This window comes from Micromonospora sp. NPDC047465 (genome assembly GCF_040643125.1).
Classification (GTDB): Bacteria; Actinomycetota; Actinomycetes; order Mycobacteriales; family Micromonosporaceae; genus Micromonospora.
The window spans coordinates 170889-227728 of record NZ_JBEYTP010000005.1 but is presented as its reverse complement, the minus strand read 5'-3'; the positions used below and the strand labels follow the sequence as shown (position 1 = coordinate 227728).

At 74.3% G+C, this 56840-nt stretch carries 51 protein-coding genes (2 of these 51 cut by a window edge); 29 read left to right on the top strand and 22 right to left on the bottom strand.

Annotated elements, in window-relative coordinates:
• On the bottom strand, positions 1 to 945 hold the 5' portion of the coding sequence (locus ABZ793_RS08125; protein WP_357453697.1) for an ABC transporter permease subunit. Its footprint begins 69 nt before the window's first position; the window shows 945 of its 1014 coding nt (coding positions 1–945); it begins with the start codon at positions 943 to 945; its stop codon lies beyond the left edge, outside the window.
• Entirely contained in the window at positions 942 to 1952 is a 1011-nt protein-coding gene (locus ABZ793_RS08120; RefSeq protein ID WP_357453694.1) for an ATP-binding cassette domain-containing protein, read from the bottom strand. Before ABZ793_RS08120 ends, ABZ793_RS08125 begins: the two co-directional genes overlap by 4 nt.
• 131 nt (positions 1953 to 2083) lie before the next feature.
• On the opposite strand from ABZ793_RS08120, the gene ABZ793_RS08115 reads away from it, so the two are divergent.
• Together ABZ793_RS08115 and ABZ793_RS08110 are read left to right on the top strand one after the other, a co-directional pair.
• Entirely contained in the window at positions 2084 to 2926 is an 843-nt protein-coding gene (locus ABZ793_RS08115; protein WP_350704664.1) for an ABC transporter ATP-binding protein, read from the top strand.
• 20 nt (positions 2927 to 2946) lie between these two features.
• Positions 2947 to 3843 carry a ribokinase gene (locus ABZ793_RS08110; protein ID WP_357453690.1) on the top strand — a complete coding sequence of 299 codons (897 nt, stop codon included), beginning with the start codon at positions 2947 to 2949 and terminating at the stop codon, positions 3841 to 3843.
• Positions 3844 to 3911: 68 nt separating this feature from the next.
• Here the strand turns inward: ABZ793_RS08110 and ABZ793_RS08105 are convergent, their stop codons facing one another.
• Positions 3912 to 4787 (bottom strand): NAD(P)-binding domain-containing protein, encoded by an 876-nt coding sequence (locus ABZ793_RS08105; RefSeq protein ID WP_357453687.1) that lies wholly within the window; start codon positions 4785 to 4787, stop codon positions 3912 to 3914.
• A gap of 120 nt (positions 4788 to 4907) precedes the next feature.
• On the opposite strand from ABZ793_RS08105, the gene ABZ793_RS08100 reads away from it, so the two are divergent.
• On the top strand, positions 4908 to 5258 hold the full coding sequence (locus ABZ793_RS08100; RefSeq protein ID WP_357453684.1) for a helix-turn-helix domain-containing protein: 351 nt from the start codon (positions 4908 to 4910) through the stop codon (positions 5256 to 5258).
• A gap of 46 nt (positions 5259 to 5304) precedes the next feature.
• Here the strand turns inward: ABZ793_RS08100 and ABZ793_RS08095 are convergent, their stop codons facing one another.
• Complete coding sequence (locus tag ABZ793_RS08095; RefSeq protein ID WP_357453681.1) at positions 5305 to 6054, bottom strand: hypothetical protein; 750 nt, start codon at positions 6052 to 6054, stop codon at positions 5305 to 5307.
• Between the two features lie 93 nt (positions 6055 to 6147).
• Complete coding sequence (locus ABZ793_RS08090) at positions 6148 to 6627, bottom strand: DUF6232 family protein (RefSeq protein WP_357453678.1); 480 nt, start codon at positions 6625 to 6627, stop codon at positions 6148 to 6150.
• Positions 6628 to 6717: 90 nt separating this feature from the next.
• Here ABZ793_RS08090 and ABZ793_RS08085 point away from each other — a divergent pair, with 90 nt between their 5' ends.
• Positions 6718 to 7155, top strand: coding sequence for a nuclear transport factor 2 family protein (locus ABZ793_RS08085; RefSeq protein ID WP_357453675.1), 438 nt, complete (start codon positions 6718 to 6720; stop codon positions 7153 to 7155).
• Here ABZ793_RS08085 and ABZ793_RS08080 read toward each other — a convergent pair.
• The 3 genes from ABZ793_RS08080 to ABZ793_RS08070 are packed head-to-tail and all read right to left on the bottom strand — an operon-like array spanning position 7152 to position 9857.
• The gene (locus ABZ793_RS08080; RefSeq protein ID WP_357453672.1) at positions 7152 to 7628 is read right to left on the bottom strand and encodes a DUF6232 family protein; all 477 of its coding nucleotides are present in this window, start codon (positions 7626 to 7628) and stop codon (positions 7152 to 7154) included. The genes ABZ793_RS08085 and ABZ793_RS08080 overlap by 4 nt on opposite strands.
• Before the next feature lie 47 nt (positions 7629 to 7675).
• Complete coding sequence (locus ABZ793_RS08075) at positions 7676 to 9289, bottom strand: IS200/IS605 family accessory protein TnpB-related protein (protein ID WP_357453670.1); 1614 nt, start codon at positions 9287 to 9289, stop codon at positions 7676 to 7678.
• Positions 9282 to 9857 (bottom strand): IS607 family transposase, encoded by a 576-nt coding sequence (locus tag ABZ793_RS08070; RefSeq protein WP_357453667.1) that lies wholly within the window; start codon positions 9855 to 9857, stop codon positions 9282 to 9284. The genes ABZ793_RS08075 and ABZ793_RS08070 overlap by 8 nt, the downstream gene beginning before the upstream one ends.
• A 128-nt stretch (positions 9858 to 9985) precedes the next feature.
• Here ABZ793_RS08070 and ABZ793_RS08065 point away from each other — a divergent pair, with 128 nt between their 5' ends.
• The 4 genes from ABZ793_RS08065 to ABZ793_RS08050 all read left to right on the top strand — a co-directional run bounded on the left by ABZ793_RS08065 (position 9986) and on the right by ABZ793_RS08050 (position 14495).
• A complete protein-coding gene (locus tag ABZ793_RS08065) occupies positions 9986 to 10759 on the top strand; it encodes an enoyl-CoA hydratase-related protein (RefSeq protein WP_357453664.1) in 774 nt (257 codons plus the stop codon).
• Between the two features lie 162 nt (positions 10760 to 10921).
• A complete protein-coding gene (locus ABZ793_RS08060) occupies positions 10922 to 12544 on the top strand; it encodes an acetolactate synthase (RefSeq protein ID WP_357453661.1) in 1623 nt (540 codons plus the stop codon).
• A 170-nt stretch (positions 12545 to 12714) separates the two neighbouring features.
• Complete coding sequence (locus ABZ793_RS08055) at positions 12715 to 13689, top strand: ATP-binding cassette domain-containing protein (protein WP_357453658.1); 975 nt, start codon at positions 12715 to 12717, stop codon at positions 13687 to 13689.
• The gene (locus ABZ793_RS08050; protein ID WP_357453655.1) at positions 13686 to 14495 is read left to right on the top strand and encodes an ABC transporter permease; all 810 of its coding nucleotides are present in this window, start codon (positions 13686 to 13688) and stop codon (positions 14493 to 14495) included. The genes ABZ793_RS08055 and ABZ793_RS08050 overlap by 4 nt, the downstream gene beginning before the upstream one ends.
• Positions 14496 to 14513: 18 nt before the next feature.
• Here the strand turns inward: ABZ793_RS08050 and ABZ793_RS08045 are convergent, their stop codons facing one another.
• From ABZ793_RS08045 to ABZ793_RS08035, 3 genes are read right to left on the bottom strand one after another with little or no spacing between them, the layout of a single operon-like run.
• On the bottom strand, positions 14514 to 14933 hold the full coding sequence (locus ABZ793_RS08045) for a PLD nuclease N-terminal domain-containing protein (protein WP_357453652.1): 420 nt from the start codon (positions 14931 to 14933) through the stop codon (positions 14514 to 14516).
• 27 nt (positions 14934 to 14960) lie between these two features.
• A complete protein-coding gene (locus tag ABZ793_RS08040; RefSeq protein WP_357453649.1) occupies positions 14961 to 15308 on the bottom strand; it encodes a DUF202 domain-containing protein in 348 nt (115 codons plus the stop codon).
• Entirely contained in the window at positions 15305 to 15697 is a 393-nt protein-coding gene (locus ABZ793_RS08035; protein ID WP_350705113.1) for a DUF202 domain-containing protein, read from the bottom strand. Before ABZ793_RS08035 ends, ABZ793_RS08040 begins: the two co-directional genes overlap by 4 nt.
• A 40-nt stretch (positions 15698 to 15737) precedes the next feature.
• Here ABZ793_RS08035 and ABZ793_RS08030 point away from each other — a divergent pair, with 40 nt between their 5' ends.
• The 9 genes from ABZ793_RS08030 to ABZ793_RS07990 all read left to right on the top strand — a co-directional run bounded on the left by ABZ793_RS08030 (position 15738) and on the right by ABZ793_RS07990 (position 24526).
• The gene (locus ABZ793_RS08030; protein ID WP_357453645.1) at positions 15738 to 16535 is read left to right on the top strand and encodes a GNAT family N-acetyltransferase; all 798 of its coding nucleotides are present in this window, start codon (positions 15738 to 15740) and stop codon (positions 16533 to 16535) included.
• 2 nt (positions 16536 to 16537) lie between these two features.
• The gene (locus ABZ793_RS08025) at positions 16538 to 16945 is read left to right on the top strand and encodes a hypothetical protein (protein WP_357453642.1); all 408 of its coding nucleotides are present in this window, start codon (positions 16538 to 16540) and stop codon (positions 16943 to 16945) included.
• 391 nt (positions 16946 to 17336) lie between these two features.
• The gene (locus ABZ793_RS08020) at positions 17337 to 18116 is read left to right on the top strand and encodes an electron transfer flavoprotein subunit beta/FixA family protein (protein WP_350704691.1); all 780 of its coding nucleotides are present in this window, start codon (positions 17337 to 17339) and stop codon (positions 18114 to 18116) included.
• An 11-nt stretch (positions 18117 to 18127) separates the two neighbouring features.
• Entirely contained in the window at positions 18128 to 19087 is a 960-nt protein-coding gene (locus ABZ793_RS08015) for an electron transfer flavoprotein subunit alpha/FixB family protein (protein ID WP_357453638.1), read from the top strand.
• Positions 19088 to 19550: 463 nt separating this feature from the next.
• On the top strand, positions 19551 to 20726 hold the full coding sequence (locus ABZ793_RS08010) for a cysteine desulfurase family protein (RefSeq protein WP_350704695.1): 1176 nt from the start codon (positions 19551 to 19553) through the stop codon (positions 20724 to 20726).
• 192 nt (positions 20727 to 20918) lie between these two features.
• Entirely contained in the window at positions 20919 to 21992 is a 1074-nt protein-coding gene (gene mnmA / locus ABZ793_RS08005) for a tRNA 2-thiouridine(34) synthase MnmA (protein ID WP_357453633.1), read from the top strand.
• A gap of 37 nt (positions 21993 to 22029) precedes the next feature.
• The gene (locus ABZ793_RS08000) at positions 22030 to 23034 is read left to right on the top strand and encodes a methionine synthase (RefSeq protein WP_357453630.1); all 1005 of its coding nucleotides are present in this window, start codon (positions 22030 to 22032) and stop codon (positions 23032 to 23034) included.
• Positions 23035 to 23070: 36 nt separating this feature from the next.
• Positions 23071 to 23430, top strand: coding sequence for a VOC family protein (locus ABZ793_RS07995; RefSeq protein ID WP_357453627.1), 360 nt, complete (start codon positions 23071 to 23073; stop codon positions 23428 to 23430).
• 94 nt (positions 23431 to 23524) lie between these two features.
• A complete protein-coding gene (locus ABZ793_RS07990) occupies positions 23525 to 24526 on the top strand; it encodes an ADP-ribosylglycohydrolase family protein (protein ID WP_357453624.1) in 1002 nt (333 codons plus the stop codon).
• Positions 24527 to 24634: 108 nt separating this feature from the next.
• Here ABZ793_RS07990 and ABZ793_RS07985 read toward each other — a convergent pair whose 3' ends face one another.
• A complete protein-coding gene (locus ABZ793_RS07985) occupies positions 24635 to 25168 on the bottom strand; it encodes a type II toxin-antitoxin system PemK/MazF family toxin (RefSeq protein WP_357453621.1) in 534 nt (177 codons plus the stop codon).
• Between the two features lie 188 nt (positions 25169 to 25356).
• On the opposite strand from ABZ793_RS07985, the gene ligA reads away from it, so the two are divergent.
• The 6 genes from ligA (at position 25357) to ABZ793_RS07955 (ending at position 36596) form a co-directional block, all read left to right on the top strand.
• Positions 25357 to 27492, top strand: coding sequence for an NAD-dependent DNA ligase LigA (gene ligA / locus ABZ793_RS07980; RefSeq protein WP_357453618.1), 2136 nt, complete (start codon positions 25357 to 25359; stop codon positions 27490 to 27492).
• Positions 27493 to 27756: 264 nt separating this feature from the next.
• The gene (locus ABZ793_RS07975; RefSeq protein WP_357453615.1) at positions 27757 to 30504 is read left to right on the top strand and encodes a bifunctional diguanylate cyclase/phosphodiesterase; all 2748 of its coding nucleotides are present in this window, start codon (positions 27757 to 27759) and stop codon (positions 30502 to 30504) included.
• Between the two features lie 210 nt (positions 30505 to 30714).
• Positions 30715 to 31020 carry an Asp-tRNA(Asn)/Glu-tRNA(Gln) amidotransferase subunit GatC gene (gene gatC, locus ABZ793_RS07970; protein ID WP_350685712.1) on the top strand — a complete coding sequence of 102 codons (306 nt, stop codon included), beginning with the start codon at positions 30715 to 30717 and terminating at the stop codon, positions 31018 to 31020.
• 67 nt (positions 31021 to 31087) lie between these two features.
• Positions 31088 to 32563 carry an Asp-tRNA(Asn)/Glu-tRNA(Gln) amidotransferase subunit GatA gene (gatA, locus tag ABZ793_RS07965; protein ID WP_357453611.1) on the top strand — a complete coding sequence of 492 codons (1476 nt, stop codon included), beginning with the start codon at positions 31088 to 31090 and terminating at the stop codon, positions 32561 to 32563.
• Positions 32564 to 32576: 13 nt separating this feature from the next.
• Positions 32577 to 34070: an Asp-tRNA(Asn)/Glu-tRNA(Gln) amidotransferase subunit GatB gene (gene gatB, locus ABZ793_RS07960; protein ID WP_357453608.1), complete on the top strand. Its 1494-nt coding sequence runs from the start codon at positions 32577 to 32579 to the stop codon at positions 34068 to 34070.
• A 168-nt stretch (positions 34071 to 34238) separates the two neighbouring features.
• Positions 34239 to 36596 carry a pyruvate dehydrogenase gene (locus ABZ793_RS07955; protein WP_357453605.1) on the top strand — a complete coding sequence of 786 codons (2358 nt, stop codon included), beginning with the start codon at positions 34239 to 34241 and terminating at the stop codon, positions 36594 to 36596.
• A 52-nt stretch (positions 36597 to 36648) separates the two neighbouring features.
• On the opposite strand, the gene ABZ793_RS07950 is transcribed toward ABZ793_RS07955, so the two are convergent.
• Complete coding sequence (locus tag ABZ793_RS07950; RefSeq protein WP_357453602.1) at positions 36649 to 38208, bottom strand: metallophosphoesterase; 1560 nt, start codon at positions 38206 to 38208, stop codon at positions 36649 to 36651.
• A 58-nt stretch (positions 38209 to 38266) separates the two neighbouring features.
• The gene (locus ABZ793_RS07945; protein WP_357453599.1) at positions 38267 to 39442 is read right to left on the bottom strand and encodes a PQQ-dependent sugar dehydrogenase; all 1176 of its coding nucleotides are present in this window, start codon (positions 39440 to 39442) and stop codon (positions 38267 to 38269) included.
• 112 nt (positions 39443 to 39554) lie between these two features.
• Between ABZ793_RS07945 and ABZ793_RS07940 the strand changes: the two genes are divergently transcribed.
• Positions 39555 to 40481 carry a 2-hydroxyacid dehydrogenase gene (locus tag ABZ793_RS07940; protein ID WP_357453596.1) on the top strand — a complete coding sequence of 309 codons (927 nt, stop codon included), beginning with the start codon at positions 39555 to 39557 and terminating at the stop codon, positions 40479 to 40481.
• Positions 40482 to 40500: 19 nt separating this feature from the next.
• Here the strand turns inward: ABZ793_RS07940 and ABZ793_RS07935 are convergent, their stop codons facing one another.
• On the bottom strand, positions 40501 to 40878 hold the full coding sequence (locus ABZ793_RS07935) for a PH domain-containing protein (protein WP_357453593.1): 378 nt from the start codon (positions 40876 to 40878) through the stop codon (positions 40501 to 40503).
• 214 nt (positions 40879 to 41092) lie between these two features.
• On the opposite strand from ABZ793_RS07935, the gene ABZ793_RS07930 reads away from it, so the two are divergent.
• Positions 41093 to 43459, top strand: coding sequence for a bifunctional diguanylate cyclase/phosphodiesterase (locus ABZ793_RS07930; RefSeq protein ID WP_357453590.1), 2367 nt, complete (start codon positions 41093 to 41095; stop codon positions 43457 to 43459).
• Between the two features lie 45 nt (positions 43460 to 43504).
• Here ABZ793_RS07930 and ABZ793_RS07925 read toward each other — a convergent pair whose 3' ends face one another.
• Genes ABZ793_RS07925 through ABZ793_RS07900 form a run of 6 tightly spaced genes read right to left on the bottom strand, consistent with a single transcriptional unit; the run spans position 43505 to position 48487 of the window.
• Positions 43505 to 44248: a copper homeostasis protein CutC gene (locus ABZ793_RS07925; RefSeq protein WP_357453587.1), complete on the bottom strand. Its 744-nt coding sequence runs from the start codon at positions 44246 to 44248 to the stop codon at positions 43505 to 43507.
• Complete coding sequence (locus tag ABZ793_RS07920; protein ID WP_357453584.1) at positions 44248 to 45261, bottom strand: asparaginase; 1014 nt, start codon at positions 45259 to 45261, stop codon at positions 44248 to 44250. Before ABZ793_RS07920 ends, ABZ793_RS07925 begins: the two co-directional genes overlap by 1 nt.
• Entirely contained in the window at positions 45258 to 46130 is an 873-nt protein-coding gene (locus ABZ793_RS07915) for an amino acid ABC transporter permease (protein WP_357453581.1), read from the bottom strand. Before ABZ793_RS07915 ends, ABZ793_RS07920 begins: the two co-directional genes overlap by 4 nt.
• The gene (locus tag ABZ793_RS07910) at positions 46127 to 46771 is read right to left on the bottom strand and encodes an amino acid ABC transporter permease (RefSeq protein ID WP_357453578.1); all 645 of its coding nucleotides are present in this window, start codon (positions 46769 to 46771) and stop codon (positions 46127 to 46129) included. The genes ABZ793_RS07915 and ABZ793_RS07910 overlap by 4 nt, the downstream gene beginning before the upstream one ends.
• Positions 46772 to 46787: 16 nt before the next feature.
• Positions 46788 to 47741: a glutamate ABC transporter substrate-binding protein gene (locus ABZ793_RS07905; protein ID WP_357453574.1), complete on the bottom strand. Its 954-nt coding sequence runs from the start codon at positions 47739 to 47741 to the stop codon at positions 46788 to 46790.
• A 17-nt stretch (positions 47742 to 47758) separates the two neighbouring features.
• Positions 47759 to 48487 (bottom strand): amino acid ABC transporter ATP-binding protein, encoded by a 729-nt coding sequence (locus tag ABZ793_RS07900; RefSeq protein ID WP_357453571.1) that lies wholly within the window; start codon positions 48485 to 48487, stop codon positions 47759 to 47761.
• 193 nt (positions 48488 to 48680) lie between these two features.
• On the opposite strand from ABZ793_RS07900, the gene ABZ793_RS07895 reads away from it, so the two are divergent.
• Positions 48681 to 49874 carry an ROK family transcriptional regulator gene (locus tag ABZ793_RS07895; protein ID WP_357453567.1) on the top strand — a complete coding sequence of 398 codons (1194 nt, stop codon included), beginning with the start codon at positions 48681 to 48683 and terminating at the stop codon, positions 49872 to 49874.
• Between the two features lie 138 nt (positions 49875 to 50012).
• On the opposite strand, the gene ilvD is transcribed toward ABZ793_RS07895, so the two are convergent.
• Positions 50013 to 51860: a dihydroxy-acid dehydratase gene (ilvD, locus tag ABZ793_RS07890; RefSeq protein ID WP_357453564.1), complete on the bottom strand. Its 1848-nt coding sequence runs from the start codon at positions 51858 to 51860 to the stop codon at positions 50013 to 50015.
• A 111-nt stretch (positions 51861 to 51971) separates the two neighbouring features.
• Here ilvD and ABZ793_RS07885 point away from each other — a divergent pair, with 111 nt between their 5' ends.
• From ABZ793_RS07885 to ilvN, 3 genes are all read left to right on the top strand, one after another.
• Entirely contained in the window at positions 51972 to 54434 is a 2463-nt protein-coding gene (locus ABZ793_RS07885) for a bifunctional diguanylate cyclase/phosphodiesterase (protein ID WP_357453561.1), read from the top strand.
• Between the two features lie 188 nt (positions 54435 to 54622).
• Positions 54623 to 56509 carry an acetolactate synthase large subunit gene (locus ABZ793_RS07880; protein WP_350704741.1) on the top strand — a complete coding sequence of 629 codons (1887 nt, stop codon included), beginning with the start codon at positions 54623 to 54625 and terminating at the stop codon, positions 56507 to 56509.
• A gap of 73 nt (positions 56510 to 56582) precedes the next feature.
• Positions 56583 to 56840: the 5' end (the start) of an acetolactate synthase small subunit gene (gene ilvN / locus ABZ793_RS07875; protein WP_089001623.1), read on the top strand. Its footprint extends 258 nt past the window's final position; the window shows 258 of its 516 coding nt (coding positions 1–258); it begins with the start codon at positions 56583 to 56585; the stop codon falls past the right edge of the window.

Here is a 56840-nt window from a genome sequence, read left to right as displayed (position 1 = left end):
CAGGATGAGCGACGGCTGCCAGGTCAGCGACCAGTAGCCGCTGCAGGACATGGTCAGCCCGTCCGGGCAGGCCCGCAGGTCCCAGAACTCGACCTTGCCGTTCAGCCAGGCGGCCACGTAGCTGGAGAGCACGTACCGGTCCACCCGGACGACGTCCAGGATCTCCATCACCAGCCGGGCCCCCAGCTCCCACACCACGAGGTAGCCGGCGATCGCGCCGAGCGCCGCGGACGTGTGCCGGCCCAGGGTGGCGATGGCGAACCCCATCGCGGTGACCAGCAGCACCAGCAGCATGCCGCGCCCCCACGTCGCGCCCAGCGACCGCCAGAACTCCCCGTCGAGCCGCCCGGGCCGGCCGGCGAGCTGGGCGATCAGCCAGAACGCCCCGAGGTACGCCACCGAGGCGACCAGCGACAGCAGCGCCGTCGCGCCGAGCAGCGTCCCCAGCTTGGCACCGAGCACCGTCAGCCGCCGGGGCCGCCAGAGCAGCAGGTTGACCACCCCGCCGGAGTTCAGGTCGGCGCCGATGTAGGAGGCGCCGACCAGGAAGCCGAAGAGCACCAGGAAGGCGACGAGGAAGTAGAGCAGCGGCCGGGCCTCCTCGGCGAAGGTGAACACCCCCGTCAGGAAGTCGGCGGCCACCGGGGCCCGCTCCATCTGGGCCGGGTCGACCTCGCTGCAGTCGTCCGGGACGTACTCCTGCACCTCGTCAACCCGGATGACGCCGCGCTGCCGGTCCAGGCAGAGCTGGTGGGTGCGCTCCAGCTCGCTGCGTGCCGCGGCGGCCTGCTGCTCGGCGTCGAGGATCTCCTGGGCGGTGGGCCGGTGGGATCCGGCGAGGGTGGTCGCCGCGGTGACGCCGAACGCGAGCACCAGCAGGACGACCATGAGCTGCACGAAGCGCCGGGCACCCAGGCGCTCCAGCTCGGCACGGACCAGGTTCACGCGTCCACTCCGCTCGCGTCGAGGTCGATCACCGGTTCCCGGGGCCCATGGTCGGGCAGCACCGAGTCGTCCACCTGACGGGGAACCGTCGGGTGCGCCGCCGTGCCGGTCAGTTCGAGGAAGACGCTCTCCAGGTCGGGCCGCAGCGGGGTCAGCTCGCGTACCCACAGGCCCGCCTCGCCCAGCGTGCGACTGACCGTGGTGGCGTCGTCCACGTCGCCCACCACCAGGTGGTCGTCGTGCCCGGTCACCGCCAGCCCCGCCGCCGCCAGCAACTCGGCGGCCCGCTCCGGGTCGTCCACCCGCACCAGCAGCTCGTGCCGGTCGAACCCGGCCAGCACTTCGTCGACCCGCCCGGCGGCCACCCGCCGGCCCCGCGAGATGATCGTCACGTGGTCGCAGATCAGCTGGATCTCGGCCAGGATGTGGCTGGAGACCAGCACGGTCACGCCGGCCTCGGCCAGCGAGCGCATCAGGTCCCGCATCTCCCGGATGCCGGCCGGGTCCAGCCCGTTCGCCGGCTCGTCGAGGATCAGCAGCTCCGGGTCCTTGAGCAGGGCAGAGGCCACCGCCAGGCGCTGCTTCATGCCCAGCGAGTAGCCCTTGACCCGCTCGTCGCCCCGGTCCCGCAGGCCCACCTGCTCCAGCACCTCGTCGACCCGGGCGACCGGCACGCCGCCGGCCCGGGCGAGCAGACGCAGGGTGCGGTGCCCGGTGAAGTTGCCGAAGAACTGCGGGCTCTCCACGATCGCCCCGACCCGCCCGGCCACCTGGGGCAGCTGCTCCGGCGAGGTCCGCCCCAGCACCGTCATCCGGCCGGCGTCGGCGCGTACCAGCCCGAGCAGGGCGCGCAGCGTGGTGGTCTTGCCCGACCCGTTGGGGCCGAGGAAGCCGTGGATCTGGCCGGACTCCACCAGCAGGTCGAAACCGTCGACCGCCACCCGGCGCCCCTGCCGCAGGCTGCGGAAGGTCTTGTGCAGACCCTCGATCTCGATGACCGCGCTCACCGGCGCGGCTCCGTGTTCCGACCGGGCATGGACCGTCCTTCGAGTGTGGTGACCAACGACACGGCGCCTCACCCTACGACCGGGGCGCCGCCCGTGGGGGGCGCCGCGGCGCTGCGTGGTTGGATGGTCGGGTGACTGGTGACCTGATCCCCGGCGCCGGCGGCGCCGCAGCCGCGCCCGCGCCCGTGGACGCGGATCTGGTGGTCAGCCTCGACGGCGTCGGCGTACGCCGGTCCGGCACGGCGCTGCTGCACGACCTGGACTGGCGGGTCGAGCTGGACGAGCGATGGGTGGTGCTCGGCCCGAACGGCGCCGGGAAGACGACACTGCTCAACCTCGCCGCCGGACGGCTGCACCCGACCACCGGCACCGCCCACGTGCTCGGCGAGCGCATCGGCCGCACCGACGTCAACGAGCTGCGCACCCGCATCGGGCTCTCCACCGCCGCGCTCGCCGAGCGGGTGCCCGCCGACGAGCGGGTCAGCGACGTGGTCGTGACGGCCGCCTGGTCGGTGCTGGGGCGCTGGCGGGAGAGCTACGACAGCGGCGACGAGGCCCGCGCCCGCGCGCTGCTGAGCCAGCTCGGCATCGGCGGCCTCGCCGACCGCGCCTACGGCACGCTGTCCGAGGGGGAGCGCAAGCGGGTGCAGATCGCCCGCGCGCTGATGACGGACCCGGAGCTGCTGCTGCTCGACGAGCCCGCCGCCGGGCTCGACCTGGGCGGGCGGGAGGACCTGGTGGCCCGGCTGGCCGAGCTGGCGTACGACCCGGACGCCCCGGCGCTGGTGCTGGTGACCCACCACGTGGAGGAGATCCCGCCCGGCTTCACCCACGCGCTCCTGCTGCGCGACGGCCAGGTGGTGGCCCAGGGGCTGCTCGGTGACACCCTCACCGGGGACAACCTCTCCAAGACCTTCGGGCTGCCGCTGGTGGTCGAGCGCTCCGGCGACCGGTACACCGCCCGCGCCGCCTGAGGCGCCAGAAGGAGGTCGGCGTGCGGCAGACCAGGGTCGTCGTGGTGGGCAGCGCCAACATGGACCTGGTGGGCACCGCCCCCGCCCTGCCCCGGCCGGGGGAGACCCTGCTCGGCACCGGCTTCGTCATGGTGCCCGGCGGCAAGGGCGCCAACCAGGCCATCGCCGCGGCCCGCGCCGGCGCCTCCTGCGCCTTCCTCGGGGCGATCGGCTCCGACGCGTTCGGCGTCACCCTGCGGGCCCGGATCGCCGCCGCCGGCGTTGACACCGACCAGCTCCGCACGACGTACGGCATGTCGGGGGTGGCGCTGGTGATGGTCAACGCCGAGGGCGAGAACGCGATCCTCGTCACCCCCGGCGCGAACGCCTCGATGACCCACCTCACCGAGCCCGAGCTGGCGGCCGTACGCTCCGCGGACGTGCTGCTCGCCCAGCTGGAGATCCCGGTCGGCACGGTGACCCGGGCGGCGGTCGCTGCCCGGGCGGCCGGCAGCCGGGTGGTGCTCAACGCCGCGCCGGCGGTGCCGGTGCCCCCGGAGCTGTTCGCGGCGACGGATCTGCTGGTGGTCAACGAGACCGAGGCGCAGGCGCTGACCGGGCGCGGTCGGGACGACCCGTCGGCCCTGCTCGATCTGGTGCCCCGGGCGGTGCTCACGCTCGGCGCGCAGGGCGCCTGGTACGGCGACCGGGACGGTACGGCGGTGCACGTGCCGGCGGTCAAGGTCGACGTGGTGGACTCCACGGCGACCGGGGACGCCTTCACCGCCGCCCTCGCGGTCGCCTGGGGCGAGGGCCGGGATCTCGTCGACGCGGTGCGTTGGGCGGCGGCGGCCGGGGCGGCCTGCGCCCGCCGGCTCGGCGCCTCCTCGGCCCTGCCCAGCCGGGCCGAGATCGAGGAGCTCTACACCCCGGCCTGATCCGGCCCCGGAACGTCGGCCGCCCCTTCGCTGCTGCTTCTCGCTGAATCAGCAGCGGGCCGTTTCCGCTAGGCCGGGTGCTTGATGCTCTCGATGATGCGGGCGAAGCCCTCCTTCCCGTGGCCCGCCTCGATCTGGCGGTGCAGGAGCCGCTGGACCGTGGCGACGACCTCCGTGCTGATGCCCTGCTCGGCGCTGGCCGCCAGGATGTCGCCGAGGTCGGAGAACTCCAGGCTCTGCTGTCCGTCGACGGTGTAGTCCCCGCCGTCGATGACCGCGCCGAACTCGTGGAAGGCGCCGGTCATGGCGGTCAGCCAGGGCGCGGCCATGGTGGCGAACTTCGCCGCCGTCACGCCGGCCGGCGCGACCATGGCGGCGCCGTGCATGAACCCGGCGAACATGACGTACATGCCCGCGAGCAGGGCGAGGTCGTAGAGGGACGCCAGCCCGGGGTCCTCGCCGAACCAGGTGCTGTCGCCCCACACGTCGAGCAGCGGCTGGTACTGGCGGAAGGCGTCGGCCGACCCGCTGTAGAGGATCGACGATCCGGGCTGCCCGATCATGGAAGGTACGGCCATGATCCCGCCGTCGAGGTACGCGATCCCCGCGTCGGCGGCCCAGGCGGCCAGCTCGCGGGACTGGTCCGGTGACGTCGTGGTCACGTTGACCAGGGTCCGGCCGGCCAGGTCGCCGGCGAGCGGGTCGAGCACCTCGTGGACGGACGCGTGGTCCAGCAGGCAGACGATCACCAGTCGGCTGGCCCGGACGGCGTCGCCCGCCGTGGTGGCGGCCCGCGCGCCCTGCGCGACGAGGTCGTCCGCCCTGCCCGGCGAGCGGTTCCACACCGTCGTCTCGTGCCCGGCCTTCAGCAGCGCGGCGGCCAGCGCGCTGCCCATCGCGCCCAGCCCGAGAACGCTCACCTGGATGCCGTCGTTCGTTGTCATGTTCGGGGCTCCCCCTCGCGAGTCGTGGTACGAGGAGATCCTCACCGCAGCCGGTAGAGTGCGCCAGTACCGACTAATTTGTCAGGTACTTACCTCTTGGTAAGTGCAGCGGGAGGCGGCATGGCAACGAAGGCGCGACGCGGTCCCTACATCTGCGGCATCGATGCCGCGATGGACGTCGTCAGCGGCAAGTGGAAGTCGCTGATTCTCTGGGAGTTGCACCACCACGGGACCCGCCGGTTCGCCGAGCTCCGGCGCGGCCTGCCGGGCGTCAGCGAGAAGATGCTGATCCAGCATCTGCGTGAGATGGAGGAGGACGGGCTCGTGCACCGTGAGGTGTACCGCGAGGTGCCGCCGAAGGTCGAGTATTCCCTGACCGAGCACGGGATCTCCCTCAACGCCGCCCTGGCGCCGCTGGGCGAGTGGGGCACCGACCGCATCCGGCGGATCGGCGCCGACCGGGTCCCGTGAACGGGGCCGTGCCCGCCCCGCGCTAGACCGGGCCGCTCACCGCCGCTCACGCCTCCGCGTCGTCGCTGAGCTTCTCGCCGCGGCGGCGGAGCATGCCCAGCCCCGGGATGCCGGCGACGGCGAGCTTCAGGTCGCGGGTGACGTCGAGCAGGTCGTGCAGGTCCGGGCCGACCCGGTCCAGGGTGGCCAGGATCGGCAGGATGTCCGCCGTCAGGTGCTGCTTGAGCTTGGGCAGCTCGTCGACGAGCCGGATCGCGGCGGTCACCTCCTCGTGGGTGAGCTGCTCGACGAAGCGGTTCGCCATGGGCGCCGCCCGGCGCAACGCCGGCTCGTACGCCGTCAGCAGCTCGGCGGCGGTGGCCGCCGCCTCCGCCGCGGTGCCCACGGCGCCGGCCGCCCGACCGGCCACCGACTCGGCCTGCCCGACCACCACGGACGCGGCGGCGGCCACCTCGGTCGCCGTCCCGATGGCGGCGGTCGCGGCGGCGCTGATCGCGGGCACCTCCCGCACCGCGGCGTCGGCGTCGGCGAGCACCTGGTCGGTCCGGTCGAGGGTCTGCTCGACCCGCTCCACCATGCCGTCGATCCGGCCCACCGTGGCGTCGACCCGGTCCACCATGCCGTCGATCCGTTCCACCACCCCGTTGATCCGGGTCAGCAGCGCCTCCACGGAGTCCAGCACGGCGAACGCGCGGGCCGGCACGGCGGCGAACGAGGCCGCCGAGCCGAGAGCCTGGTCGAGGGCGGAGCGGGTCAGACCGACGACCGCGGCGGGCCGGGGGAGGGGAATCACCATGGCACCAAGTGTGCGTCGCCCGCGCCCGAACCGCCGGGCGGCACAAGGCGGCCCCGGGGCAGCGCCCAGGGCAAGGCCCCGGCAGCGCCCCGGTCAGGCCTCCGTGTGCTGCTCGACCGCGCGCTGGACCGCCCGGTAGATCTGCCCGAACCGCAGCGCGTCCGGCGTGCGCAGCAGCAGCACCTCGCGGCCGTGGTGCTGCACCCAGAGTTCGTGCACCTTGCTGCCCCGCTCGTAGGAGCGGTCGAGCCAGCCGAGCGGGATCTCCAGGAACGGGGTCAGGGCCAGCGCGCCGACCACGCACGCGGCGAGGATGACCAGGGCCAGCTGCCACTCGCCCCGGTCCTGCGCCGACCAGGCCAGCGCGAGCACGCAGACCACCGCGACCAGCGGGGGCAGCGAGAGGAGCAGGACCAGGATGCCCCGGCCCAGCACCCGGCCGCGTACCGCCAGCGTCTTCGGCCCCTGCGCGTGCCAGACGTACGTCACGTCGGCGATCGCGACGGCGTGGCCTCCGGCCCGGATCGACTCCGACGTCACCTGCACCGCGTCGTCCCGGTAATAGAGGGTCATCACTAAGCCTAACCGCTGCGCCGCGTCTACGACCGGCCGAGGTGGACGGCGGTCGATGCCGCGCGACTCCATTGGCTAGCGTCGGAGCGTATGAGCGGGCACGGGCACATGACCGAAGAGGAACGCCGGAACGAGGAGAACCGCAACGTCGAGGCGGTCCGCCGCTACCTGCGGGCGTTCGTCACCAAGGACCTGTCCGAGGTGCGCGCGGTGGTCGCCGAGGACGTGCAGATCTACGGTTCCGGCCAGCAGGTGCGGGGGCGGCACTTCGTCGAACAGGCCGTCGCGTCGCCCGGGCTGACCGTGCTCGACCAGCGGACCCACGCGCTCTTCGCCGCCGGCGACCGCGTCGTGGTCTCGCTGGCGCAGACCTACCGGCGCGACGCCACCGGCGCGACCGCGGTGCAGAGCGCCTGCAAGATGTACCGGCTGGCGGAGGGACGGATCGTGCAGTTCTGGGGCGAGCAGGACCTCTACGGGCTGCTGCGCGACCTCGGCATGCTGCCGGACGAGCCGATCGAGTTCTAGTGACGGCGGGGCGTCACCGGCTGGCCGGCCTCCACCGCCCGCTGCACCGCCCGGTAGATCTGCCCGAAGCGCAGGGCGTCGCCGGTGCACAGCAGCCGCACCGGCTGGCCGCGCCAGCGCGCCCAGATCTCCAGTTGCCGGCTGCCCCGCGCGTACGAGCGGTCCAGGTGCTCGAAGAGGAAGTCGGCGACCGGCCCGACCGCGAGCCCGACGAGCACCGAGGCCCCGACGATGGCGACGGTGACGGTGAGGGAGCGGTCCAGCGTGAGCGCCAGCGCGATGCCGAGCGCGGCGGCCACCAGGGGGCCGGCCAGCGCCGCGCCGATCGCGCCCCGGCCGGCGAGCACCCGCCAGGACCGGCTGCCACGCCGGTGCCAGACCATGCTGATGTCGGCCAGCCGGAACGTGCGGCCGTCCACGCGGACGGCGGCGGACGTGATCTGGACCGACCTGTCGTCGTAGTAAGTGATCATGGCTGCACTCCCGGTGGGCGGGCCTGACACCACACTACTTACCGTTCCTAGAGACTGAGCATGGGTTGCGCAGGCTCAGTCGCGTGCCCCGGACGGTGTTGGGCGCGCTGGTCTCCCGCGTTCGCTGCGCGTCCGGCGCCTTCGGATCGTGTCCGTGGTCCGGGAATGTGGGGGCGGGTTCCCTCACGTCCTCGGGTGCCTGGTCCGGTCTGGGCGGTCCGATGCCCGCGATGATCGCTCTGGTCGTTGCGGGGCGGTGCCGTCCGTCGTCGGATCGGGTGTCCGAGGGCGCGTCGTCCGATCGCGACGCTGGCGGCGTCGTGACAGGTGGTCTTGCGGTTGGTGCTGGTCAGGGGGCGCTGCCAATGCTGGGCGCCCCATTTGGAGGTGTAGGCGGGATCGACAGCGACGACAGTGATGCCCAACTCGGCTGCCATGCTGACGAGCCGGGACCGCAGCTTGGCTACGGGCATGCCGGAGATGAGCTTGCGGAACCGTTTGCGGCGGCCGTGTTTCTCCCGCGTTTTCTGCGCTGTGAAGTCGAGGTCTTCGATCGCGATGTTCAGCGCGTGCCGCTTGGCCCAGTGTAGAAGCCGGATCAGGGCGTGCCGCACCTGTGCGTCACGATGGTCGATGTTACCTGACAGGTCGTAGGTGAAGCGGCGTGGCTCACCCACGGGATTGCCGTGCTCGTCCAGGCGCCAGGCGGCGAGGTGGTCGGCGTTGGTGTCCACACCGATGATCCCGTTCACCCTGGCGGCGGTCAGTGGCATGGTCCGGGCCGTAGGGATCGTCCACGAGGCGGTCAGGTACCAGCGGCGCCGGTCCACGTCTTCGTGGATGCGGTACGCCACCGCCCGGTTGGCGGTGATGCGGTCGCGCCAGGTATCGCCACGGTGCGGGAATGACACCGTCGCGGCGAGCACGTACCGGCCGTGCTTCGCGTTGGCCAGGTGTGCCAGTGGGGCGGGGAGTTTGACGGAGACCTCACCGCCGGGGGTGACGCGGATCGTCTCGTTGCCGTACCGCTTCCCTGACTCGCCGTCGGCCTGGAGGAACCGCCGTTCGGCCTCCCACCGCTGCCGCCAGTCGGCTTCGGTGAGCTGTGCGGCGTCGAGGTGGTGACGGTTGCGTAGCAGCCGCTTCCCGCCCCGGACGACACGGACCCGGCCCGTGGCGCGGTCGCCCCGCTCACGCTCAAGTCGGTCCAGGAGCACATGCAGGCGCCGGCTCTTGGTGAACCACTCCTGCGCGCCGCGGTAACCGCCCGGAGCCCGTTTGCTGCCCTTCTCGCCGAGCGGCAGCGACAGTCGGTGCGCGATCGTCTTGATACCGGCTTCGAGACCTTGGATGTGGGCGAGCTGGGCGCGGCGCGACAGCGCCCACTGGTCGTGCGTGGCCTTCGTGATCGACCCGGCCCAGCGGGAGGACGACGCAGCCGTCAGGGCGCGTTTCCGCTCTGCCCAGGCGTTCGTGTCGTGGTCGAGGCCGGACCCGCAACGGGCCTTGAGATCCTTCCCGGCAAGCGTGCCGAGATGGTCACCGACCAGCCGCAGAACCTTCTCATCCTTGCCGGTGAGGCCCTTGAGCCGGTCGCGAATCGCGACACCAGACGGGCCGAGCACGACGAACGGCGCATCGATCGGCCGCAGGTCAGCCATGCTGCGCGGCCTCCAACGCCTTACGCGCCCGGTCACGGGCCGAGCGGCGGCCGTACAGGCGAGCGCAGAACGAGGTCAACACCTCCACCATGTCCCGCACCAGATCGTCGGCAACCTCACCGTCATCCAGGACGACCAGCCGGCGACCATGCGCGGACAAAGTAGCCTCAACCAGCTCCACATTCATCCGCCCAAGGCGGTCCTTGTGCTCCACCACCACCGTGGTCACGTCCGGATCGGCGAGGAGCCGACGGGCCTTACTGCGGCTGCCGTCCATCCCGGAGCCGATCTCCGCCTCCACACGCACGATGCGGTGACCGGCCTTCACGGCCCACGTCGACAACCGGGCGACCTGGCGCTCCAGGTCAGACCTCTGATCATGGGAGGACACACGGGCATACAAGCCCAACCCACCGACAGCTTCCGCAGTGGAGTTGGCCTCGATGTTCACCAGAATCGTGCGCGGCCCGACACGCTGAGCGGGCACGGGAAGCGTCCCGTTACGAAACCAGCGATACGCCGTGTGGGGATTAATCCCCTGCGCTCGCGCCCACTCAGTCAGATTCACGCGAAGACCATAACATCACTGATACAACCTCATACACGCTCATGCACACTCACCCGAAGACAGTTCCGACCCCAACGACCCTCGCCGTAAGGTTGGCTCGCGACATCGACGAGGAAGTGAGGGCCAGCGTGGGCGAGTTCGTGCGGCTGGAGACCAAGGACGGCATCGGCACCATCCGGCTGGAGCGGCCGCCGATGAACGCGCTGAACACCCAGGTGCAGGAGGAGTTGCGCGCCGCGGCAGCGGCGGCCACCGCGGACCCGGGTGTCCGCGCCGTCATCGTGTACGGCGGCGAGAAGGTCTTCGCCGCCGGCGCGGACATCAAGGAGATGGCTGACATGTCCTACGTGGACATGGCGGAGCGGGCGGCCGACCTGTCCAGCGCGCTCGGCGCGATCGCCCGGATCCCGAAGCCGGTCGTCGCCGCGATCACCGGTTACGCCCTGGGCGGCGGCTGCGAGCTGGCGCTGGCGTGCGACTGGCGGGTCGTCGCCGAGGACGCGAAGCTCGGCCAGCCGGAGATCAAGCTCGGCATCATTCCCGGCGCGGGCGGCACCCAGCGGCTGGCCCGCCTGGTCGGCCCGGCCCGCGCCAAGGACCTGATCATGTCCGGCCGGATGGTGGACGCCCAGGAGGCGCTGCGGATCGGGCTGGCCGACCGGGTGGCCCCGGCCGCCGAGGTCTACGACACCGCGGTCGAGCTGGTGCGCCCGTACCTCACCGGCCCGGTGCAGGCCCTGCGCGCCGCGAAGCTCGCGGTGGACGGCGGCCTCGACATGGACCTCAACTCCGGCCTGGCGTGGGAGAGCCAGCTCTTCGCGGCGCTCTTCGCCACCGACGACCGGCGCGAGGGCATGGCGGCGTTCGTGGCCAAGCGCAAGCCGGACTTCATCGGCCGCTGACCGGCCTGGGCCGGCGGCGCGCCCGCCGGCCCAGTGGCTCGCCGACCGTGGGGCGTCCACCACCGACGTGGACGCCTCACGCGCCGAGCCGAGGACGGTTCACATTCCGCCTACCGGTGAGTAGCGTGTGACTCCGGTCATGCGGACGAAGGGACAGCGGCGATGACGGAGCGGATCGAAGGTCACGGCGGGGAGCTCGCGCTCGCGGCGCTGCGCGCGTACGGGGTGCGGGAGATGTTCACCCTCTCCGGCGGGCACGTCTTCCCGCTCTACGACGCCGCGCACAAGACCGGCTTCCCCCTCTACGACGTCCGGCACGAGCAGTCCGCCGTATTCGCCGCCGAGGCGGTGGCGAAGCTCCAGCGCCGCCCCGGCCTCGCCGTGCTCACCGCCGGCCCCGGCGTCACCAACGGCATCTCCGGGCTGACCAGCGCCTACTTCAACGCCTCGCCGGTGCTGGTGCTCGGTGGTCGGGCCCCGCAGTTCCGCTGGGGCTCGGGCAGCCTCCAGGAGATGGACCACCTGCCGCTGGTCGCCCCGGTCACCAAGCACGCCGAGACGGTGTTCAGCCCCGACGACATCCCGCGCGCGGTGACCGCGGCGCTGACCACCGCGCTCACCCCGCACCGGGGCCCGGTCTTCCTCGACTTCCCCCTGGAGGCGGTCTTCTCGGTCGCCGACGCCGAACTCCCCGCCCTGCCGGGCATCGCGCCCGTCGAGCCCGACCCGGACGAGGTGGCGAAGGCGGCCACCCTGATCGCCGCCGCGAGCCGCCCGGTGATCATCGCCGGCTCCGACGTCTACGCCGGGGACGCGGTCGACGCCCTGCGGGCCGCCGCCGAGGCGCTCCAGGTGCCGGTCTTCACCAACGGGATGGGCCGGGGCGCGCTGCCGCCCGAGCACCCGCTCGCCTTCGCCAAGGCCCGCCGGGTGGCGCTCAAGGGCGCCGACGTCGTCGTGGTGATCGGTACCCCGCTGGACTTCCGGCTCAGCTTCGGCGACTTCGGCGACGCGAAGGTGGTGCACGTCGTCGACTCGCCCAGCCAGCGGGCCGGGCACGTCCAGCCGGCCGCCGCCCCCGCCGGCGACCTCCGGCTGGTCCTCACCGCCTTCGCCGACCACCCCGGCGACCGGGCCGACCACGCCGACTGGATCGCCGAGCTGCGCACCGCCGAGGACGCCGCGAAGGCCCGCGACGCCGCGGAGATGGCCGCCGAGACCGACCCGATCCGGCCCGCCCGGGTCTACGGCGAGCTGCGCCGGGTCCTGGCCCGCGACGCCATCACGATCGGCGACGGCGGCGACTTCGTCTCGTACGCCGGCCGCTACCTGGAGCCCGCCCAGCCCGGCACCTGGCTCGACCCGGGCCCGTACGGCTGCCTCGGCACCGGCATGGGCTACGCGATGGGGGCCCGGGTCAGCCACCCGGATCGGCAGATCTGCGTGCTGATGGGCGACGGCGCGGCCGGCTTCTCGCTGATGGACGTGGAGTCCCTCGCCCGGCAGAAGCTGCCCGTGGTGATCGTGGTCGGCAACAACGGCATCTGGGGCCTGGAGAAGCACCCCATGCGCGCCATGTACGGCTACGACGTCGCCGCCGACCTCCAGCCGGAGCTGCGCTACGACCAGGTGGTGAGCGCTCTCGGCGGCGCGGGCGAGACGGTGGCGAAGGCCGCCGACCTCGGGCCGGCCCTGCAGCGCGCCTTCGACGCCGGCGTGCCGTACCTGGTGAACGTGCTCACCGACCCGGCCGACGCCTACCCCCGCTCGTCGAACCTGGCCTGAACCACCGCCCGCCGCCGTCGCCGCGCCCCGGCGACGGCGGCGGCCGCGTTTCACCACCAGCAAAATCGGCGGTACGTCAGCGCCTGTCGCCGTAACGTCAGCCTGGGATCGGCGGAATGTCAGGGATGCCGGTCATGGCGGTTCGACCAGCGAGAACGACAGGAGTTGCGATGGATCACGCGATCCGCGCGGAGGGGCTGGTGCGCCGGTTCGGCGACACCACCGCCCTCGCCGGTGTTGACCTGGCCGTCCCCACCGGCACGGTCTTCGGCCTGCTCGGGCCGAACGGGGCCGGCAAGACCACCACGGTCCGGGTGCTCGCCACCCTGCTGCGCGCCGACGAGGGGCGCGCCACGGTCGGCGGCTTCGACGTGGTGCGCGACGCCCACCGGGTGCGCCAGTTGATCGGCCTGACCGGCCAGTACGCCTCGGTCGACGAGACGCTCACCGGGGCGGAGAACCTGCTGCTCATCGGGCGGCTGCTCGGCTCCTCCCGGGCCGACGCCAGGGCCCGCGCCCGGCAGTTGCTCGCCGACTTCCACCTCAGCGACGCCGCCGACCGGCCGGCCAAGACCTACTCGGGGGGCATGCGCCGCCGGCTCGACCTCGCCGCCAGCCTGGTCGGCCGGCCGCAGGTGCTCTTCCTCGACGAGCCGACCACCGGCCTCGACCCGCGCAGCCGCAACGAGCTGTGGGACATCGTGCGTGGCCTGGTCTCCGACGGGGTGACGGTGCTGCTCACCACGCAGTACCTGGAGGAGGCCGACCAGCTCGCCGGGGAGATCGCCGTCGTCGACCACGGCCGGGTGATCGCGCAGGGCACGCCCGAGGAACTGAAGGCCAGGACCGGCGGCCAGGTGCTCGCCGTCCGGCCCGCGGACGCGGCCGACCTGCCGACCGTGGTGGCCATCGCCGGCGAGGCGGTCCACGCCACCCCGGAGGTGGCCCAGAGCACCGTCACCGTGCCGGTGAACGACCCGGCCGTGCTGCCCGCCGTGGTGGGCCGCCTCGACGCCGCCGGCATCGCGGTCGCCGAGCTGGCCCTGCGCGGCTCCAGCCTGGACGAGGTGTTCCTCCAGCTGACCGGGCACCGCGCCGACGCCGACGCCCCTTCCGGGGCCGACCTGGAGAGGACCCCGGCATGACCGCCGCCACCCTGACCGCACCGGTCGCGCCGGCCCGCCGGCTCGGCCCCGCCGCCGGGCTGCGCCACACCTTCACCCTGGCCTGGCGCAGCCTGGTGCAGATCAAGCACAACCCGATGGAGCTGCTCGACCTGAGCATCCAGCCGGTGATGTTCGTGCTGCTGTTCACGTACGTGTTCGGCGGGGCGATCTCCGGCTCGCCCGGGGACTACCTGACCTTCGCGCTGCCGGGCATCATCGTGCAGAATGCCTTCTTCGCCACCATGACCACCGGGTTCGGGCTGAACAACGACCTCACCAAGGGCGTGTTCGACCGGCTCCGTTCGCTGCCCATCGCCCGCTGGGCGCCGCTGGCCGGGCGGATCCTCGCCGACACGGTCAAGCAGGCGTGGTCGGTGTCGCTGCTCGTCGGCGTCGGCGTGATCCTCGGCTTCCGCCTGGGCAACGGCCTGCCCGGCCTGCTCGGGGCGTTCGCCCTGCTGCTCGCGTTCTCGCTGGCCGCGTCGTGGATCTCGGTGCTGGTCGGCGTGCTGGTCAACGAGCCGGAGAAGGTGCAGATCTTCGGCTTCATGGTGATCTTCCCGCTGACCTTCACCAGCAACGCGTTCGTGCCGACCGAGACCATGCCCGGCTGGCTCCAGTCCTGGGTCGAGGTCAACCCGGTCACCATCCTGGCTGACGCGCTGCGCGGCCTGCTGGTCGGCGGGCCGGTGGCCGTGCCGGTGGTGCAGTCGCTGCTCTGGGCGGCCGTCCTCGCGGCGATCTTCGCCCCGCTCGCCGTGCGCGGGCTCCGGCGCCGGGTGTGACCCGCAACCGGCCGCCGGCTACACCTCGGGGCGGTCCTCTTCGCGCGGCGGCTCGCCCTCGCGTCGGCGCAGGTCGTCCTCGCGTCGGCGCAGGTCCTCCTCCCAGCGGGTGAACAGCTCCTGGTCCTCCCGCCGGGAGCGCTCGCCGAGCGAGCGGAGGAACTCGGGGTCGTCGTCCGGGGCGACCGGGCGGGGCCGCTCGCGGGCCGGCAGGATCCGGCCCGTCGACGGCGCGCCGCCGGGCCGGCCCGGGGTGCGCTCGCGCCCGGCGGCGAACCAGGCGAGGGAGCCGAGCAGCGGGAAGAACAGGATGATCAGCACCCAGGCGATCCGGGGGAGGGCCTTGATCTCGCCCTCCTCCGCGGAGAGGCAGCTGATCAGCGCGCAGACCGCGAGGACGATCTGCACCACGAAGAGGAGGACGTACAGCCGGGCCATGCGTCAATGATGGCGCACCCGGTCCCGTCAACCCAGCCCGCGCGCCGCCAGGAGCGCGCCGAGCAGCGCGTAGCCGGCGGTGGCCAGGGCGACCAGGGGCAGCGCCCGCCCGTAGCGGGAGGCCGGGCCGACGGCGTTCGCCCGCCGCCAGCAGACCGCCAGCGCCGCGGCCCAGCCGAGCACGGCCAGCCCGGCGACGAGCGCGCCGAGCGTCCCGCCGGCGGGCGGGCCGGTGAGCGCCAGCCGCACGGTCAGCACCATGATCACCGTGAGCGCCAGCGCCGTGCGCCGCCAGGCCAGCCGGGTCCGCTCGGGTTGCAGCCCGGGGTCGCGCGCCGGCCGGCCCGGCGGCGTCCGCTGCGCGCCGGCGCTCACCGTTCGCCGACCGCCCGGGCCAGCACCGCCGCCACCAGCAGCAGCGCGCCGAGGCCGACGGCGAGGGCGAGCACCGCCGGGAAGCGGGAGGCCGGCAGTTCCTCGCCGAGCCGGATCGCCCGCTCCGTACGCGCCCAGTGGTCGACCGCCCGGACCGCCACGGTTCCGCCGAGCAGCAGCAGCGCGACGGCGATCACCTCACGCAGGTGTGCCAGCGGCAGCGGCGGCAGGAACTGGGCGGCGGCGAGCCCACCCGCGACCAGCGCCAGCCCCGTCCGCAGCCAGGCCAGGAAGGTCCGCTCGTTGGCCAGCGAGAACCGGTAGTCGGGGGTGCTGCCGACCGAGCGCAGTTCGCGCGGGTCGAACCATCGCCTGATCGCCTGCCACACGTGCCGATTATCCGCTTCCGTCCGGTCGTAGCCTGGAGCAGTGACGGATCTTGACGTGACGACGCTGCGGAACGCGTACGACCACCAGTTGCGGGCGTCGGTGCCCGACCCGCTGCCGGCGGGGGTGACCGTGGACCGGGACGGCCCGCTGGTCCGCCTCCTCGGCCTCGACCACGGCGGCTTCCTCACCTACCGCGACCTCGACGGGCTGACCGGCGCAGCGCTGGACGCGCTGATCGCCCGGCAGGTGGAGTTCTTCCGGGCCCGCGGGGAGTCGGTGGAGTGGAAGTGGCACGGCCACGACGAGCCGGCGGACCTGCCGGAGCGGTTGCGTGCCGCCGGGTTCGTGCCGGAGGAGCCGGAGACCGTCGTGATCGGCCCGGTCGCGCCGCTCGCGGCCACGCTCCCGGTGGTCCCCGAGGGCGTACGCCTGCGCGAGGTGACCGCCCGCGCGGACCTGGACCGGATCGTGGCGATGGAGGAGGCGGTCTGGAACGCCGACCGCAGCCACCTGGCCACCGGGCTGGAGAAGGAGATCGCGGCGGACCCGCAGTCGATCACGGTGGTGGTGGCCGAGGCGGGCGACGAGGTGGTGAGCGCGGGCTGGGTGCGTTACGTGCCGGGGACCGGGTTCGCCACCCTGTGGGGCGGCTCGACCCTCGCCCCGTGGCGCCGCCGGGGCATCTACCGGGCGCTGGTCACCTACCGGGCCCGGCTCGCCGCCCAGCGCGACCGGACGCTGCTCCAGGTGGACGCCTCCGACGAGAGCCGGCCGATCCTCCAGCGGCTCGGCCTCGTCCCGGTCACGACGACCACCCCGTACGTCTACACTCCGTGATCATGGAGCAGCGGTTGACGGCCGAGGAGCGGCTGACCCTCAAGGCGGGCGCGTTCGGGGCGGTGTTCCTGGTGGCCAACGCCGACCCGGGGATGCTCGCCCTGTTCCGGGAGAGCTTCGCCGCCTCCGCCGCGATGGCCGACACGAGCGGGATCGTGAAGGAGGCGCTGACCACCGGGCCGCTGCCGAAGCTGCCCCGGGACTCGGCGCTGGAGATCGAGGCGGTGGTGCTGCCGGCGCTGGGCCGCTCCGTCGAGATCCTGCGCGAGAAGTCGCCGCAGGACGTGGCTATCTACCGCGAGGTGGTGCTGTCCGCCGCCGAGCGGGTGGCCGGGGCGCACCGGGGGGTGGCCCCGGCCGAGGCGGCGGTCATCGAGCGGATCAGGGGCGCGCTGGCTCAGTCGGCGTGAGCCGGTCCGCCGGCGCGGGAGCGTGCCGGCCCGGCGACCAGAGCGCCCGGACGGTGGCGCGTACGCACCGGTCGCGGACCCGGCCGCAGGCGCAGCGGTACGCCTCGGGGCGCGCCCGGCGACAGGGGCGCCGCGGCGCGTCGTGCGGCGTGGCGCTGGAAGACTCTGACATTTCGCGACACCTCCCGATTTGCCAGATTACCCGCCCGACGGCCCGCCGTGAGCTGTGTCACCCTGAGGTCGCCGGAGGTCGATGCTACTGGCAGGTAACATTGCGCCGTGGGCAACTGCACAGCAGCCCGTGGTTGACCGATCGTTAAGTCACGCGGGAGGCTGCGCCCGTGACCGGGCGAGTGATCGCTACACCAAACAGGAGGGTCGTCGAAGCGCGATGAACATCGTCGTACTCGTCAAGCAGGTGCCCGATTCGGGCGCGGACCGCAACCTGCGCACTGACGACAACACCGTCGACCGCGGCTCGGCGAACAACGTCATCAACGAGATGGACGAGTACGCCATCGAAGAGGCGTTGAAGATCAAGGAGGCCCACGGCGGCGAGGTCACCGTCCTGACCATGGGTCCGGACCGGGCGACCGAGTCGATCCGCAAGGCGCTCTCCATGGGCCCCGACAAGGCCGTGCACGTCGTGGACGAGGCCCTGCACGGGTCCTGCGCCGTGGCCACCTCGAAGGTGCTCGCCGCCGCGCTCGGCCAGCTGAACGCCGACCTGGTGCTCTGCGGCGCCGAGTCGACCGACGGCCGGGTGCAGGTGATGCCGCACATGATCGCCGAGCGGCTGGGCGTCGCGGCGCTGACCGGCGCCCGCAAGCTCACCGTCGACGGCTCCACCCTGACCGTCGAGCGGCAGACCGAGGAGGGCTACGAGGTGGTCACCGCCGCCACCCCCGCCGTGGTCTCCGTCTGGGACACCATCAACGAGCCGCGCTACCCGTCCTTCAAGGGCATCATGGCCGCGAAGAAGAAGCCGGTGCAGACGCTCTCCCTGGGTGACCTCGGCGTCGCCCCGGCCGAGGTGGGCTTCGAGGGCGCGACCAGCGCCGTGCTGGAGCACACCAAGCGCCCGCCGCGCTCCGGCGGCGCGAAGATCACCGACGAGGGCGACGGCGGCGTCAAGCTGGTCGAGTTCCTCGCCACCGAGAAGTTCGTGTGAGAGGTCTGGACATGTCTGAGGTTCTCGTCGTCGTCGAAGCCACCCGGGAATTCGGCGTCAAGAAGGTCACCCTGGAGATGCTCACCCTCGCCCGCGAGCTGGGCACGGCGAGCGCGGTCGTGCTCGGCGGCCCCGGCGCCGCCGAGGCGCTGAGCGCCAAGCTGGGCGAGTACGGCGCGGAGAAGATCTACGCCGCCGAGGGTGACGACATCGACGGCTACCTGGTGGCCCCCAAGGCCACCGTCGTGGCCGAGCTGGTCAAGCGGGTGCAGCCCGCGGCCGTGCTGCTCGCCTCGTCCCAGGAGGGCAAGGAGATCGCCGCCCGCCTGGCCGTCAAGCTGGACAACGGCATCCTGACCGACGTGGTCGACCTGGCCGCCGACGGCACCGCCACCCAGGTGGCCTTCGCCGGCTCGACCATCGTCAAGTCCAAGGTCACCCGCGGCCTGCCGCTGGTCACCGTCCGGCCGAACTCGGTCAACCCGACCCCGGCGGTCGCCACCCCGGCCGTCGAGCAGCTCACCGTGTCGGTCACCGACTCCGACAAGCTGGCCAAGGTCGTCGACCGGGTCGCCGAGCAGAAGGGCTCCCGCCCCGAGCTCACCGAGGCCGGCGTCGTCGTCTCCGGCGGTCGCGGCGTCGGCAACGCCGACAACTTCAAGCTGGTCGAGGAGCTGGCCGACCTGCTGGGCGGCGCCGTCGGCGCGTCCCGCGCGGCCGTCGACTCCGGCTTCTACCCGCACCAGTTCCAGGTGGGCCAGACCGGCAAGACCGTCTCCCCGCAGCTCTACGTCGCGCTCGGCATCTCCGGTGCCATCCAGCACCGGGCCGGCATGCAGACCTCGAAGACCATCGTCGCGGTCAACAAGGACGGCGAGGCGCCGATCTTCGAGCTGGCCGACTTCGGCGTGGTGGGTGACCTGTTCAAGGTCGTCCCGCAGGCCGCGGAGGAGATCCGCAAGCGCAAGTGAGCTGACGCTCGCCCGCACCCGGGCCGGGAACCGCGCGGCGGTTCCCGGCCCGTCGCCGTCCGGCCCCGACCGGGGAGGATCGGAACCGACGACACGTCATCGGGCGCGGCCTGACCGCGGGTGGGGAGCTGATCGGCGGGCCGGGGAGCTGAGCCGGCCCGCCGATCAGCCCGTCAGAGGCCCTCGGCACGCTCTCGCGGAAGCCGTGGGCTGTCGGACGCCTCGGCGGAAACGTCGACAACCGAGTATGCCTGATGGCCGACGTCCGGTGGCAACGGCAGCAGCTCGTCCGACCCGTCGCCGAGCACACCGACCGGGAACATCCGTGTGTCGCGCGGGTCGGTAGTACCCCGCGACGTCCGAGAGATTCGTGACGTGCGGGTACGGGTCTCACCGCCCCGTGGGTCGGACGGCGTACTCCGGCCTCCATCCGGTCCGGGGCCGGTCGTTAGGCTGAGCCGTGATGGCATACCTGGATCACGCGGCGACGACTCCGATGCTCGACGAGGCACTGGAGGCGTACGTCGCCACCGCCCGCGAGGTCGGCAACGCGTCCTCGCTGCACGCGTCGGGCCGCCGTGCCCGGCGGCGGGTGGAGGAGTCGCGGGAGCGGGTGGCCGCCGCGCTGGGCGCCCGCCCCTCCGAGGTCGTCTTCACCGGCGGCGGGACCGAGAGCGACAACCTCGCGGTCAAGGGCATCTTCTGGGCGCGACGGGGAGCCGACACCCGGCGGGACCGGGTGGTCTCCAGCGCGGTCGAGCACCACGCCGTGCTCGACGCGGTGGACTGGCTGGTCGACCACGAGGGGGCCCGGGTGGGCTGGCTCTCGGTGGACGCCAGCGGCCGGCTCAGCCCCGACGAGCTGCGCGCCGAGCTGGCCGAGCACGGTGACCGGGTCGCGGTGGTGACCGCGATGTGGGCCAACAACGAGGTGGGCACCGTGCAGCCGGTCGCCGACCTGGCCGCGGTCGCCGCCGAGCACGGGGTGCCCTTCCACACCGATGCGATCCAGGCGGTCGGGCAGGTGCCGGTGGACTTCGCCGCCAGCGGGGTCGCCGCGCTGACCGTGACCGGGCACAAGCTCGGCGGGCCGACCGGGGTGGGCGCCCTCGTGCTCGCCCGCGACGTACCGGCCACCCCGCTGCTGCACGGCGGCGGCCAGGAGCGCGACGTGCGCTCCGGCACCCTCGACACCGCCGGCATCGTCGCCTTCGCCGTCGCCGTGGAGGCGGCGGTCAAGGGCCAGCAGGAGTACGCGGCCCGGATCGCCGCGCTCCGCGACGACCTGGTCGAGCGGGTCCGGCAGGCGGTGCCCGAGGTGGTCTTCAACGGCGACCCCACCGGCCGGCTGCCGGGCAACGCGCACTTCTCCTTCCCCGGCTGCGAGGGAGACGCCCTGCTGCTCCTGCTGGACGCCCAGGGCATCGCCTGCTCGACCGGCTCGGCCTGCTCCGCCGGGGTGGCCCAGCCGTCCCACGTGCTGCTGGCCATGGGCGCCGACGACGACCGCGCCCGCTCCTCGCTGCGCTTCACCCTCGGCCACACCAGCACGCCCGCCGACGTCGACGCCCTCATCGCCGCGCTCCCGGCCACCGTCGAGCGCGCCCGCCGCGCCGCCGCCCTCCGCACCCCCCGCTGACCCTCCTCACCGCGCCACCCCACCCTCGTCGCGCCCGCGATCTTGCACTCTCGGCCCCGTGATCGCGGTGTTCGCCCCTTTTGCCGGGGTGACAACTGCAAGATCACGCGGCGGACGACGTCGGCGCCAGGGCGGGGAGGTCGGGCGGGGCGGGGACGGGGATAGGCTCGGCGGGGTGAAGGGAGTGGGCCGGTGAGGGTGTTGGCGGCGATGTCCGGCGGGGTCGACTCGGCGGTCGCGGCGGCGCGGGCGGTGGAGGCGGGGCACGACGTGACCGGCGTGCACCTGGCGCTGGCGCGCAACCCGCAGACGTACCGCACCGGTGCGCGCGGCTGCTGCACGCTGGAGGACTCCCGCGACGCCCGGCGGGCCGCCGACGTCATCGGCATCCCGTTCTACGTCTGGGACATGGCCGACCGCTTCCACTCCGACGTGGTGGACGACTTCGTCGCCGAGTACGCGGCGGGCCGTACGCCGAACCCCTGCCTGCGCTGCAACGAGAAGATCAAGTTTGCCGCGGTGCTGGACCGGGCCGTGGCCCTGGGCTTCGACGCCGTGGTCACCGGCCACCACGCCCGGCTCGGGGCGGACGGGCTGCTGCGCCGCAGCGTCGACGTGGCCAAGGACCAGTCGTACGTCCTCGCGGTGCTCACCCGCGAGCAGCTCGACCGGTCGGTCTTCCCGCTCGGCGACTCGACGAAGGCGCAGGTCCGCGAGGAGGCCGCCCGGCGGGGGCTGGCGGTGGCCGACAAGCCCGACTCGCACGACATCTGCTTCATCGCCGACGGCGACACCCGCGGCTTCCTCGCGCAGCGCCTCGGCGAGGCGCCCGGCGACGTGGTGGACGCGACCACCGGCGCCGTGGTGGGCAGCCACACCGGCGCGTACGCGTACACCGTCGGGCAGCGGCGCGGCCTGCACCTGGACCGGCCGGCGCCGGACGGCCGCCCCCGGTACGTGCTCTCCATCACGCCGACGACCAACACGGTGACGGTCGGCCCGGCGGAGGCTCTCGAGGTCTCCCGGGTGCGCGCCGAGCGTCCGGTGTGGACGGGCGGGCCACGACCGGACGCCCCGCTGGAGTGCGAGGTGCAGTTGCGGGCGCACGGCGACGTGGTGCCGGCGACGGTCGAGCTGAGCGCCGACGGCCTCCGCGCCGAGCTGCGCCGCCCGGTGCGCGGGGTCGCCGCCGGCCAGGCGATCGTCGCCTACCGGCCGGACCCGGCCGGCGACGTCGTGCTCGGCTCCGCCACCATCGCCGGCTGACCGGTCGGGCCGCCCGGCGGCCGGATAGTCTTCGGCCGTGACAGATCAGGCGTGGCCCTGGCCGGCCGGCGCGGCGACCGGCATCGGTTCCCTCCCCGGCACCGACATCGCCGAGGCGCAGCGGATCGTCCTCGGCGAGCTTCCCGCGCTGCCGCACCTGCCGGAGCTGCCGGCCCGGGGCCCCGGCGCCGACCTGGTCGGCCGGACCGCCGGCCTCCTGGTCGAGCTGCCGGTCGAGCTGTACGCCGCCCGCTGGCGGATCGCGCCCCGCCCCGGGCGGGACCTGCGCCGCGCCCGCGACCTGATGGAACGCGACCTCGACCAGCTCGCCGAGCAGGCCGAGGAGTACGCGGGACCGGTCAAGATCCAGGCGGGTGGCCCGTTCACCCTCGCCGCGTCCCTGGAGCTGCCGATCGGGGGCCGGATGCTGCGGGATCCCGGCGCGGTGCGGGACCTCACGGGTTCGCTCGCGGAGGGGCTGCGCGCGCACGTCGCGGCGGTCGTCCGCCGGCTGCCGCACGCCACCGTGCTGCTCCAACTCGACGAGCCGTCGCTGCCGGCCGTGCTCGCCGGGCGGGTGCCCACCGAGAGCGGGTTCGGCGTGTACCGGGCCGTGGAGCCGGGCGTCGCCGGGTCGCTGCTGCGCGCGGTCGTCGAGGCGGCCGGTGTGCCGGTCCTGGTGCACTGCTGCGCGCCGGACGTGCCGCTGGAGCTGATCCGCGTCGCGGGCGCCGTCGGCGTGGCCCTCGACCTCGACCTCGTCACCGACCTGGACCCGCTGGGCGAGGCGATCGACGCCGGGCTCGGGCTGCTGGCCGGTGCCGCGCCGACCCGGCCGCCGGCCGCCGGTCGCGCGCCCACCTCGGCGCAGGTCGCCGACCGGGTACGCCAGCTCTGGGACCGCCTCGGCTTCCCGCGCCGGCGGCTCGCCGAGCAGGTCGTGGTCACCCCGGCGTGCGGCCTCGCCAACGCGACCCCGCAGTACGCCCGCGCGGTGCTCGCCGCCTGCCGGGACGCGGGGCGGCGGCTCGCCGAGGACTGAGGTTTCCTGTCGTACGGGCGGGGCACGATGGTCGGCATGATTGGAAAGCTGCGCACAGTGGTCATCGACTGTCCCGACCCGCGGGCCCTGGCCGACTTCTACTCCGAGCTGCTGGGCCTGCCGCCGGACGCCGACGCCAGCGACGACGGTTGGGTGGTGATCTCCGGCTCCGGGCACCGGCTCGCCTTCCAGAAGGCACCCGACCTGCGCCCGCCGGCGTGGCCGGACCCGCAGCGCCCCCAGCAGTTCCACCTGGACGTCGAGGTGGACGACGTGGAGGCGGCCGAGAAGCGGGTGCTGGCGCTCGGCGCCCGGCGGCTGCCGGGGGAGGGCGACGACTTCCGGGTCTACGCCGACCCCGCCGGTCACCCGTTCTGCCTGATCTTCTTCGACTGAGTCGTCCGCCGGCCGGATCCCGTCCGTCCGCCGGCACGGGCTCGGCGGGCCGCGGCGGTGGTGCGGGTTGCGGTCGGGCGGCATGATCGCGGGAATGATCGACACCTCGCTCCGGCGGGCCGCCGGCTCGCTCTTCGGCCTCGCCTACGGTGACGCGCTGGGCAAACCGACCGAGTTCCTGACCGTCGCCGAGATCGTTCGCCGCTACGGCCCGGCCGGCCCGCGCGAGCTCGCCGGCCACCCGGCACTGGTGACCGACGACACCCAGATGGCGCTGGCCGTCGGCTGGGCGCTGCACGACGCCCCGGCGCTGACGCCCGAGGCGGTCGAGCCGCTGCTGCGGCAGCGCTTCCTCGACTGGGCGGCCAGCCCGGAGAACAACCGGGCGCCGGGCATGACCTGCCTGCGTGCCTGTGCCGAACTCGGGCGGGGTGTGCGCTGGCAGGAGGCGACGGTCGCCGGCTCGAAGGGCTGCGGGGCGAACATGCGGGTCACCCCGGTCGGCCTGCTCGACGTCGACGTGGAAACCCTCGCCGGGCTGTCCCAGCTCCAGGCGGGGCTGACCCACGGGCACCCGACCGGCCTGGCGGCCAGCGAGCTGACCGCGTACGCCGTGTGGCTGCTGCGCGCCGGCGCGGCGCCGGCGGACCTGCCCCGCCTGCTCGCCGACCGGGCCCGCGACCAGCGGCGCGTCTACCGCGCCGACTGGCTCGGCGACCTCTGGCAGCGCCCCGGCGTGGAGACGCCGGAGGACTTCATCGCCCGCGGCTGGGACGAGTGCCTGGCGGTCCTCGGCCGCCTCGACGCCGCGCTCGCCGACCCGGACGACGGCGGCGACCCGTGCCGGCACACCGGCGAGGGCTGGATCGCCGAGGAGGCGTTGGCCACCGCGCTGTTCTGCGCGATCCGGCACGCCGACGACCCGGTCGCCGCGCTGGCCCGGGGCGCCACCACCGCCGGCGACTCCGACTCGATCGCCGCGCTGGCCGGCGCCTTCGTCGGCGCGGCCCTGGGCATGCCGGCCTGGCCCGACGCCTGGTCCGCCCGCATCGAGTACGCCGACCAGCTCCACGCCCTCGCCCGCGCCTTGGACTGACCTGCCCCGCCGTCCGAGAGCCCGCCGGACGGCGGTTCGGGCCGTGCGAGGGCCGGCCGGCCGGAGCGTCCCGTCGGGCCGTGCGAGAGCCGGCCGGCCGGCGCGTGGTCAGGCGCCGGGGAGGTGGGGCAGGCGGCGGATGCGGCGCCACAGGGCGGGGTCGCAGGCGACGGCGTGGCGGGAGAAGCCGACCAGCGGAACGTGGGCGGGCTCGGCCAGGTCAACGAAGCTGTCGTGGTCGGCCCCGGGGTCCCACTCCCGGGTCGGGATGCGGACGTGGTCGTCCCGGCCGCTCTTGTCCTGACTGGTGATCTTCAGGACGTCGGCGCCCCGGGCGTCGGCGCGCAGCACCAGGCAGGGCCGCACCTTCGAGCCGGTGCCGTCGGCGTACGGGACGTCGGCCCACCAGATCTCCCCCGGGCGCGGCGCGCCGGCGGGCGCCCGTTCGGCGGTACGCGGCCGGGGTGGCGCGGTCGACCGGCCCGGCCCGCCCGGCGACGCGGTGCCGCGGCCGGGCCGGGTGCGCGGGCGTTCCCGTCGGCGCGGGGCGTCGTCACGGGCACCGCGCCGCCACTCGTTCCACGCCCAGCCGGCCGCCACGGCCAGCGCGACCGCCGCCGCCCAGAGCAGCCATTCCGGCATCCGTACCCCCGCCTCGAGAGTCGGTGCGGCGCGGACGCCGCAGGTGGCGGGCCACCCGGCGCAGCCCGCAGTCCGGCGATCCTCGCACGTCGGCGGCCCTGGCGCCGCTCAGGCGTGGCGGGTGGCCGGCGGATTGTCCCACCGGACCGATACGGTGCCGGGGTAGCGGAATCACGGGAGGTCGCACGGTGTCCGAGGAAGCCATCCACCAGCAGGTCACTCCGGCACAGGAGGCGGCCGCGGGTGCCGAGCCGACCCTGGAGGCGCGGGAGCAGCACGCCACCCTGAGCCAGGAGCTGACCGAGCACCAGTACCGCTACTACGTGCTGGACGCGCCGACCATCTCCGACGCCGAGTTCGACCGGCAGTTGCGGGAGCTGGCGGCGCTGGAGGAGCAGTTCCCCGCGCTGCGCACACCCGAGTCGCCGACGCAGCGGGTCGGCGGCACCTTCTCCACGGACTTCACCCCGGTGGCCCACGCCGAGCGGATGCTCTCGCTCGACAACGCCTTCGCCGACGAGGAGCTGGCGGCCTGGGCCGAGCGGGTCGAGCGCGACGCGGGCGGGCCGGTGCCCTACCTCTGCGAGCTGAAGGTCGACGGGCTCGCCATCAACCTCACCTACGAGCGCGGGCGGCTGGTCCGCGCGGCGACCCGGGGCGACGGCCGCACCGGCGAGGACGTCACCGCCAACGTGCGCAGCATCCGCGACGTGCCGGGCCAGCTCTCCGTGTCGGCGGAGTTCCCCGACATGCCGGAGTTCATCGAGGTCCGCGGCGAGATCTACTTCCCGGTGGCCGCCTTCGCCGACCTCAACGCCGGGCTCGTCGAGCAGGGCAAGGCACCGTTCGCCAACCCGCGCAACGCGGCCGCCGGCAGCCTGCGCCAGAAGGATCCGCGGATCACCGCGTCCCGTCCGCTGCGCCTGGTGGTGCACGGCATCGGCGCCCGCCGCGGCTTCCAGCCGGTGACGCAGTCCGAGTCGTACGCGGCCCTGAAGGCGTGGGGGCTGCCGACCAGCGACCGTTGGCGGGTGGTGCCCGACCTGGCCGGCGTCGCGGAATTCATCGCCCACTACGCCGAGCACCGGCACGACGTCGAGCACGAGATCGACGGCGTGGTGGTCAAGGTCGACCCGGTCTCGATCCAGGGCCGGCTCGGTTCGACCAGCCGGGCGCCGCGCTGGGCGATCGCCTTCAAGTACCCGCCGGAGGAGGTGACCACGAAGCTGCTCGACATCGACGTCGAGGTCGGGCGCACCGGCCGGGTCACGCCCCGGGCCGTGCTCCAGCCCGTCAAGGTGGCCGGCTCCACCGTCGCGTACGCCACCCTGCACAACGCGCGGGAGGTCGAGCGCAAGGGCGTCCTGATCGGCGACACCGTGGTGCTGCGCAAGGCCGGCGACGTGATCCCCGAGGTGCTCGGCCCGGTGGTCGACCTGCGCCCCGCCGACGCCCGGCCGTTCGTCATGCCCACCACCTGCCCGGCCTGCGGCTCGCCGCTGGCACCGGCCAAGGAGGGCGACGTCGACATCCGCTGCCCCAACTCCCGCACCTGCCCCGGCCAGCTGCGGGAGCGGGTCTTCCACCTGGCGAGCCGCAAGGTGTTCGACATCGAGGCGCTCGGCCACAAGAGCGCGGCGGCGCTGCTCGACGCCCACATCATCACCGACGAGGGCGACCTGTTCTCCCTCGACGCCGAGCAGCTCGCGAAGTCGCCCTTCTTCGTCAACAAGGACGGCAGCCTCGGCAGCAACGCGGTCAAGCTGCTCGACAACCTGGCCGTGGCCAAGGAACGCGACCTGTGGCGGGTGCTGGTGGGGCTGTCCATCCGGCACGTCGGGCCCACCGCCGCGCGGGCGCTCGCCCGGCACTTCCGCTCCGTGGAGGCGATCGACCGGGCCGGCGAGGAGGAGCTCTCCTCGGTCGACGGCGTGGGGCCGACGATCGCGGCGAGCATCCGGGAGTGGTTCGCCGTCGACTGGCACCGCGAGGTGGTCCGCAAGTGGGCCGAGGCCGGCGTACGGATGGCCGAGGACGTGGTCGACGAGGGGCCACGCCCGCTGGAGGGGCTCAGCGTCGTGGTGACCGGCACGCTGGCCGGGTTCAGCCGCGACCAGGCCGCCGAGGCGATCCAGAGCCGGGGCGGCAAGGTCAGCGGGTCGGTCTCCAAGAAGACCTCCTTCGTGGTCGTGGGCGACAACCCGGGCTCCAAGGCGGACAAGGCGGCCAGCCTCAAGGTGCCCGTCCTCGACGAGGCGGGCTTCCAGGTGCTGCTGGACGAGGGCCCGGACGCGGCCCGGGGGGTCGCCCGCACCGAGGAGTGACGGCGGGCCGGCGGCGAAGCCGCCGGAACGTGGGGGCGGGCGCGCGGGAAATCCGCCCCGGCGGGCGCGCGGGCGGACGTCCGCGGTGTCGTCGGTGGGCGTCGCCGCGGGCGGCTTGCGGGGACTGGCCCGGATACCAACTTAATTACGACTACGACCGATTCGCGACTGTCGTGTCGGGCATTGCACCACCGAGGGCGTTTCATTGACGGCACGGCGTGTCAGCGGGTCACGCCTCGTGGACCGAGCCCCCCGGGAGGTGCGATGGAGGCCGCCGACCTGCGAAACTCCGTTCCGCCCGGCCGGGGACGCCCGTTCTTCGTCTTCGTCTGGTCGGTCGTCGCGCTGGCCGTGCTGCTCTGCGTACGCCCGCTGCTCGCCCTCCCGGAGGAGCTGCCGGAGCTGCCGGCGGCGTTCTGGGTGATGGCGGCCCTCGCCATCGGCTGCGACGCGCGCCCGTTCGTCCCGCCCGGGCGCCGGCAGACCTCGGCGGTCTTCCCGTCCACCTGCTTCACCTTCGCGATCCTGCTCGGCTGGGGGTTCGGCCCGGCGGTCGCCGTGCAGGCGGTGGCCGTCGTCGTCTCCGGCTGGCGGATGGGGCACGCCCCCTGGCGGACGGCCTTCAACGCCGGCCAGTACGCCTGCGCCCTGGCCGCCGCGTACGTGGTCACCTGGCTCGGGCCCGGCGGCATCTTCGACGGCGGCCCGCTGCGCTGGACGGACGTGGCCGTCGTGGGCGGCGCGACGGTGGCCTGGTTCGCCGTCAACTACGCGCTGGTGAGCGCCGCCGTCCGGCTGCGCTTCGGCGACCGCTGGTGGCCCAGCCTGCGGCAGGGGCTGGGCTTCGAGCTGCTCTCCACCGGTTCGCTGCTGCTGCTCGCCCCGGTGCTGGTCGCCGCGGCCCGGGCCAGCGCGGCGCTGATCCCGCTGGTGCTGGTGCCGCTGTTCGCCGTCTACCGGATGGCCCGGCTCAGCGTGGAGCAGCAGCAACTGGCCTCACTGGACCCGCTCACCGGCCTGCCCAACCGCAAGGCGCTGCTGGCCGAGGTCGGCGAGCAGGTGCACCTGCACGCCGAACGGGCAACCCGCGGCGAGCCCGGCGCCCACCTGGCGCTGCTCCTGATCGACCTGGACCGGTTCAAGAACGTCAACGACGCGCTCGGACACGCGGTGGGTGACCGGCTGCTGGTCGAGGTGAGCGCGCGGCTGACCGGCGTGGCCGGGGAGGACATGGTGGCCCGGCTGGGCGGGGACGAGTTCGCCATCGTGATGACCGGGCTGGCCGACGTCGATGAGGCTCGGGACCTCGCCGACCGGGTGGTCCGCGCGCTGGCCGAGCCGGTGCCCCTGGACGGGCTGCCGCTCGACGTGGGCGGCTCCATCGGCGTCGCGCTCTTCCCGGAACACGGTGAGGACTTCGCGACCCTGATGCGCCACGCCGACGTGGCGATGTACGACGCCAAGCACCGCAACGACACCGTGGCGGTCTACGCGGCCGAGTCGGACCACAACTCCGCCGAGCGGCTGGGCCTCCTCGCGGACCTGCGCCGGGTGCTGGAGTCCGGCCGCCCGGCCGGCGCGCCGCCGGCGACGCGGGCCGGGCTCCCGCCCGGGGACGCCGCGCGGGCCGGGCTCCCGGCGGGGGAAGCCGCCCCGGAGGGCCTACCGGCGGGGGAAGGCGCGCGGGCCGGGCTCCCGGGCGACGGCGACGGGCCGCAGGGGGCGGCCGACCGGACCGTGGCCGGTGGGGTCCTGGCCGAGGGGGGCGGCGGCCCCGCCGGCGTCAACGGTGCCGCGACGGCACCGGCCACGCCGGCGATGGGCGCGCGGGGCGGGGACGGCGCGGAACTTCCGGCCGACGCGGCGGGTCTGCGCCCCGACGCCGGATGCGGCCGCTGGCGGTTGCGCCGCCGCCGGCAGCGGACCGAGCCGCCGCACACCGACGAGTTGATCAACCGGATCGTCACCGCCGCCGACCCGATCCGCCGCCGGGCGGCGGCATCACCCGAGACCGGCCCGGACCGGGGCGACGGTCCCGGCCGCCGCGAGCACGCCGGCCGGCCCGGCGGCGAGACCGGCGTACGCCGGCAGGGCGCGACCGGCGACGGCGGCCGGCGCGGCGACCGCGACCCGGCGGGCCGGCGGGGTGGCCCGCTGGACGCGGCCCGACGGCGGGGCGCGGACCCCGGGCCGGCTCGGGGTCGGGACGCGGAGCTGGACCCGGCCGCCGACGCGGGCGAGATCACCATGTACTACCAGCCGCAGGTCGCGATCGCGACCGGTGAGGTGGTCGGCGTGGAGGCGCTGCTGCGCTGGCGGCACCCCCGCCGGGGGATGGTCGACCCGGAGGAGCTGATCCGGGTCGCCGAGCAGAGCGCGGTGATGCGGCTGCTGACCCGGCGGGTGGTGGACGACGTGGTGGAACAGCTCGCCAAGTGGTCGGCCGCCGGGATCGCCCTGCCGGCGGCGCTCAACGTCAGCGTTCGGGACCTGCACACCGGCGAGATCGCCGACCAGATCGCCGACCTGCTCGCCCGGTACGGCGTGCCGCCGCAGCGGCTGCAACTGGAGATCACCGAGGGGGCGCTGATGGCCGACCCCCGCCGGGTGCTGGCCACCATCTCCCGCCTGCACCGGATCGGGGTGGGCATCGCGCTGGACGACTTCGGCACCGGGTACTCGTCGTTGCAGCACCTGCGTCGGCTGCCGCTGTCCGAGGTGAAGGTGGACCGCTCCTTCGTGCTGGGGATGGCCGAGGACGCCGACGACGCGGCGATCGTGCGGTCGACGATCGAGCTGGCCAAGGCGCTCGGGCTGCGGGTGGTCGCCGAGGGCGTGGAGGACGAGCGCACCTGGCGCATGCTGCACGCCGCCGGCTGCGACGCCGCGCAGGGCTGGTTCTACGCCCGGCCGATGCCGGCCGAGGAACTCGTCGCCTGGCTGGCCCGCTACCGCCCGGTCCGCCCGACCCCGAGCGCCGACGCGGAGATCCCCCGCCGGCACGCCCGCTGAGCCCACCGCCGCCGAGCCCGTCGCCCGCCGAGCCCGTCGCCGGGATGCCTCTCGCCGGGGCGGCGGCCCGGCGCGCCGCGCCCATGGGGGGAGTCGGGGACGCGCCGCCCGGACGGAACAATAGACTCGCTCCGGTCACCGCGCGTCACGCACAATCGCCGCGCGGCCGGCACCGGCCCGACCGGCAACACCGTCACGAAGGGGGCACCGATGGCCGCCATCTCCCGCGAGGAGGTCGCGCACCTGGCGCGACTGTCGCGGCTCGCCGTCACGGAGGAGGAGCTGGACACCTTCGCCGGCCAGCTCGACGTGATCCTCCAGGCGGTCGCGCAGGTCGGCGAGGTCACCGCGGCGGACATCCCGCCGACCTCGCACTCGGTGCCGCTGACCAACGTCCTGCGGGACGACGTCGTGGTGCCCGGGCTGACCCCCGAGGAGGCGCTGTCGGGCGCGCCCGACGCCGAGGAGCAGCGGTTCCGCGTACCGCGGATCCTGGACGAGGATGTGGCGTCATGAGCGAGCGGATCACCAGGCCCGGTGTGTCCGGCGCGCAGGACGCCGGTGAGCGAAGCGAGGCGGCGGCATGAGTGACCTGACCAGACTGACCGCGACGGAGATCGCGGGGCTCGTCGCCGCCGGCGAGACCTCCGCCGTCGAGGTCACGCAGGCGCACCTGGACCGGATCGCCGCCGTGGACGACCGGGTGCACGCGTTCCTGCACGTCGACAGCGAGGGCGCGCTCGCCGCCGCCCGCGAGGTGGACGCCCGCCGCGCCGCCGGCGAGGAGTTGGGCCCGCTGGCCGGCGTGCCGGTCGCGGTGAAGGACGTGCTGACCACCAAGGGCGTGCCGACCACCGTCGGGTCGAAGATCCTGGAGGGCTGGCGCCCGCCGTACGACTCGACGATCGTGCAGCGGCTGCGCGCCGCCGGCACGGTGATGCTCGGCAAGACCAACATGGACGAGTTCGCCATGGGCTCCTCCACGGAGTACTCGGCGTACGGCCCGACGCACAACCCGTGGGACCTGAGCCGCATCCCGGGCGGCTCCGGTGGCGGCAGCGCCGCGGCCCTCGCGGCGTACGAGGCGCCGCTGGCGATCGGCTCCGACACCGGCGGCTCGATCCGTCAGCCCGGCGCGGTCACCGGCACCGTCGGCGCGAAGCCGACCTACGGCGGCACCTCCCGCTACGGCCTGGTGGCGTTCTCCTCCTCGCTGGACACCCCCGGCCCCTGCGCCCGCACCGTCCTGGACGCCGCGCTGCTGCACGAGGTGATCGGCGGGCACGACCCGCGCGACTCCACCTCCATCCCGCAGCCGGTGCCGGACGTGGTGGCCGCCGCGAGGCGGGGCGCCACCGGCGACCTGACCGGCGTGAAGCTCGGCATCGTCAGCGAGTTCACCGGCGAGGGCGCCGAGCCCGGCGTACTGGCCGCGTTCCGCGAGTCGGTCGACGCGCTGACCAAGCTGGGCGCCGAGATCGTCGAGGTGTCCTGCCCCCACTTCAAGTACGCGCTGCCGGCGTACTACCTGATCGCCCCGAGCGAGTGCTCCTCCAACCTGGCCCGGTTCGACGGCGTCCGGTTCGGCCTGCGGGTCGGCGACGACGGCAACCGGTCGCTGGAGGAGGTCATGTCGCTGACCCGGGAGGCCGGCTTCGGCCCCGAGGTCAAGCGCCGCATCATGATCGGCACGTACGCGCTCTCGTCGGGCTACTACGACGCCTACTACGGGCAGGCGCAGAAGGTCCGGACCCTGATCACCCGGGACTTCACGGCGGCGTTCGAGAAGGTCGACGCGCTGATCTCGCCGACCACCCCGTTCGTGGCGTTCCCGATCGGGGCGCGCACCTCCGACCCGTACCAGATGTACCTGGCCGACCTGTTCACCATCCCGACCAACCTGTACGGCGGGCCGGGCATCTCGGTGCCGTGCGGGCTCTCCGACGGGCTGCCGGTCGGCTTCCAGATCATGGCCCCGACCATGGCCGACGACCGGATGTACCGGGTCGCCGCGGCGCTGGAGAGCGCGGTCGGCACGTTCACCCCACCGGCACTGTGAGGCAGGAGCTCAGATGACGACGACACTGCCCGCGTACGACGAGGTCGTCGCGCGCTACGAACCGGTGATCGGCCTGGAGACCCACGTCGAGCTGGGCACGAACACCAAGATGTTCTGCGGCTGCCCGACCGACTTCGGTGGCGCGCCGAACACCCGGGTCTGCCCGGTCTGTCTGGGTCTGCCCGGTTCGCTGCCGGTGGCCAACAGGGCCGCCATCGAGGCGACGATCCGGATCGGCCTGGCGCTGAACTGCTCGATCGCCGAGTGGTGCCGGTTCGCCCGGAAGAACTACTTCTACCCGGACATGCCGAAGGACTTCCAGATCAGCCAGTACGACGAGCCGCTGTGCTTCGAGGGCTACCTGGACGTCGAGGTGAACGGCGAGCTGGTGCGGATCGGCATCGAGCGGGTGCACCTGGAGGAGGACACCGGCAAGACGCTGCACGTCGGCGGCACGACCGGGCGCATCCACGGCGCCACCGAGTCGCTGGTCGACTACAACCGGGCCGGCATCCCGCTGGTGGAGATCGTCACCAAGCCGGTCCCCGGCACCGGCGCGTTGGCCCCCGAGGTGGCCCGCGCGTACGTCACCGAGCTGCGCGACGTGATCCGCTCGCTGGGCGTCTCCGACGTGCGGATGGAGGAGGGGTCGCTGCGCTGCGACGTCAACACCTCCCTCAACCTGCCGGGCGAGGAGTGGGGCACCCGCACGGAGACCAAGAACGTCAACTCGCTGCGGTCGGTCGAGCGGGCGGTCCGGTCGGAGATCATCCGGCAGGCGTCCGTGCTCGACGCGGGCGGCCGGATCACCCAGGAGACCCGGCACTTCCACGAGGACACCGGCGACACCACGCCGGGCCGGTCCAAGGAGACGGCGACCGACTACCGCTACTTCCCGGAGCCCGACCTGGTGCCGCTCGCACCGGACACCGCCTGGGTCGCCGAGCTGAAGGCCGCCCTGCCCGAGCTGCCCCGGCTGCACCGTCGCCGGCTCCAGGAGCAGTGGGGCCTGTCCGACGCGGACATGCAGTCCGTGCTCAACGCCGGGGCGGTCGAGCTGATCGAGCAGACCGTCGCCGCCGGCGCGTCCCCGGCCGCGGCCCGCAAGTGGTGGTTGGGCGAGCTGTCCCGGCGGGCCAACGAGACCGGCGTGGAGCTGGCCGACGTCGGGGCCACCCCGGCGCAGGTCGCCGAGCTGCAGGGCCTGGTCGACGCCGGCAAGCTCAACGACAAGCTGGCCCGCAGCGTCCTGGAGGGCGTGGTGGCCGGCGAGGGCTCGCCGACCGAGATCATGACCAACCGGAGCCTGGAGGTCGTCTCCGACACTGGCGCGCTCACCGCCGCCGTGGACGAGGCGATCGCGGCCAACCCGGACATCGCCGAGAAGGTGCGCAGCGGCAAGGTCGCCGCGGCCGGCGCACTGGTCGGCGCGGTCATGAAGACCACCCGCGGCCAGGCCGACGCCAAGACCGTCCGCGAGCTGATCCTCTCCCGCCTCGGCGCCTGACCTGCACGAAAGGGCCCCTTCCGGACGCCTTCCGAGCAGGAAGGGGCCTGCCCCGCACCTCCCGAGCCGCCGCGCACGCCCGTCGTGCGCGGCGGCCCCGTACCCGCGCAACCCCGCCCGCCCCCGACCGGCCGTCAACGGTGACGTGCCGGACCCCTGGAGCCGAACGTGAACCGAACCGACCTCGACCTCCTCGACGAGATCCAGCAGCGGGTGCTCTGGCTCGCCACCCGGATCGTCGACGCGGCCAACCACGACCGCGACACCGGCGACGGGGTGAAGGTCGGCGGGCACCAGGCGTCCAGCGCCTCGCTGGTCACCGCGATGACGGCGCTGTGGTTCGCGCACCTGGACGCCGAGGACCGGGTGGCGGTCAAGCCGCACGCCTCGCCGGTGTTCCACGCCATCCAGTACCTGCTCGGCAACCTGGACCGGTCGTACCTGACGACGCTGCGGGCCCGGGGCGGGCTCCAGTCGTACCCGTCGCGCACCAAGGACCCGGACGAGGTGGACTTCTCCACCGGCTCCGTCGGGCTCGGCGCGGCGGCGCCGCTCTTCGCCGCCGCGACGCGGCGCTACGTCGACGCGCACTTCGGCGCCCGCCCGCACTCCCGGTTCGTCGCGCTGATCGGCGACGCCGAGCTGGACGAGGGGAACATCTGGGAGGCGGTCGCCGACCCGGCCACCACCGGCCTGGGCAACGTGATGTGGCTGGTCGACTTCAACCGGCAGTCGCTCGACCGGGTGGTGCCCGGGGTGCGGATCAACCAGTGGCGGGGCCAGTTCGAGGCCGCCGGCTGGCACGTGGTGGAGGTCAAGTACGGCCGCCGGCTCGCCGAGGCGTACGCCCGGCCGGGCGGGGAGCGGCTGCGCGACTGGATCGACGCGATGCCGAACGAGCAGTACCAGTCGCTGTTCGGGCTCGCCGGGCCGGCGCTGCGCAAGCAGTTCCTCGACGGCGCGCCCGACGGGATCGAGGCGTTCATCGCCGACATCGGCGACGACGAGCTGGGGCCGCTGGTCACCGACCTGGGCGGGCACGACATGGCGGCGATGCTCGACGCGTACGCCCAGTGCGACGCCGTCACCGACCGGCCCAGCGTGGTGTTCGCGTACACGGTGAAGGGGTGGGGGCTGCCGATCGCCGGCAACCCGCGCAACCACTCGGCGCTGCTCACCACGGAGCAGGTCGACGCGCTGCGCGCCGCGCACGGCCTGACGCCGGGGACCGAGTGGGACCGCCTCGACCCGGCGTCCCCGGCCGGCATCCGGGCCGGCGAGCGCCGGGAGGCGCTGTCCCGCGCGCCCCGCGAGCGGGCGCTGGGGGTCACCGTCCCGGAGGGCACGCGGGTACGCGCCAACAAGCCCATCTCGACGCAGGAGGTCTTCGGCCGGGTGCTGGTCGAGTTGGCCCGCAACCCCGAGGTCGGCCGCTACCTGGTCACCACCGCGCCGGACGTGGCCACCTCCACGAACCTCGCCGGGTTCATCAACAAGACCGGCGTCTTCGCGCCCACGGAGCAGCGTTCCTGGACCGAGGACCGGATGCTGCGCTGGACGGAGAGCCCCGCCGGCCAGCACATCGAGCTGGGCATCTCGGAGATGAACCTGTTCCTGCTGCTCGGCCAGCTCGGCCTGGCCTGGGACCTGTCGGCCCAGCCGCTGCTGCCGGTCGGCACGGTCTACGACCCGTTCGTGCTGCGCGGGCTCGACGCGTTCCTCTACGGCACCTACTCCGGCTCCCGGTTCGTGGTCGCCGGCACCCCGTCGGGCATCACCCTCGCCCCCGAGGGCGGGGCGCACCAGTCGACCATCACCGCGTCGGTCGGCCTGGAGCTGCCGGGGGTGACGTTCCTCGAACCCGCGTACGCGGCCACGCTGGACTGGCTGCTCTGCGACGCGCTGGGCCAGATCGCCGGTGGGTCGGCCCCGTCGGCGACGGCCGCGCCGGCCGAGGACGGGGCGTACTACTTCCGGCTCAGCACCCGCCCGATCGACCAGGCGCCCTTCGAGGCGGCCCGGGCCCGGCTCGGCGACGCGGTGCTCCGCCGGCAGGCGGTCGCCGGGGCGTACCGGCTGGTGGACGCCCACCAGGCGTACCCGCACCTGGCCGACGCCCCGGTCGTGCAGCTCGCCGCCTCCGGCGCGGTGCTGCCGGAGGTGCTCGTCGCGGCGGCGGAGCTGGCCGAGGAGGGCATCGCCGCGCACGTCGTCGACGTCACCTCGCTGGACCGCCTCTACCGGGCCTGGCAGCGCACCCTGCGCCAGGGCGTCCGTACGGCGACCGTGCCGAGCGTGCCCGGCGCGCTGCGTTCGGCGTTCGCCGACCGGGTGCCGGTGGTGACCGTGCACGACGCCGCCTCGCACGCGATGGCGTGGCTCGGCTCGGCGGTCGGCGCCCCGGCGGTGCCGCTCGGGGTGGACGAGTTCGGCCAGTCCGGCAGCGTCCACGAGCTGTACGAGCTGCACGACCTGCTGCCCGGCAGCATCGTCAACGCCGCCCTCGCCGCCCTGTCCCTGCGCTGATCCGGCCCGGGTCGGGTGTCGCGGGCGGTCGTCCGGCACCCGGCCCGGCGGCTCAGCGGGTCGGGGTGGGGGTGACGGGGGCCGGGACGCCCACCTTCGGGTTCTCCACGATGTGCCGCTCCAGGTTCACCTGCGCCTGGCCGGTGCCCCCCACGGTGATGTCGTCGTACGCCTGGAGCAGCTTGTCCTTGTCGAAGTAGAGGACGCTCATCGTCAGCGGGGTGGGCTTCTCGCCCTCCAGACCGCGCAGCCCGGCACCGCCCGTGGAGCCCTGCACGAGCAGCTGGGTCGGCATCTGCCCGGGCACCGCCGGCAGCTTCGACACCTGCCGGCTGTGGGTGTGCCCGGCGAGCACCAGCGGGCAGGTGCCCGACAGCGGGCCGGCCGAGGCCGGGTCGTGCACCAGCGCGATGTTCACCGGCTGCGGCGAGCTGCGCACCGTGGCGGCGAGCTGGTCGCCGGCACCGATCACCTGGTCGGCGACCTGCTTGGTGAGGCCGCTGCCCGCCGGCGAGGTGTTCTTGTCGGGCGTGAAGCGCGGGTCGCCGATGCCGGCGATGGTCAGCCCGGCGACCGTGGTGGTGGTGTTGTTGAGCACGATCGCGTTCGGCTGCCGGGCCACCGCCGCCGCCGTCCGGCCCGAGTCGTGGTTGCCGCGGATGTAGACGTACGGCTTCTTGAGCAGGCCGATCGAGCCGACGTACGAGGCCTCCGGCTCGCTGCCCCAGTCGGTGATGTCCCCGGTGTCGATCACCACGTCGATGCCGAACTGCTCCACGACGGTGCGGATGAGCTGCCAACCGGTCGGGTTGAGGTGCATGTCGGAGACGTGCAGCACCCGGGTCGTGCCGGGGGCCGGCTCGTAGACCGGCAGCGACGACACGGTGGTGTAGAGCTGGCTGACGTTGCCGACGATGTGCTGGAGCTGCTCGGCGTAGCGGGTGTAGTCGTTGGCGATCCGCCGGGCGTCGCCGACGATCGCGGGGGCGTTGACCAGCAGCCCCTCGTAGCGTGGCTCCTCGATGGCCTGCGGCCGGAGGGTCGCCGCGGCGGCGCCGAGGCCGCCGGCGGTGATCACCAGCGCCAGCCCGCCGGCCCAGGCCGCGCGGCGGGCGTCGCGGAAGACCAGCAGGGCCAGCAGCAGGGTCACCAGCACGGCCGACGCGAGCGTACGCAGACCGAGTCGCATCACCCCCTCGCGGACGTCGTCGACGGCGGTCTGGCTCGCCCGGTTGATGCTGGCCGGGTCGTCGATCAGCGCCTGGACGCGGCTCTGGTCCAGCGCGCCCAGCTCGACCGTCAGGTGCGTCGGCCCGTCGTGGCTGTCGAGCAGCAGCGCGCCCAGCGGCGGGATGTCGACGGTGGTGCTGCCGCTGACGGCCGGGGCCACCGTGAGGTCCGCCTGGAACGGGCCGATGTCGGTGCTCACCCGGCCGCCGGCGAGCACGCCGACGACCACCCCGACCAGGGCGACGACCAGGACCGCGAGCGTCACCCCGGCCGCACGGAGCGCGCGCCGGCCGGCCCGGTCGGGGTCGCCCCGGCGGGCACCACCGGTCACCGGGGCGTCCTCGTCCCGGTGCTCGTGCTGCTCGTTCTCCTGCCCGTCCATGTTGAGATTCTGACCTGCCCAGTGAGGGATCTTGGTAAACCCGGCCGAGCCCGTCGGGTCAGCTCCGGCCGGCGCCGCCGTCGGCGAAGACCAGACGCAGCAGCCGGTCGTCCTCGGGCGCGGGGTCGCCCCGCCCGTCGTGGTTGGAAGTGCTCACCCAGATCGAGCCGTCGGGCGCGGCGGCCACGGCCCGCAGCCGCCCGAACCGCCCGGTCAGCAGCTCGCGCGGCTGGCCGAGCACCGTGCCGGTGTCGGTCAGCTCGACCAGCCACAGCCGCTTGCCGCGCAGGCACGCGGTGACCAGCAGCCGGTCCGCGGCGGCCAGCCCGGAGCAGGAGGCGTCCGACGTCGGCCACTGGGTGATCGGGTTGACGTAGCGCTTGTCGTCGTCGCGCCCCTCGACCTGCGGCCAGCCGTAGTTGCGCCCCTTGGTGACCTGGTTGACCTCGTCCCAGGTGTTCTGGCCGAATTCGACGGCGTACATCCGTTTGCCCGGGTCCCAGGCGAGCCCCTGGACGTTGCGGTGGCCGAGGGACCACACCGGGGACTTCGGGAACGGGTTGCCGGGCGCGGGCTTGCCGTCCTTGGTGATCCGCAGGATCTTCCCGCCGAGGCGCTTGACGTCCTGCGCCTGAGGCCGGTCGCCGGCGTCGCCGGTGCTCGCGTAGAGCAGGCCGTCCGGGCCGAAGGCGAGGCCGCCACCGTTGTGGATGCCCGCCTTGGGGATGCCGGTGAGGATCGGGATGGGCGTGCCGCCGAGTTCCAGCCGGGCGATCCGGTTGTCGCGCTCCGTCGTGTAGTAGACGAAGACCGACTTGTCGCGCTGGTAGTCGGGGGAGACGGCGATGCCCATCAGCCCGCCCTCGCCGGACGCGGCCACGTCGGGGACGGTCTGCACCGGGGTGACCTTCAGCCCGTCGGGCCCCGACTCGGGGCCGACCCGCAGGATCCGGCCGCTGTCCCGCTCCGTGACCAGTGCGGCGCCGTCGGGCAGGAAGGCGATGCCCCACGGCACCCGCAGGCCCTTGGCCAGCACGGTGGTGACCACCTCACTGCCGGCGCCGCCGGCGCTCGCCGTCGTCGAGGGGGTCGGGAAGGTCGGCGGCTCGCCGGCCGGGTCCGGCTCGGGCTCGCCGAAGCTGCAACCGGCGGCCGCGAGCAGCAGCGCCGCGCACGACGCCGCCAGGGCCGCCCGGAGGCGGCGGGTGCGAGGGTACGGGGGACGGGCGCTCACCCGGCCCAGGGTAGCCCGCCGGGGCGCCGTACCGGGGCCGACGGATCGGACCGGGTGACGCGATCCGCCCCGCCCGGCCGGCGGCCCGGCCGGGGGCCTATCGTCGGCGGGCGTGAAGGTATGGATCCCGCACGAGTCCGGCCGCGCGTTCCTCGGGGAGCTGCCCTGGGACGTCACCGTCGAGGTGGTCGAGGACCCCGCCCGGCTCCCCTCGGAGGCGGCCGGTGTCCGGTTCTGGGTGCCGCCGTTCCTGGCCGGCGGCGACGCCACCGCGCTGCTGGGCGAGCTGCCCGACCTGGCGGTGGTGCAGCTTCTCTCCGCCGGGGCGGACGCCTGGGCCGGCCGGATCCCGGAGGGGGTGACGCTCTGCGACGCCCGGGGCGTGCACGATCCGTCCACCGCCGAGTGGGTGGTCGCGGCGATCCTGTCCCAGCTGCGGGCCTTCCCGGCGCTGGCCCGGGCGCAGGCCCGGCGCGAGTGGGCGTACGGGGAGGTGGCCCCCACCGACGAGCTGGCCGGCAAGCGGGTGCTGATCGTCGGGGCGGGCTCGATCGGCTCGGCGGTACGGGACCGGCTCGCGCCGTTCGAGGTGAGCTTCACCCTGGTGGCCCGGACCGCCCGCCCGGATCAGGGGGTGCACGGCGTCGAGGAGCTGCCGGGCCTGCTGCCCGAGGCCGACGTGGTGGTGCTGCTGGTGCCGCTGACCGAGCAGACCCGGGGGCTGGTCGACGAGACGTTCCTCGCGGCGATGCGGGACGGCGCGCTGCTGGTGAACGCCGCGCGCGGGCCGGTGGCCCGCACCGAGGCGCTCGTCGCCGAGCTGCGGACCGGCCGGATCTCGGCCGCGCTGGACGTCACCGACCCGGAGCCGCTGCCCGCCGACCACCCGCTGTGGGCGATGCCGAACGTGCTGCTCACCCCGCACGTGGCGGGCTCGGTGCGCGGCCTGCTGCCGCGGGCGTACCGGCTGGTCGGGGAGCAGGTCCGGCGGTTCGCGGCCGGCGAGCCGTTGGTCAACGCGGTCGTGGACGGCTACTGACCGGTGGCGGCGTGGCGGGTCAGCCGGCCGCGTCGGGCAGGGTCTGGCCGGTGGCCTCGACCAGCCGCGGCAGGTCGGCGCCGCGGACGGCCGGCAGCAGCACCGCCTGGCCGTCGTCGAGTCGGGCCACCGCCCGGCCCCGTGCGTCCGGGGCCAGCTCCACGACCCGGTCCCAGCTGATCCGGCGCTGCCCGACCAGCGCCCGCAGGCGCAGCTCGCGGGCGTCCACGTCGGTGCCGGCCCGCCACGCCCAGACCCCGACGGCGAGCGGGACGAGCAGCACCGGCAGCAGGTACCACCGGGCGCCGGCCAGCGGCAGGGCGCCGATGAAGGCGATGATCGCGGCGGCCAGGATCGCCTGGTTGTGCCGGAAGCGGACGGTGTCGGAGCTGCTCACCTCCCGATGATCCCACCCCCGCCGCCCCCGGTACGCGTCGGGCGGCGCCGGGCCCCACCCGAACGGCTGGCAGTGACGAGGGCCACTGTCGCCTCGGCGTCACCACGTGCCCGCGCGCTCGTTGGCGATAGATGGGCAGCGGACCCACCTCGTTCCGGCGCCCCGCACCGCCGCACCGCCGCACCGCCCGTGCCCCCTCACGAAGGCGACCGCCGTGCCCCTCGCGTACCCGTCCCACGCCCCCGCCCGCCGTCCGGCCGTGCCGGACACCCTCGTCCTCGCCGCCGTCGCGCTGCTTCTGCTCGCCGGCGCGACCGGTCGGATGCCGGCCCCGACCGTCGTGGCGCTGGCGGGCGCCGCCGGCTCCGCGCTGGCCGGCGCGCGGCTGTCCCGGCTGGCCGCCGGCCCGCCCACGCCGGCGCCCAGCCGTTCCCGGGCGGCCCGACGCGCGGCGCTGCCCCGTCGCGTCGCCGTGCTGCTCGACGCCGCCGTGGTGACGGCGGGGCTGGCCGCCGCCGTCCTCCCGCTCGCCGAGCCCCGCCACCGGCCCGCCGTCGCCGTGGCGGGGATGGTCGTCGCCGCCCCGCTCTTCGCCGCCGGGCTGCCTTCGCAGGCACGGACGCCGCACCCGGCCGCCCGGGTCCGGCTGCGGCGGGCCCTCGACGCGACCGCCGCCGGCCTCGGGCTCGTCCTCGCCGGTTGGCTGCTGCTGCCCCGCGACCGCCTCGACCCGCCGGCCCGGCTCGCGGCGGCGGTGGCCCTCGGCGGGCTCGCGATCGCGGTGCTCACGGCGCTGACCGGGCCGCACCGGCGCTCCGGCGCCGCCCGGTGCCGGGGCGGCGCGGCGCTCACCCTGCTCGGGCTGGTGGCGCTGGCCGCGCTTCCGGTCGGGACGTCGCCGGCCCGGGCGGCGCTGCTGGCCGTACCCCCGCTGGTGGGCGGGGTGCTGCTGACCGCGGCGGGGGCGCGGCGGGCGGCCCGGCCGCAGCCCGACCCGCCCGCCCTGCCCACCCTCGTGTGGCCCCGGGCGGTGGTCCCGGCCGCCGCGGCCGTGGCGGCCACCGGCTGGGAGCTCCGCTCCGACGGGCCGCCGGACCTCACCGCCGTGCTGCTCGCGCTCGCGGTCGCGCCGCCGCTCGTGCTCCGCGACCTGCTCCGGGCGGGCGAACCGCCCCCGCCGCCCCCCGCTGCCGTCCCGCCGGCCCCTGCTGAGGCGCCGGGGTCCGCCGACGCCGCGGCGACCTGCGCCGAGGCGGCACCGGCCCGCGTCGACACCATGCCCACCTGCGCCGAGGCGCCGGCGGCCCGGCACCGCTCGCCGGGGACCGGCCGGTCCGGCGGGCCGGCGGGCCGCGCCGAGCTGCTGCGGGCCCTCGCCGCGCTGCGGGACGCGCCGTCTCCCCGCGGCGCGCTGCTCGTCGTCGACCTGCACGTCCCCGGCGCCACCGCCGAGGGGCCCGGCCACGCTGACCGGGAGGCCGTGACGGCCGAGGTCGCCCGTCGCGCCCGCGCCGTCGTCGGCCCCGGGGACCTGCTCGCCGACCTCACCGCCGCCGGCTTCGCGGTGGTCACCGGGACCGGTTCCGTGCTGGCGTACGCGCTGGGCACCCGGCTGCTCGCCGCGCTCACCCAGCCCTACCAGGTGCCGGGCGGGGTGCTGCGGCTGCGGGCCAGCATCGGGCTGGCCGAGGTCGCCGGCACCGCCCCGGAGGACCTGCTGCGCCAGGCCGACCTGGCCCGGCGGCGGGCCGTGCAGCTCGGCCGGGACCGGGTCGAGTGGTACGACGCCTACCTGGAGGAGCAGCTCGTCCGCCGACTGGACCTGGAGCGGGAGCTGCCCGGGGCGGTCGCCCGGGGCGAGCTGGACCTCGTCTACCAGCCGGTGCTCGACCTGGCCGACCGGCAGCCCGTCGGCACGGAGGCGCTGCTGCGCTGGCGCAGCCCGGTGCTCGGCACGGTGCTCCCGGCCGAGTTCCTGCCGGTGGCGGAGGACCTCGACATCGTGGGCGAGCTGGGCTGCTGGGTGCTGGACCGGGCCTGTCGGCAACTCGCCGCCTGGTCGGCGGGGAGCCGGCAGCTCTGGATGGCGGTCAACGTGACCGTCCGGGAGTTGGCCGCGCCCGACTTCGTGCCCCGCACGGCGGCCGTGCTGGACGCGTACGGGGTGCCGCCCGACCGCCTGGTGGTCGAGGTGGCGGAGCCGAGGGTGGCCGGCGAGCTGCCGACCGTGGTGGCCCGGCTGGCCGGGCTCCGTTCGCTGGGCATCCGCACCGCGCTGGACGACTTCCGGGCCGAGCACGCCTCGCTCGCCCAGCTCCGCCGGCTGCCGATCGACCTGCTCAAGGTCGGCCCGCAGCTGGTGGACCCGGCGGACCCGCAGCGCCCGCTGATCGACGTGGTGGTGGCCGTGGGGGACCGGTTGGGGTTGGACATCGTGGTGGAGGAGCTGGAGTTGCCGGGCCTGGTCGACGGCGCGCGCCGGGCCGGCTGCCGGTACGGGCAGGGCTTCGCGCTGGCCCGCCCGGCCACCGCGGAGCGGGTGGAGGCGTACTTCGAGGAGTTCCCGTCGGCGTCGCGCTGACCGCTGGCCGGCGGGAAGGGGCGCCCGGCGGCGCCCCTCACCACGTCACGCCCGCGCGGCCGCCAGCACCCGGCCGACCAGTTCGCCGGAGGTGCCGGAGCGCTCGTACTCGGAGCGGTGCAGGGAGCCGCCCATCCGCGGCGCCGGGTTGCGGTGCACCGCCGGGCCGTCCGAGGTCACCAGCGCCGCGAAGTGGTACTCCTCGGCGTTCGTCGCCTCGATGATCCGGGCGATGTTGCGCGGCGTGATGCCGCCGCCCGGCATGACCACGATCCGGCGTTCCGCCCGGCGGACCAGCTCGGCGATGAGCGGGGCACCCTCCAGCACGCTCACCTCCTGGCCCGAGGTCAGCACCCGGTCCACGCCCAGCCCGACGAGCTGCTCCAGCGCCTCGAACGGGTCCCGGACCATGTCGAACGCCCGGTGGAAGGTGATGCTGGCGCTGCCGGCCGCCTCGATCAGCTTCCGGGTGGTCGGTACGTCGATGTCGCCCTCGGCGGTCAGCGCCCCGATCACCACGCCGTGCGCACCGGCGGCCACCGCCGCCCGCACGTCGCGCACCATCGCGTCGACCTCCGCCGGGGAGTAGATGAAGTCCCCCGCCCGCGGCCGGACGATGACGTGCACCCGGATCCGGTCCACGCTGCGCAGGGCCGTCTCGATGGTGCCGATGCTGGGGGTCAGCCCGCCCTCGAAGAGCGCGGAGCAGAGCTCCACCCGGTCGGCGCCGGCCGCCTCGGCGGCGACCGCCCCCTCGACGCTGTCGATGCAGATCTCGAATGTCGTCATCAGTCTTCCTTCTCCTTGCGGGGTCCCGCGGTCCAATCGATGGCGGCGGTGATCGCGCCGACCGGTTCGCCCCCGCCGAGCACCGGCACCCGGCGCAGTTCCCCGGCGCCGTCGACCGGTACGCCGGCCGCGTCCAAGGCGGCGAGGGCGATGGCGGTGGTGGCCCGGGGGCTTCCGTCGACCACCTTCACGGCGACCGCGTACCCGTCCGGGGCGGCCACCCCGAGCACGCCCTCGGCGCCGCCCTTGGCGAGCACCCCGGGCAGCGCCCGCATCAGGTCGGTGTTCGGGTGGCCGTGCCAGCCGCCGACGTGTTCGGGATGGCGGAGCATCGCCTCGGCGACCCGCGCCTCGTCGCTGCCCGGCTCCGCCAGGACCAGGGCCTGGAACGTGCGGGCCAGGCCGGTCAGCGGCAGCCCGAACAGCGGCGCGCCGCAGCCGTCCACCGCCACGGTGGTGACCGGGGTGCCGGCCAGCCGGCCGATCGTGGCGGCGATCTCGCGCTGCAACGGATGTGCCGGGTCCAGGTAGTCGTGCGTGGACCAGGACCGGGCGGCACAGGCGACGAGCATCGCGGCGTGCTTGCCGGAGCAGTTCATCCGGATCCGGCTCCGCCGGTCGCCGTCGCGGATCAGCCGTTCCCGGGTCGCCTCGTCCTCCGGCCAGTCCACCGGGCAGCCGAGCGCCTCCTCGCCGAGCCCGGCGGCGGCCAGCAGTTCGCGTACGACGGCCACGTGGCGGTCGTCGCCGGTGTGGCTGCCGGCGGCGATGGCCAGCCCGGGGCCGGTCAGCGCGCGGGCGGCCGGCGACGGGGCGGCGGTCGCGGCGGTGAGGCAGGCCAGCGCCTGCGCCGGCTTGAGGGTGGAGCGCGGCAGCACCGGCTCGTCGGGTACGCCCGCGGCGAACGCGACCGCTCCGGACGGGTCGAGCACGACCACGCTGCCGAGGTGTCGGCTCTCCACGAAACCGTTGCGGGTCACCCGGGCCAGTTCGGCGTACGGGACAGTGGTCACCGGGCGGTACCCCCTTGGACGAGAAGTGACGTCGCCGGATCCGGTTCGGCCGGCTTGCGGCGTCCGGTGAGGCGACCGTTGCGGGCCTGCAGCACCCGGGCGAACTTCGACAGCGAGGCGTTGACCACGAGGTAGATCAGCGCCACCACCAGGAAGGTCTGGATCAGCAGGTTGGTGTACGAGGAGAGCACCTGACCGCTGTAGAGCAGCTCGGTGTAGCTCACCACGAAGCCGAGCGAGGTGTCCTTGAGCAGCCCGACCAGCTGGCTGACCAGGGAGGGGGCGAGCTGCAGCAGGGCCTGTGGCAGCACGACCAGCCGCATGACCTGTCCCCGCCGCAGCCCGACGGCCAGGCCGGCCTCGGTCTGACCCCGGTCCAGCGCCTTGATGCCGGCCCGGAAGATCTCGGCGAACGCCGCCGAGTTGGAGACCACCAGGGGCACCACGAGCTTCCAGAACAGCGGAAAGTTCAGGCCGTACTGCGGGAGCGCGAAGAGCGTCACGTAGATCAGCAGCAGCGCGGGTACGGTCCGGAAGACCTCCACGTACGCGCCCGCCAGCCAGCGCACCGGCCGGTGCACCGACAGCCGGCCGAGCGCGAGCAGCAGGCCGAGCGCGGCGCTGAGCACGGCGGTGGCCGCGGCGGCGCGCAGCGTGGCCCAGAGCCCGTCGAGCAGGTAGCGCCAGATCGGCCAGGTGGTGAAGGGCTGCCACCGGTCGGCGGCCAGCTCGCCGTAGCTCGCGAACCGGTGGACCGCCCAGGCGAGCCCGCCGAGGACGGCGAGCGCGCCGAGCACGGTGGCGATCCGGATCCGCCGCCGGGCCCGGGGGCCCGGCTCGTCGAAGAGAATCTGTTGGGTCGGGTTCATCGGACGATCGCCAGCCTTCGTTCCAGCGCGCCGGTGAGCCGACCGATCAGCAGCGCCAGCAGCATGTAGGCGAGGCCGGCGCCGGTGAAGACGGCGATCGGCTGGGCCTCGACGAGGTTCACGTTGTTGGCGGCCTGGGTCAGCTCGACCACCCCGACGGCGGCGGCCAGGGAGGTGTTCATCAGCAGCGCGATGCAGATGTTGCCCATCGGCTGGATCACCGCGCGCAGTCCCTGCGGCAGGATGACGTACCGCAGGGACTGGCTGAAGGTGAGCCCGATGGCGCGCGCCGCCTCGGCCTGCCCCACGCCCACCGTGTTGATCCCGGCGCGGATCGCCTCGGCCAGGTACGCCCCCTCGTAGGCGGCGATCACGATGGCCGCCGAGGTGAACAGCGGGAACGAGATGCCGATCGTCGGCAGCGCGAAGACGAAGAGCACCAGCAGGGCCAGCAACGGCAAGTTCTGGAGCCCCTCGACGTAGACGGTGCCGACGGTGCGCAGCAGCGGTACCGGGCAGATCCGCAGTGTCGCCACGACGATGCCCAGCAGCATCGCGCCGATGGTGGTCACGACGGTCAGGTGGACCGTCGTGACCAGCCCGTGGCCGAGTACGTCGAGGTGTGCGGTGAGGGCGTCCATGTCGGGGGAGGGATCCTCAGGAGCCCTCGACGGAGCCGATCGCCGGCGGGGTGGGCGCGCCGCCCTCCACCACCGAGCCGAGGGTGCTCTCCCACACCTTCGCCCAGGTGCCGTCGGCCTGGATCTTCTTGAGCCAGTTGTTGACGAACTCCTTGAACTGGGCGTCCTCGCGGTTGAGTCCGATGCCGTACGCCTCGGTGGTGAACGGCTCGCCGACCACCTTCATCCCGGGGTTCGCCTTGGCGCCCGAGGCGAGCAGCGTGAAGTCCTGCACGTACGCGTCGCCGCGCTTCTGCAGCAGCGCCTGCACGGCCTGCGGGTCGGTGGCGAACGCGACCTGCTTCGACCCGGGCGCGGCGGCGGGCAGCGCGGTGACCGCCGGGGTGTTCGCGCCGACGATGACCGTCTTCCCGGCCAGGTCCTGGACGCCCTTGATGCCCGTCTCGTCCTTGCGCACCGCGACCGCCAGGCCGGAGGTCAGGTAGGGCCCGGCGAAGGCGACCTGGGTGGCCCGCTGCGGGGTGATGGTGTACGTCTGGAAGACGGCGTCGACCGACTTCGCCTGGAGCATCGCCTCCCGGGTCTGGGTGCCGATGGTCACCGTCTTCACCTCGGGCTTGCCGATGATGTACTTGGCCAGCAGCTTGGCCATGTCGGCGTCGAAGCCCTCGATCTGGCCGCTGACCGGGTTCTGCTGGGACAGCAGCGGGGCGTCCAGCGAGCCGCCGATGGTCAGGTAGCCCTGCTTGCGGATCCGGTCCATGGTGGAGCCGGCCGGGATCTCGGCGTCGGAGGCCACGGGAGCGGCGTCGTACACCGACTGGGCGACCTTCTCGCCGCCCGGCCCGCCGGGCACCGCCGGCCCGGAGCCGCCGTCGCCGCAGCCGGCGGCGGCCAGCGCCACGGCCACCGCCGTGGCGGCCATCGTCACCGCGCGGCGTCGCGTGAGGTTCCTGTGCAGAATCGACATGCCACCCTCCTCGGGGGTCAGTGCTGGAGGATCTTGGAAAGGAAGTCGCGCGCCCGCTCGGTACGGGGGGCGGCGAAGAACTCGTCGGGGGTGCCGGACTCGACGATCCGGCCGTCGTCCATGAAGACGACCCGGTCGGCGGCGCGGCGGGCGAAGCCCATCTCGTGGGTCACCACGATCATGGTCATGCCCTCGGCGGCGAGGGAGACCATCACGTCCAGGACCTCGTTGACCATCTCCGGGTCCAGGGCCGAGGTGGGCTCGTCGAAGAGCAGCACCTTGGGCCGCATCGCGAGGGCGCGGGCGATCGCCGCCCGCTGCTGCTGGCCGCCGGAGAGCTGAGCGGGGTAGCGGTCTGCCTTGTCGGCGATGCCGACCCGGTCGAGCAGGGCCAGCGCCTGCTCGCGGGCCTCGGCCTTGGCGATCCGGCGGACCTTGGTGGGGCCGAGCGTGACGTTGTCGAGCACCGTCCGGTGGCCGAACAGGTTGAACGACTGGAAGACCATGCCGACGTCCGCGCGCAGCCGGGCCAGCTTGCGACCCTCGGCCGGCAGGGGCTCGCCGTCGATCTCGACGTCGCCGTCGCCGGCGACCTCCAGGCGGTTGAGGCACCGGCAGAGGGTCGACTTGCCGGAGCCGGACGGGCCGACCACGACCACCACCTCGCCGGCGGCCACGGTCAGGTCGATGTCCTTGAGCACGTGCAGCGGGCCGAACCACTTCTGCAGGCCGCGGACGGCCACCATCGGCCGGTCCGGGCGCGTGGACCCGGTCCGCCCGGCGAGGCCGGTTGCCGTCGTCGGTGCCACAGCTCGCCCCACTTTCTGCGATGTCCGAACAAAGATTTGTGCTGGCCGAACCAACGCGGCTCATCTAATGCGAGCGACCAAATCAAGTCAACAGGTTGCCGGAAGAAAGTTGGGATGCTAAGAACCTGGCGTGACGATTGACGACGCCCCGCGTGACGGCCTCCGCGGCGGGCCACGCGATCTGCTCCGGCTGGTGGCCAGCGGGGCGGCGGTCAGTCGTGCGGACCTCGCCCGGCTCTCGGGGCTGTCCCCGTCCACCGTCTCCCAACGGGTCGAGGCCCTGATCAGCGAAGGGCTGCTCCAGGAGACCGGGGCGGGCAAGTCACGGGGTGGTCGACGGCCCCGTCAGCTCGCGGTGCCCACCGGTGGCGCGCTGATCGGCGCCGTCGACCTCGGGGCGCACCACGCCCGGCTCGGCACCCTCGACCTCTCCGGCCGGGTGGTCGAGGCCCGGTCCCGGCCGGTCCGCATCGAGGACGGCCCCGAGGCCGTACTCGGCGCGTTGCTCGACGACCTCGCCGCGCTGGTGCCCCCCGCCGACGCGGTGGTGCCCGGCCAAAGGGGAAGCTCCGCCGCCGGCGTCGACGCGTTGCGGGGCATCGGGATCGGCATCCCCGGGCCGGTGCAGTCCGGCACCGGCCGGATCGTCAGCCCCTCCCGGATGCCCGGCTGGAACGGCTTCGACGTCGGTGCCTTCTGTGCACAGCGCACGGACGTACCGGTCATCGTGGACAACGACGCCAACCTCATGGCGCTCGGCGCGCACCGGGCCGCCCACGCCCATCTGGACCACGCGGTCTACGTCAAGGCCGGCACCGGCATCGGCGCGGGGGTCATCTCCGGCGGGGCGCTGCACCGGGGCGCCCAGGGCTCCGCCGGGGACATCAGCCACTGCCGGGTGGTGGCCGACGCGGCGCCGCTGTGCAGCTGCGGCAACACCGGCTGCCTGGAGGCGGTGGCCAGCGGGGCGGCCCTGGTCGCCGCCCTGCGGGAGCAGGACGTGCCGGTCGACGACCTGACCGGCGTGATGCGGCTGATCGAGGACGGCGACCGGCACGCCACCGCCCTCGCCCGCCGCGCCGGCCGGGCGATCGGCGAGATCCTCGCCGTGGTGGTCAACTTCTTCAACCCGCAGGTCGTAGCGATCGGCGGCCGGCTCGCCGAGTGCGAGCCGTTGTTGGCCAGCATGCGGGCGACCCTCTACGAGCGCTGTCTGCCGCTGGCCACCGAGGCGCTGCTCATCGAGCGGGTGGTCGCCGGCCCGGACGTGAGCATCATGGGCGCGGCGCACCTGGTCATCGACCGGGTCGTGGACCCGTCCTGACGCCGGTTTCGGACCCGGGCGGGTCGGCGTGAGCCGGGCGTCGCCCGGAACGTCGGTCCGCGCGTGGTGAGTACGTGCTCCGGCGCCCGGCCGACCAGCTCGGCCGGCCGGGCGCCGCTGCCGGCACGGGCCGGGGCGCTACTCGGGGACGCGGCGGTAGGCGCCGTCGCTGGCCGAGGTCGCCATCGAGGCGTACGCGCGCAGCGCCGCGGACACCGGCCGCTGCCGGTCGACCGGGGTGTACGGCCGGTCGCGCTTCTCCTGGGCGACCCGGCGGGCCTGGAGCACGTCGTCCGGCACGTCCAGCTCGATCGAGCGGCCCGGGATGTCGATGACGATCTCGTCGCCGGGCTCGACGAGGGCGATCAGCCCGCCGGAGGCGGCCTCGGGGGAGACGTGCCCGATGGAGAGGCCGGAGGTGCCGCCGGAGAAGCGCCCGTCGGTGAGCAGCGCGCAGGCCCGGCCCAGCCCCCGGCCCTTCAGGAAGGAGGTGGGGTAGAGCATCTCCTGCATGCCGGGGCCGCCCTTCGGCCCCTCGTAGCGGATCACCACCACGTCGCCGGCGACGACCTCCTTGGCGAGGATCGCCGACACGGCGTCGTCCTGGGACTCGTAGACCTTGGCGGGGCCACGGAAGGTCAGGCACTCCTCGGGCACCCCGGCGGTCTTCACCACGCAGCCGTCCGGGGCCAGGTTGCCGTGCAGGATGGCCAGCCCGCCGTCGGCGCTGTAGGCGTGGGCGAGGTCCCGGACGCAGCCGCCGGCCGCGTCGGTGTCCAGCGACGACCAGCGGTTGGTGGTGGAGAACGGCTCGGTGGTGCGCACCCCGCCGGGCGCGGCGTGGAACAGCTCGACCGCCTCCGGCGTCGGCGAGCCGCCCCGGACGTCCCAGTCGGCCAGCCAGCGCTCCAGGCTGGGGGAGTGCACCGCGTGCACGTCCCGGTTGAGCAGGCCGGCCCGGTCCAGCTCGCCGAGGATGGCCGGGATGCCACCGGCCCGGTGCACGTCCTCCATGTGGTACTGCGGGGAGTTCGGCGCGACCTTGGCCAGGCAGGGCACCCGGCGGGAGATCGCGTCGATGTCGGCGACGTCGAAGTCCAGCTCGGCCTCGCGGGCGGCGGCGAGCAGGTGCAGGATCGTGTTGGTCGAGCCGCCCATCGCCACGTCCAGGGCGACGGCGTTCTCGAACGCGGCCCGGCCGGCGATCTCGCGGGGCAGCACGGAGGCGTCGTCGCCGTCGTACCACCGCTTGGCGATCTCCACGGCGGTGCGGCCGGCCTCGACGAAGAGCGACCGGCGCGCGGCGTGGGTGGCCAGCGTCGAGCCGTTGCCCGGCAGGGCCAGCCCGATCGCCTCGGTGAGGCAGTTCATCGAGTTGGCGGTGAACATGCCGGAGCAGGAGCCGCAGGTCGGGCAGGCGGACCGCTCGATGGCGCCGAGCTGGTCCTCGGTCACGGCCTCGTTGGAGGCCGCGACCATCGCGTCGATCAGATCGATCTTGGAGTGCACCACGCCCTCGATCGCCACCGTCTTGCCGGCCTCCATCGGCCCGCCGGAGACGAAGACGGTCGGGATGTTCAGCCGCAGCGCGGCCAGCAGCATGCCCGGGGTGATCTTGTCGCAGTTGGAGATGCAGACCAGGGCGTCGGCGCAGTGCGCGTTGACCATGTACTCGACGGCGTCGGCGATCAACTCCCGGCTGGGCAGGGAGTAGAGCATGCCGCCGTGGCCCATGGCGATGCCGTCGTCCACCGCGATGGTGTTGAACTCGCGGCCCACCCCGCCGGCCTCGGCGACCGCCTCGGCGACCAGGCCGCCGAGGTCCTTGAGGTGCACGTGACCGGGTACGAACTGGGTGAAGCTGTTGGCGATGGCGACGATCGGCTTGCCGAAGTCGTCGTCGGTCATCCCGGTGGCCCGCCACAGGGCCCGGGCGCCGGCCATCGTCCGACCGTGCGTGGAGGTCTTCGACCGCAGCTCAGGCATGCCTACCAGTGTTGCACCGCCGCCGGAGCACCCGCCGGGGGCGCGCGCCGTGTCCCAAAGGATGCACACCCGGGGCCCCACGCGGGACCCTCATCCGGCACAGTTGGGGACGTGCATCTCCCCCCGGGCATGGTCGCGGCAGCGGTGCTGTGCGGGCTGGTCGCGGCGGCCGCCAGCGCGCTGTCGGCCGCCGACGCCCGGCGGCGGTCCGGGCCGCACCGGCAGGCGCACGCGCTGCTCGCCGCGGCGTCCGCGGTCGCGCTGGCCGGCCTGCTGGTCGGGCTCGCCGTGGCGTTCGCCGCCGCCGGGCACGGGGCGCACGGGCCGGACCCGCGTACGGGCTGGGCCACCGTCGTCGCGGTCGGCACGGCGGTCAGCGGGCTGCTCTTCGCCGCGGGGCTGCTCCGGCTGCCCGGCGTGGCCGCGTCGGCGGCGGCCGCGGTGCGGCTGGCGCTCGACGGCGTGGTGATGGCGGCCGCGTTCTGGTTCGTCGGCTGGGTGCTGTTCTCCGAGCCCACCCGGCTGCTCGGCGACGCCACCCCGCTGGCCTGCCCGCCGATCCTGCTGGCCACGGTCAGCGCGGCCCTGACCGCCGGGACCGCCCTCGTCGTGGCGTTCCGTGCCCCGCCCCCGCGCCGGTTCCTCGCCGGTCTCGGCGCCGGGGCCACCATGGTGACCTGCGGCGGGCTCGGCGTCGCCACCGGCCTCTGCCAGGCCGGGCCGGAAGTGGCGCTGGCCGGGGCGGGGGCGCTCGCCGCCGGCCTGGGCGCCGCCGCGCTGGCCGCACGGCGGGTGGACGCGGCCGGCCAGGCCGACCTCGACCTGATCCGCCGCGACGGCGACCACGCGTTCGTCCCGATGTTCGCGATGGCCGCCTCGGCGATGTACCACCTCCTCCAGGACGGCCGGTTCGACGCGCTCGGCATCGTCGCCGGCAGCGTCGAGGGCTTCGCCCTGGTGGCCCGGCAGTACCTGACGCTGCACGACGTGCGCGGCTACGCCCGGCGGCTCGTGGAGCGCGAGGCGCACTTCCGTGAGTTGGCGCACACCGACCCGCTGACCGGCCTGGCCAACCGGCGGGGGCTGCTGCGGGCGCTGCACCGCTGCGCCGAGGCCGGCACGCCCTGTGTGCTGCTCGGCCTCGACCTCGACGGCTTCAAGAACGTCAACGACATGCGCGGCCACGACGTCGGCGACGCGGTGCTGGCCGAGGTGGGCCGGCGGCTGCGCGGCAACCTGCGCCCCGGCGACGTGGCGGCCCGGCTCGGCGGCGACGAGTTCGCGGTGCTGATGCACGGCTGCCCGGCCGACGCGGACCGGGTCGCCGAGCGCCTGCTCGGCGTGCTCGGCCGCGCCTACGACCAGCCCGAGGGGCCGGTCTTCCTCTCGGTGAGCATCGGGTTGGCGGGCTGGGCCGGGGAGCCCGACGTGGAGCTGCTGCAGCGCCACGCCGACCTGGCGCTGCGCTACGCCAAGCAGCGCGGCAAGAACCGGATCGAGCGCTACGACGCCGAGTACGACCAGTTGCTGCGCCGGCGCACCACGCTCGAACACGAGCTGCGCGGCGCGATCGAGCGTGACGAGCTGCGGCTGGTGTTCCAGCCGGTGGCCTCGCTGCCCTCGGTGCGCCCGGTCGGCGCGGAGGCGCTGCTGCGCTGGCGCCACCCGACGCTGGGCAACGTCCGCCCCGACGAGTTCATCCCGCTGGCCGAGGAGTGCGGGATGATCGCCAAGCTGGGCGCCTGGGTGCTGCACCAGGCCTGCTACCAGCTCTCCCGCTGGCTGGCCGACGGCCACGACGTCTGGGTCTCCGTCAACGTCTCGCCGCGCGAGCTGCACGCCCCGGAGTACGTGGTCCAGGTCGCCGAGGCGCTGCGCGCTCACCACGTGCCGCCGCAGCGGCTGGTGCTGGAGGTCACCGAGCACGCCGTCGCGACCGACCTGGACGAGCTGATCCGGCGGCTGACCGCGCTGCGGCTGACCGGCGTCCGGATCGCGCTGGACGACTTCGGTGCCGGCTATTCCTCGCTGGGGCAGCTGCGGCGCCTGCCGATCGACATCCTCAAGATCGACCACAGCCTGGTCGCCGAGCACGAGCCGGTGCGGCCGGTGGACCGGGACGGCCCGGCCTTCGCGCCGATGGTCGACATCGTCATGCGGCTCGGTCACCAGCTCGGCCTGGAGGTCATCGCCGAGGGGGTGACCACGCGCACCGAGCTGGCCGCCGTGGTCGCCGCCGGCTGCCGCTTCGGCCAGGGCGCGCTGTCCGGCTGGGGCGTACCGGCCGAGCACCTGGGGGCGATGCTGAAGGCGGCCACGTCCCCCGGCGCCCGGCCGGCCCCCGCCCCGGCCCCGCCCGTGTCGCCGCCCCGGCGGCTGCCGACGGCCCCCACCTCCGTCCCGCCGGCCCCGCCGCCCCGGCGGCTGCCGACGGTGCCCGCCCCGCGCCCGCCCGAGCCCGAGTCCGGGCAGGTGGAGCGGGGTGCGCAGGCCCCCCGGACGGGTGAATCTCCGCCCTCCGTTAACCAGCATGTGGGATCAGTTGACTCATCGCGTGAGATGCGTCAGGCTTGACCGCATGTCGTCGTACCGGTCGCTGCGAGTACTTACCTGAGCGCACTCTCCCTGTCGAGAGTGCGCCGGCCCCGTGCAACCTGCACGAGGGCTTTTTTGTTGCCGTCGAACCCATCGACGGGGGCCCCGTGCCCCGCGTCACACCGCTCGAACAGCCGCACCCACTCCAGCCGAGGGGCTGAACCGCAATGACGAGACCCACGCCAGAGACACTCGCCCACTCCGCCCGGCGCGCCCGCCCGGCCGCCGAGCCCGCGACCGACGCCGACCACGCCGGCGCCACCCGCGCCGCGGCCACCCCGGCCGTCCCGGGGGTACGCACACCCGCCACGGCCCAGGTCTCCGGAGCCGGCTCGCTCGTGCGGTCCCTCGAGGCGCTCGGCGTCGACGTCGTCTTCGGCATTCCCGGCGGCGCGATCCTGCCGGCGTACGACCCGCTCTACGACTCCACGGTCCGGCACATCCTGGTCCGTCACGAGCAGGGCGCCGGACACGCGGCGACCGGCTACGCCCAGGCGACCGGTCGGGTCGGCGTGTGCATGGCCACCTCCGGCCCCGGCGCGACGAACCTGGTCACCCCGATCGCCGACGCGTACATGGACTCGGTGCCGATGGTGGCGATCACCGGCCAGGTCGCGCGGCCGGCGATCGGCACGGACGCCTTCCAGGAGGCGGACATCCAGGGCATCACGCTGCCGATCACCAAGCACAACTTCCTCGTGCAGAACGCCGAGGAGATCCCGCGGGTGCTGGCCGAGGCGTTCCACCTGGCCGCCACCGGCCGGCCCGGGCCGGTCCTGGTCGACATCCCCAAGGACGTCCTCCAGGCGCCCACCACCTTCACCTGGCCGCCGACGCTGGACCTGCCGGGCTACCGGCCGACCCTGCACCCGCACGGCAAGCAGATCCGCGAGGCCGCCCGCCTGATGACCTCCGCCCGCCGCCCGGTGCTCTACGTCGGCGGCGGCGTGCTCAAGGCCGGCGCCACCGAGGGGCTGCGCCGGCTGGCCGAGCTGACCGGGATCCCGGTGGTCACCACGCTGATGGCGCTGGGCGCGTTCCCCGACTCGCACCCGCAGCACCTGGGCATGCCCGGCATGCACGGCACCGTCGCCGCCGTCTACGGGTTGCAGAAGGCCGACCTGATCGTGGCCCTGGGCGCGCGCTTCGACGACCGGGTCACCGGCAAGCTGGACTCGTTCGCCCCGGACGCGACGGTGGTGCACGCCGACATCGACCCGGCCGAGATCGGGAAGAACCGGCACGCCGACGTCCCGATCGTCGGGGACGCCCGGCACGTCATCGACGAGCTGATCGCGGCGGTGACCACCGAGCAGTCGGCCGGCCACCGCGCCGACACCGCCGACTGGTGGACCCAGCTCGACGACCTGCGCCGGCGCTACCCGCTGGGCTACGAGGAGCCGGCCGACGGCACCCTCTCCCCGCAGTACGTGATCAAGCGGCTCGGCGAGATCGCCGGCCCGGACGCGATCTACGTCGCCGGGGTCGGGCAGCACCAGATGTGGGCCTCCCAGTTCATCTCGTACGAGAAGCCGTACACCTGGTTGAACTCCGGCGGCCTCGGCACGATGGGCTACGCGGTGCCGGCGGCGATGGGCGCCAAGGTCGGCAAGCCGGACACGGTGGTCTGGGCGGTCGACGGCGACGGCTGCTTCCAGATGACCAACCAGGAGTTGGCCACCTGCGCGCTGGAGGGCATCCCGGTCAAGATCGCCCTGATCAACAACGGCAACCTCGGCATGGTGCGGCAGTGGCAGACCCTCTTCTACGGGGAGCGCTACTCCAACACCGACCTCGGCACCCACAAGCACCGCATCCCCGACTTCGTGAAGCTCGCCGAGGCGCTCGGCTGCGTCGGCCTGCGCTGCGAGAACGCGGAGGACGTCGACAAGACCATCGAGGCCGCGATGGCCATCAACGACGCCCCGGTGGTCATCGACTTCGTGGTCGGCAAGGACGCCATGGTGTGGCCGATGGTCGCCGCCGGCACCAGCAACGACGAGATCATGTTCGCCCGGGGCGTCCGCCCCGCCTTCGACGAGGACGAACTCTGACCATGAGCGAGCGAATCATTCGGTTCCGCCCCCACCCGCGTCAGGACGCGACCGCGCGCAGCGAGGTCGTGGCATGACGATGCACACCCTGTCCGTGCTGGTGGAGAACAAGCCGGGGGTCCTGGCCCGCGTCTCCGGCCTGTTCTCCCGGCGCGGCTTCAACATCGACAGCCTCGCCGTCGGCGAGACCGAGAACCCGGACGTCTCCCGGATCACCATCGTGGTCAACGCCGAGTCGTCCCCGCTGGAGCAGGTGACGAAACAGCTCAACAAGCTGGTCAACGTGCTCAAGATCGTCGAGCTGGACCCGCAGGTCTCGGTCGCCCGGGAA

Bases quoted from the DNA above. Each gene is read 5' to 3' on its own strand.
- ABZ793_RS08010 (WP_350704695.1), top strand. From the start codon at position 19,551: ATGGCATACCTGGATCACGCGGCGACGACTCCGATGCTCGACGAGGCA.
- ABZ793_RS08020 (WP_350704691.1), top strand. From the start codon at position 17,337: ATGAACATCGTCGTACTCGTCAAGCAGGTGCCCGATTCGGGCGCGGAC.
- ABZ793_RS08095 (WP_357453681.1), bottom strand. From the start codon at position 6,054: ATGGTGATTCCCCTCCCCCGGCCCGCCGCGGTCGTCGGTCTGACCCGC.
- ABZ793_RS08075 (WP_357453670.1), bottom strand. From the start codon at position 9,289: ATGGCTGACCTGCGGCCGATCGATGCGCCGTTCGTCGTGCTCGGCCCG.
- ABZ793_RS07905 (WP_357453574.1), bottom strand. From the start codon at position 47,741: ATGTCGATTCTGCACAGGAACCTCACGCGACGCCGCGCGGTGACGATG.
- ABZ793_RS07990 (WP_357453624.1), top strand. From the start codon at position 23,525: ATGATCGACACCTCGCTCCGGCGGGCCGCCGGCTCGCTCTTCGGCCTC.
- ABZ793_RS07910 (WP_357453578.1), bottom strand. From the start codon at position 46,771: ATGGACGCCCTCACCGCACACCTCGACGTACTCGGCCACGGGCTGGTC.
- ABZ793_RS08085 (WP_357453675.1), top strand. From the start codon at position 6,718: ATGAGCGGGCACGGGCACATGACCGAAGAGGAACGCCGGAACGAGGAG.
- ABZ793_RS07975 (WP_357453615.1), top strand. From the start codon at position 27,757: ATGGAGGCCGCCGACCTGCGAAACTCCGTTCCGCCCGGCCGGGGACGC.
- ABZ793_RS07950 (WP_357453602.1), bottom strand. From the start codon at position 38,208: ATGGACGGGCAGGAGAACGAGCAGCACGAGCACCGGGACGAGGACGCC.
- ABZ793_RS08025 (WP_357453642.1), top strand. From the start codon at position 16,538: ATGGAGCAGCGGTTGACGGCCGAGGAGCGGCTGACCCTCAAGGCGGGC.
- ABZ793_RS08050 (WP_357453655.1), top strand. From the start codon at position 13,686: ATGACCGCCGCCACCCTGACCGCACCGGTCGCGCCGGCCCGCCGGCTC.
- ABZ793_RS07915 (WP_357453581.1), bottom strand. From the start codon at position 46,130: ATGAACCCGACCCAACAGATTCTCTTCGACGAGCCGGGCCCCCGGGCC.
- ABZ793_RS08045 (WP_357453652.1), bottom strand. From the start codon at position 14,933: ATGGCCCGGCTGTACGTCCTCCTCTTCGTGGTGCAGATCGTCCTCGCG.
- ABZ793_RS08060 (WP_357453661.1), top strand. From the start codon at position 10,922: ATGACGGAGCGGATCGAAGGTCACGGCGGGGAGCTCGCGCTCGCGGCG.
- ABZ793_RS07925 (WP_357453587.1), bottom strand. From the start codon at position 44,248: ATGACGACATTCGAGATCTGCATCGACAGCGTCGAGGGGGCGGTCGCC.
- ABZ793_RS08090 (WP_357453678.1), bottom strand. From the start codon at position 6,627: ATGACCCTCTATTACCGGGACGACGCGGTGCAGGTGACGTCGGAGTCG.
- gatC (WP_350685712.1), top strand. From the start codon at position 30,715: ATGGCCGCCATCTCCCGCGAGGAGGTCGCGCACCTGGCGCGACTGTCG.
- gatB (WP_357453608.1), top strand. From the start codon at position 32,577: ATGACGACGACACTGCCCGCGTACGACGAGGTCGTCGCGCGCTACGAA.
- ABZ793_RS08055 (WP_357453658.1), top strand. From the start codon at position 12,715: ATGGATCACGCGATCCGCGCGGAGGGGCTGGTGCGCCGGTTCGGCGAC.
- ABZ793_RS07985 (WP_357453621.1), bottom strand. From the start codon at position 25,168: ATGCCGGAATGGCTGCTCTGGGCGGCGGCGGTCGCGCTGGCCGTGGCG.
- ABZ793_RS07900 (WP_357453571.1), bottom strand. From the start codon at position 48,487: ATGGTGGCCGTCCGCGGCCTGCAGAAGTGGTTCGGCCCGCTGCACGTG.
- ABZ793_RS07880 (WP_350704741.1), top strand. From the start codon at position 54,623: ATGACGAGACCCACGCCAGAGACACTCGCCCACTCCGCCCGGCGCGCC.
- ABZ793_RS07995 (WP_357453627.1), top strand. From the start codon at position 23,071: ATGATTGGAAAGCTGCGCACAGTGGTCATCGACTGTCCCGACCCGCGG.
- ABZ793_RS08100 (WP_357453684.1), top strand. From the start codon at position 4,908: ATGGCAACGAAGGCGCGACGCGGTCCCTACATCTGCGGCATCGATGCC.
- ABZ793_RS08105 (WP_357453687.1), bottom strand. From the start codon at position 4,787: ATGACAACGAACGACGGCATCCAGGTGAGCGTTCTCGGGCTGGGCGCG.
- ABZ793_RS08080 (WP_357453672.1), bottom strand. From the start codon at position 7,628: ATGATCACTTACTACGACGACAGGTCGGTCCAGATCACGTCCGCCGCC.
- ilvD (WP_357453564.1), bottom strand. From the start codon at position 51,860: ATGCCTGAGCTGCGGTCGAAGACCTCCACGCACGGTCGGACGATGGCC.
- ABZ793_RS08015 (WP_357453638.1), top strand. From the start codon at position 18,128: ATGTCTGAGGTTCTCGTCGTCGTCGAAGCCACCCGGGAATTCGGCGTC.
- gatA (WP_357453611.1), top strand. From the start codon at position 31,088: ATGAGTGACCTGACCAGACTGACCGCGACGGAGATCGCGGGGCTCGTC.